Source organism: Phycicoccus duodecadis (genome assembly GCF_002846495.1).
GTDB lineage: Bacteria > Actinomycetota > Actinomycetes > Actinomycetales > Dermatophilaceae > Phycicoccus > Phycicoccus duodecadis.
In genome coordinates this window covers 912,652-967,687 of the sequence record NZ_PJNE01000001.1, presented here as the reverse complement: position 1 = coordinate 967,687, position 55,036 = coordinate 912,652, and the positions used below count along the sequence as shown (strand labels likewise).

The 55,036-nt window shown below is 73.2% G+C and carries 58 protein-coding genes and 1 tRNA gene (2 of these 59 running past the window's edge); 41 read left to right on the top strand and 18 right to left on the bottom strand.

What is annotated here, in order from left to right; all coding sequences use genetic code 11:
- The 3 genes from ATL31_RS16620 to rsrA all read left to right on the top strand — a co-directional run.
- A protein-coding gene (locus ATL31_RS16620; RefSeq protein ID WP_211283962.1) for an alpha/beta hydrolase family protein crosses the window boundary here: on the top strand, positions 1–19 show its 3' end. It extends 632 nt beyond the left edge of the window; 19 of the gene's 651 nt are visible here — the last part of the coding sequence; its start codon lies off the left edge, out of view; the stop codon is at positions 17–19.
- A 67-nt stretch (positions 20–86) separates the two neighbouring features.
- Positions 87–719 carry a sigma-70 family RNA polymerase sigma factor gene (locus ATL31_RS04410; RefSeq protein WP_101394708.1) on the top strand — a complete coding sequence of 211 codons (633 nt, stop codon included), beginning with the start codon at positions 87–89 and terminating at the stop codon, positions 717–719.
- Positions 719–988 (top strand): mycothiol system anti-sigma-R factor, encoded by a 270-nt coding sequence (gene rsrA, locus ATL31_RS04405; protein WP_101394707.1) that lies wholly within the window; start codon positions 719–721, stop codon positions 986–988. Before ATL31_RS04410 ends, rsrA begins: the two co-directional genes overlap by 1 nt.
- A gap of 63 nt (positions 989–1,051) precedes the next feature.
- Here the strand turns inward: rsrA and ATL31_RS17170 are convergent, their stop codons facing one another.
- Entirely contained in the window at positions 1,052–1,126 is a 75-nt protein-coding gene (locus tag ATL31_RS17170; protein ID WP_101397243.1) for a 50S ribosomal protein bL37, read from the bottom strand.
- 153 nt (positions 1,127–1,279) lie between these two features.
- On the opposite strand from ATL31_RS17170, the gene ATL31_RS16395 reads away from it, so the two are divergent.
- From ATL31_RS16395 to manA, 4 genes are read left to right on the top strand one after another with little or no spacing between them, the layout of a single operon-like run.
- The gene (locus ATL31_RS16395; RefSeq protein WP_158239783.1) at positions 1,280–1,417 is read left to right on the top strand and encodes a hypothetical protein; all 138 of its coding nucleotides are present in this window, start codon (positions 1,280–1,282) and stop codon (positions 1,415–1,417) included.
- 56 nt (positions 1,418–1,473) lie between these two features.
- Positions 1,474–2,694, top strand: a complete 1,221-nt coding sequence (locus ATL31_RS04395) for an HD-GYP domain-containing protein (protein ID WP_101394706.1) — start codon at positions 1,474–1,476, stop codon at positions 2,692–2,694.
- A complete protein-coding gene (locus tag ATL31_RS04390) occupies positions 2,691–4,019 on the top strand; it encodes an HD-GYP domain-containing protein (protein ID WP_101394705.1) in 1,329 nt (442 codons plus the stop codon). Before ATL31_RS04395 ends, ATL31_RS04390 begins: the two co-directional genes overlap by 4 nt.
- A 39-nt stretch (positions 4,020–4,058) precedes the next feature.
- The gene (manA, locus tag ATL31_RS04385; protein ID WP_101394704.1) at positions 4,059–5,219 is read left to right on the top strand and encodes a mannose-6-phosphate isomerase, class I; all 1,161 of its coding nucleotides are present in this window, start codon (positions 4,059–4,061) and stop codon (positions 5,217–5,219) included.
- Positions 5,220–5,283: 64 nt separating this feature from the next.
- On the opposite strand, the gene sodN is transcribed toward manA, so the two are convergent.
- Positions 5,284–5,679 carry a superoxide dismutase, Ni gene (gene sodN, locus ATL31_RS04380; protein ID WP_055816442.1) on the bottom strand — a complete coding sequence of 132 codons (396 nt, stop codon included), beginning with the start codon at positions 5,677–5,679 and terminating at the stop codon, positions 5,284–5,286.
- Positions 5,680–5,726: 47 nt separating this feature from the next.
- Positions 5,727–6,053 (bottom strand): S24 family peptidase, encoded by a 327-nt coding sequence (locus ATL31_RS04375; RefSeq protein ID WP_101394703.1) that lies wholly within the window; start codon positions 6,051–6,053, stop codon positions 5,727–5,729.
- A gap of 225 nt (positions 6,054–6,278) precedes the next feature.
- On the opposite strand from ATL31_RS04375, the gene ATL31_RS04370 reads away from it, so the two are divergent.
- Together ATL31_RS04370 and ATL31_RS04365 are read left to right on the top strand one after the other, a co-directional pair.
- Complete coding sequence (locus ATL31_RS04370; protein ID WP_101394702.1) at positions 6,279–7,472, top strand: NAD(P)-dependent malic enzyme; 1,194 nt, start codon at positions 6,279–6,281, stop codon at positions 7,470–7,472.
- 13 nt (positions 7,473–7,485) lie between these two features.
- Positions 7,486–8,091: an arsenate reductase/protein-tyrosine-phosphatase family protein gene (locus ATL31_RS04365; RefSeq protein ID WP_101394701.1), complete on the top strand. Its 606-nt coding sequence runs from the start codon at positions 7,486–7,488 to the stop codon at positions 8,089–8,091.
- Here the strand turns inward: ATL31_RS04365 and rfbC are convergent.
- Both rfbC and rfbA read right to left on the bottom strand, forming a co-directional pair.
- The gene (gene rfbC, locus ATL31_RS04360; RefSeq protein WP_101394700.1) at positions 8,076–8,681 is read right to left on the bottom strand and encodes a dTDP-4-dehydrorhamnose 3,5-epimerase; all 606 of its coding nucleotides are present in this window, start codon (positions 8,679–8,681) and stop codon (positions 8,076–8,078) included. The genes ATL31_RS04365 and rfbC overlap by 16 nt on opposite strands.
- A complete protein-coding gene (gene rfbA, locus ATL31_RS04355; RefSeq protein ID WP_101394699.1) occupies positions 8,681–9,556 on the bottom strand; it encodes a glucose-1-phosphate thymidylyltransferase RfbA in 876 nt (291 codons plus the stop codon). The genes rfbC and rfbA overlap by 1 nt, the downstream gene beginning before the upstream one ends.
- A 55-nt stretch (positions 9,557–9,611) precedes the next feature.
- On the opposite strand from rfbA, the gene rfbB reads away from it, so the two are divergent.
- Genes rfbB through ATL31_RS04340 form a run of 3 tightly spaced genes read left to right on the top strand, consistent with a single transcriptional unit; the run spans position 9,612 to position 12,458 of the window.
- A complete protein-coding gene (gene rfbB, locus ATL31_RS04350; RefSeq protein WP_101394698.1) occupies positions 9,612–10,619 on the top strand; it encodes a dTDP-glucose 4,6-dehydratase in 1,008 nt (335 codons plus the stop codon).
- Positions 10,619–11,479 (top strand): dTDP-4-dehydrorhamnose reductase, encoded by an 861-nt coding sequence (gene rfbD, locus ATL31_RS04345; RefSeq protein ID WP_101394697.1) that lies wholly within the window; start codon positions 10,619–10,621, stop codon positions 11,477–11,479. Before rfbB ends, rfbD begins: the two co-directional genes overlap by 1 nt.
- Positions 11,480–11,489: 10 nt before the next feature.
- Positions 11,490–12,458, top strand: a complete 969-nt coding sequence (locus tag ATL31_RS04340) for a zinc-binding dehydrogenase (protein WP_101394696.1) — start codon at positions 11,490–11,492, stop codon at positions 12,456–12,458.
- On the opposite strand, the gene mmuM is transcribed toward ATL31_RS04340, so the two are convergent.
- From mmuM to ATL31_RS04315, 6 genes are all read right to left on the bottom strand, one after another.
- Positions 12,448–13,356 (bottom strand): homocysteine S-methyltransferase, encoded by a 909-nt coding sequence (gene mmuM, locus ATL31_RS04335; RefSeq protein ID WP_245861903.1) that lies wholly within the window; start codon positions 13,354–13,356, stop codon positions 12,448–12,450. The two genes, ATL31_RS04340 and mmuM, sit on opposite strands and share 11 nt — an antisense overlap.
- Positions 13,338–14,012, bottom strand: a complete 675-nt coding sequence (locus ATL31_RS04330; RefSeq protein ID WP_101397241.1) for a GDSL-type esterase/lipase family protein — start codon at positions 14,010–14,012, stop codon at positions 13,338–13,340. The genes mmuM and ATL31_RS04330 overlap by 19 nt, the downstream gene beginning before the upstream one ends.
- An 8-nt stretch (positions 14,013–14,020) precedes the next feature.
- Positions 14,021–14,197, bottom strand: coding sequence for a DUF6104 family protein (locus ATL31_RS16495; RefSeq protein WP_170062487.1), 177 nt, complete (start codon positions 14,195–14,197; stop codon positions 14,021–14,023).
- 27 nt (positions 14,198–14,224) lie between these two features.
- Positions 14,225–18,088: a multifunctional oxoglutarate decarboxylase/oxoglutarate dehydrogenase thiamine pyrophosphate-binding subunit/dihydrolipoyllysine-residue succinyltransferase subunit gene (locus ATL31_RS04325; protein WP_101394694.1), complete on the bottom strand. Its 3,864-nt coding sequence runs from the start codon at positions 18,086–18,088 to the stop codon at positions 14,225–14,227.
- Between the two features lie 152 nt (positions 18,089–18,240).
- Complete coding sequence (locus tag ATL31_RS04320; protein WP_101394693.1) at positions 18,241–19,041, bottom strand: ABC transporter permease; 801 nt, start codon at positions 19,039–19,041, stop codon at positions 18,241–18,243.
- Positions 19,038–20,012, bottom strand: a complete 975-nt coding sequence (locus ATL31_RS04315) for an ABC transporter ATP-binding protein (protein WP_101394692.1) — start codon at positions 20,010–20,012, stop codon at positions 19,038–19,040. The genes ATL31_RS04320 and ATL31_RS04315 overlap by 4 nt, the downstream gene beginning before the upstream one ends.
- 162 nt (positions 20,013–20,174) lie before the next feature.
- On the opposite strand from ATL31_RS04315, the gene ATL31_RS04310 reads away from it, so the two are divergent.
- Together ATL31_RS04310 and ATL31_RS04305 are read left to right on the top strand one after the other, a co-directional pair.
- Positions 20,175–21,518, top strand: coding sequence for a hemolysin family protein (locus tag ATL31_RS04310; protein WP_101394691.1), 1,344 nt, complete (start codon positions 20,175–20,177; stop codon positions 21,516–21,518).
- Positions 21,515–22,546: a hemolysin family protein gene (locus tag ATL31_RS04305; RefSeq protein ID WP_101394690.1), complete on the top strand. Its 1,032-nt coding sequence runs from the start codon at positions 21,515–21,517 to the stop codon at positions 22,544–22,546. Before ATL31_RS04310 ends, ATL31_RS04305 begins: the two co-directional genes overlap by 4 nt.
- A gap of 143 nt (positions 22,547–22,689) precedes the next feature.
- Here the strand turns inward: ATL31_RS04305 and ATL31_RS04300 are convergent.
- A tRNA-Arg gene (locus tag ATL31_RS04300) sits at positions 22,690–22,761 on the bottom strand.
- Positions 22,762–22,831: 70 nt separating this feature from the next.
- Here ATL31_RS04300 and ATL31_RS04295 point away from each other — a divergent pair.
- The 7 genes from ATL31_RS04295 to rho all read left to right on the top strand — a co-directional run bounded on the left by ATL31_RS04295 (position 22,832) and on the right by rho (position 31,979).
- Positions 22,832–23,260 carry a response regulator gene (locus tag ATL31_RS04295; protein WP_101394689.1) on the top strand — a complete coding sequence of 143 codons (429 nt, stop codon included), beginning with the start codon at positions 22,832–22,834 and terminating at the stop codon, positions 23,258–23,260.
- A gap of 10 nt (positions 23,261–23,270) precedes the next feature.
- Positions 23,271–24,917 (top strand): arginine--tRNA ligase, encoded by a 1,647-nt coding sequence (argS, locus tag ATL31_RS04290; RefSeq protein WP_101394688.1) that lies wholly within the window; start codon positions 23,271–23,273, stop codon positions 24,915–24,917.
- Positions 24,918–24,928: 11 nt separating this feature from the next.
- Positions 24,929–26,368, top strand: coding sequence for a diaminopimelate decarboxylase (gene lysA / locus ATL31_RS04285; protein WP_101394687.1), 1,440 nt, complete (start codon positions 24,929–24,931; stop codon positions 26,366–26,368).
- A 29-nt stretch (positions 26,369–26,397) separates the two neighbouring features.
- Positions 26,398–27,711, top strand: a complete 1,314-nt coding sequence (locus ATL31_RS04280; protein WP_101394686.1) for a homoserine dehydrogenase — start codon at positions 26,398–26,400, stop codon at positions 27,709–27,711.
- 3 nt (positions 27,712–27,714) lie between these two features.
- A complete protein-coding gene (thrC, locus tag ATL31_RS04275) occupies positions 27,715–28,818 on the top strand; it encodes a threonine synthase (RefSeq protein ID WP_101394685.1) in 1,104 nt (367 codons plus the stop codon).
- Positions 28,815–29,756: a homoserine kinase gene (thrB, locus tag ATL31_RS04270; protein ID WP_101394684.1), complete on the top strand. Its 942-nt coding sequence runs from the start codon at positions 28,815–28,817 to the stop codon at positions 29,754–29,756. Before thrC ends, thrB begins: the two co-directional genes overlap by 4 nt.
- 285 nt (positions 29,757–30,041) lie before the next feature.
- Positions 30,042–31,979, top strand: coding sequence for a transcription termination factor Rho (gene rho, locus ATL31_RS04265; RefSeq protein ID WP_425440336.1), 1,938 nt, complete (start codon positions 30,042–30,044; stop codon positions 31,977–31,979).
- An 84-nt stretch (positions 31,980–32,063) separates the two neighbouring features.
- On the opposite strand, the gene ATL31_RS04260 is transcribed toward rho, so the two are convergent.
- Together ATL31_RS04260 and ATL31_RS04255 are read right to left on the bottom strand one after the other, a co-directional pair.
- Positions 32,064–32,567, bottom strand: a complete 504-nt coding sequence (locus ATL31_RS04260; RefSeq protein ID WP_101394682.1) for a GNAT family N-acetyltransferase — start codon at positions 32,565–32,567, stop codon at positions 32,064–32,066.
- Positions 32,564–33,418 carry an LLM class flavin-dependent oxidoreductase gene (locus tag ATL31_RS04255; RefSeq protein WP_101394681.1) on the bottom strand — a complete coding sequence of 285 codons (855 nt, stop codon included), beginning with the start codon at positions 33,416–33,418 and terminating at the stop codon, positions 32,564–32,566. Before ATL31_RS04255 ends, ATL31_RS04260 begins: the two co-directional genes overlap by 4 nt.
- 255 nt (positions 33,419–33,673) lie before the next feature.
- Between ATL31_RS04255 and rpmE the strand changes: the two genes are divergently transcribed.
- The 16 genes from rpmE to ATL31_RS04175 all read left to right on the top strand — a co-directional run bounded on the left by rpmE (position 33,674) and on the right by ATL31_RS04175 (position 47,600).
- Positions 33,674–33,889 carry a 50S ribosomal protein L31 gene (gene rpmE / locus ATL31_RS04250; protein ID WP_101397239.1) on the top strand — a complete coding sequence of 72 codons (216 nt, stop codon included), beginning with the start codon at positions 33,674–33,676 and terminating at the stop codon, positions 33,887–33,889.
- A gap of 170 nt (positions 33,890–34,059) precedes the next feature.
- Entirely contained in the window at positions 34,060–35,136 is a 1,077-nt protein-coding gene (gene prfA, locus ATL31_RS04245; RefSeq protein ID WP_101394680.1) for a peptide chain release factor 1, read from the top strand.
- The gene (gene prmC, locus ATL31_RS04240; protein ID WP_101394679.1) at positions 35,133–36,050 is read left to right on the top strand and encodes a peptide chain release factor N(5)-glutamine methyltransferase; all 918 of its coding nucleotides are present in this window, start codon (positions 35,133–35,135) and stop codon (positions 36,048–36,050) included. The genes prfA and prmC overlap by 4 nt, the downstream gene beginning before the upstream one ends.
- Positions 36,047–36,781, top strand: a complete 735-nt coding sequence (locus ATL31_RS04235) for an L-threonylcarbamoyladenylate synthase (protein ID WP_101394678.1) — start codon at positions 36,047–36,049, stop codon at positions 36,779–36,781. Before prmC ends, ATL31_RS04235 begins: the two co-directional genes overlap by 4 nt.
- Entirely contained in the window at positions 36,774–38,060 is a 1,287-nt protein-coding gene (locus ATL31_RS04230) for a serine hydroxymethyltransferase (protein ID WP_101394677.1), read from the top strand. The genes ATL31_RS04235 and ATL31_RS04230 overlap by 8 nt, the downstream gene beginning before the upstream one ends.
- A gap of 14 nt (positions 38,061–38,074) precedes the next feature.
- Positions 38,075–39,466 carry a sugar transferase gene (locus ATL31_RS04225; protein WP_101394676.1) on the top strand — a complete coding sequence of 464 codons (1,392 nt, stop codon included), beginning with the start codon at positions 38,075–38,077 and terminating at the stop codon, positions 39,464–39,466.
- A gap of 92 nt (positions 39,467–39,558) precedes the next feature.
- Positions 39,559–40,014: a Cg1360 family ATP-synthase-associated protein gene (locus ATL31_RS04220; RefSeq protein ID WP_101394675.1), complete on the top strand. Its 456-nt coding sequence runs from the start codon at positions 39,559–39,561 to the stop codon at positions 40,012–40,014.
- 115 nt (positions 40,015–40,129) lie between these two features.
- Positions 40,130–40,966 carry a F0F1 ATP synthase subunit A gene (gene atpB, locus ATL31_RS04215; protein ID WP_245861900.1) on the top strand — a complete coding sequence of 279 codons (837 nt, stop codon included), beginning with the start codon at positions 40,130–40,132 and terminating at the stop codon, positions 40,964–40,966.
- Between the two features lie 81 nt (positions 40,967–41,047).
- Positions 41,048–41,281 (top strand): ATP synthase F0 subunit C, encoded by a 234-nt coding sequence (gene atpE / locus ATL31_RS04210; protein WP_055816082.1) that lies wholly within the window; start codon positions 41,048–41,050, stop codon positions 41,279–41,281.
- A gap of 49 nt (positions 41,282–41,330) precedes the next feature.
- Entirely contained in the window at positions 41,331–41,915 is a 585-nt protein-coding gene (locus ATL31_RS04205) for a F0F1 ATP synthase subunit B (protein ID WP_101394673.1), read from the top strand.
- A complete protein-coding gene (locus ATL31_RS04200) occupies positions 41,915–42,730 on the top strand; it encodes a F0F1 ATP synthase subunit delta (RefSeq protein ID WP_101394672.1) in 816 nt (271 codons plus the stop codon). Before ATL31_RS04205 ends, ATL31_RS04200 begins: the two co-directional genes overlap by 1 nt.
- Positions 42,731–42,826: 96 nt before the next feature.
- Entirely contained in the window at positions 42,827–44,467 is a 1,641-nt protein-coding gene (gene atpA / locus ATL31_RS04195; RefSeq protein WP_101394671.1) for a F0F1 ATP synthase subunit alpha, read from the top strand.
- 40 nt (positions 44,468–44,507) lie between these two features.
- The gene (locus ATL31_RS04190; RefSeq protein WP_101394670.1) at positions 44,508–45,407 is read left to right on the top strand and encodes a F0F1 ATP synthase subunit gamma; all 900 of its coding nucleotides are present in this window, start codon (positions 44,508–44,510) and stop codon (positions 45,405–45,407) included.
- 14 nt (positions 45,408–45,421) lie between these two features.
- A complete protein-coding gene (atpD, locus tag ATL31_RS04185; protein ID WP_101394669.1) occupies positions 45,422–46,879 on the top strand; it encodes a F0F1 ATP synthase subunit beta in 1,458 nt (485 codons plus the stop codon).
- Complete coding sequence (locus ATL31_RS04180; RefSeq protein WP_101397237.1) at positions 46,876–47,142, top strand: F0F1 ATP synthase subunit epsilon; 267 nt, start codon at positions 46,876–46,878, stop codon at positions 47,140–47,142. Before atpD ends, ATL31_RS04180 begins: the two co-directional genes overlap by 4 nt.
- A gap of 26 nt (positions 47,143–47,168) precedes the next feature.
- Positions 47,169–47,600, top strand: a complete 432-nt coding sequence (locus ATL31_RS04175; RefSeq protein ID WP_101394668.1) for a DUF2550 family protein — start codon at positions 47,169–47,171, stop codon at positions 47,598–47,600.
- Between the two features lie 19 nt (positions 47,601–47,619).
- On the opposite strand, the gene ATL31_RS04170 is transcribed toward ATL31_RS04175, so the two are convergent.
- Positions 47,620–48,243, bottom strand: a complete 624-nt coding sequence (locus ATL31_RS04170; protein ID WP_101394667.1) for a cob(I)yrinic acid a,c-diamide adenosyltransferase — start codon at positions 48,241–48,243, stop codon at positions 47,620–47,622.
- Between the two features lie 143 nt (positions 48,244–48,386).
- On the opposite strand from ATL31_RS04170, the gene ATL31_RS04165 reads away from it, so the two are divergent.
- Positions 48,387–48,776, top strand: coding sequence for an STAS domain-containing protein (locus ATL31_RS04165; RefSeq protein ID WP_101394666.1), 390 nt, complete (start codon positions 48,387–48,389; stop codon positions 48,774–48,776).
- 160 nt (positions 48,777–48,936) lie between these two features.
- Entirely contained in the window at positions 48,937–50,991 is a 2,055-nt protein-coding gene (locus ATL31_RS04160) for a protein meaA (RefSeq protein WP_245862636.1), read from the top strand.
- On the opposite strand, the gene ATL31_RS04155 is transcribed toward ATL31_RS04160, so the two are convergent.
- The 3 genes from ATL31_RS04155 to nucS all read right to left on the bottom strand — a co-directional run bounded on the left by ATL31_RS04155 (position 50,981) and on the right by nucS (position 52,879).
- Positions 50,981–51,517 (bottom strand): type 1 glutamine amidotransferase domain-containing protein, encoded by a 537-nt coding sequence (locus tag ATL31_RS04155; RefSeq protein WP_101394664.1) that lies wholly within the window; start codon positions 51,515–51,517, stop codon positions 50,981–50,983. The genes ATL31_RS04160 and ATL31_RS04155 overlap by 11 nt on opposite strands.
- An 85-nt stretch (positions 51,518–51,602) precedes the next feature.
- Positions 51,603–51,866 carry a hypothetical protein gene (locus tag ATL31_RS04150; protein ID WP_101394663.1) on the bottom strand — a complete coding sequence of 88 codons (264 nt, stop codon included), beginning with the start codon at positions 51,864–51,866 and terminating at the stop codon, positions 51,603–51,605.
- A gap of 317 nt (positions 51,867–52,183) precedes the next feature.
- Positions 52,184–52,879: an endonuclease NucS gene (gene nucS / locus ATL31_RS04145; RefSeq protein ID WP_101394662.1), complete on the bottom strand. Its 696-nt coding sequence runs from the start codon at positions 52,877–52,879 to the stop codon at positions 52,184–52,186.
- 84 nt (positions 52,880–52,963) lie between these two features.
- On the opposite strand from nucS, the gene ATL31_RS04140 reads away from it, so the two are divergent.
- Both ATL31_RS04140 and ATL31_RS04135 read left to right on the top strand, forming a co-directional pair.
- Positions 52,964–53,434, top strand: coding sequence for a hypothetical protein (locus tag ATL31_RS04140; RefSeq protein WP_101394661.1), 471 nt, complete (start codon positions 52,964–52,966; stop codon positions 53,432–53,434).
- Positions 53,435–53,542: 108 nt separating this feature from the next.
- Positions 53,543–55,036: the 5' portion of a 3-hydroxyacyl-CoA dehydrogenase family protein gene (locus tag ATL31_RS04135; RefSeq protein ID WP_101394660.1), read on the top strand. Its footprint extends 285 nt past the window's final position; the window shows 1,494 of its 1,779 coding nt (coding positions 1–1,494); its start codon is at positions 53,543–53,545; the stop codon falls past the right edge of the window.

Here is a 55,036-nt window from a genome sequence, read left to right as displayed (position 1 = left end):
GGGGGAAAGCATCCCCTGAGGAAGGTCAGCACGTGTTCGTCCTCGACACCACGACCCCGCGGCGCGCCCGGCTAGGCTGGGGGGCGATGAGCACCCCCCAGACCCCGCTCGACGAGACGCCGACCGAGGTCGACGTCGCCACCGAGACCCCGGCCGAGCGCCAGGCCCGCTTCGAGCGCGAGGCCCTCCCTCTCCTCGACCAGCTGTACGCCGCCGCGATGCGGACCACGCGCAACCCCGCCGACGCCGAGGACCTCCTCCAGGAGACCTACGCCAAGGCCTACGCCGCGTTCCACCAGTACCGCCCCGGCACCAACCTCAAGGCGTGGATGTACCGCATCCTCACCAACACCTACATCAACACCTACCGCAAGAAGCAGCGCGAGCCGCAGCAGTCCGACAGCTCCGACGTCGAGGACTACCAGCTGGCCCGGGCCGAGTCGCACACCTCCGCCGGGCTGAAGTCCGCCGAGGCGCAGGCGCTCGAGCACCTCCCCGACAACGAGGTCACCCGGGCGCTCCAGGAGCTCCCCGAGGACTTCCGGATGGCGGTCTACCTGGCCGACGTCGAGGGCTTCGCCTACAAGGAGATCGCCGAGATCATGGGCACCCCCATCGGGACCGTCATGTCGCGCCTCCACCGGGGCCGGCGCCAGCTGCGGGCGCTGCTCACCGGCTACGCGCGCGAGCGCGGCCTCGTCGGCGCGGAGGAGGAGTGATGGCAGAGCACCGGCACGAAGGTCACACCGACTGCTCCGAGGTCCTGCACCACATCTACGAGTACCTCGACGGCGAGATGAGCCCCGACGACGTCAGGCGCGTCGCCGGTCACCTGGCCGAGTGCCGGCCGTGCCTGGCCGAGCACGACCTCGACGCGGCCGTCAAGGAGGTCGTGCGTCGCTCCTGCGTCGAGCAGCCGGCTCCCGCCGCCCTGCGGATGCAGGTGGTGCACCGCATCACGACCATCCGGATGGACCTCGACGGCTGAGGCCCCCGGCACGACGAAGGGCCCGGTGTGCGTGTGCACACCGGGCCCTTCGTCGTCGGCCGGTCAGGCGTTGGGGCGTCGGCCGTGGTTGGCCTTGCTGCCCTTGCGCGTGCGGCGCTTGCGGGCGCGCTTGCTCATGGGTGCTCCTCGGATGGGGTCGTCGAGCGCCACCCCCGTGAAACAGGTGTGGCCTGAGCGATTGTCGCACATCGCTGCGCGTGCGACACTTCTGGCATCTCCTGAGCGCCCGGAGCGCGTCGTCAGGAGTGTCCACCTCTGAAAGGAATGTCCATGCGTACTCTCCGCGCCGCTCTCGCCGTCCTCGCCCTCGCCGCCGTCAGCCTCGCCGTCCCGGCGGCCGCCCACGCGGCCCCGTCGTCCTCGGTCTCCAAGGTCACCCTGCACAACGGTCTCGGCTGGGGCGGCTGACGCCTGACGTGAACCAGGCTGACACCCAGGAAGGGCGACCGTCGCAACCGACTGCCGTGACCACGGCGATCTACATCGCGGCGGTCGTCCTTCTTGCGGTGTCCCTGTTGGTGGTCGGCGTGCTCACGGCCGGCCCCAGCCTCGGCGGCGACCTGGCGGTCTTCCTCGTGCTGGCCGTCTTCGTGGTCCTCATCGGGGACGTGGTGGTCGAGGGGCGGACGCGTCTGTCCCTGTCCAACGTGCTGCTCCTGGGGGGCCAGGTGCTCGTCGGGCCCTTCGGCGCTGGGATCCTGGGCGCCGTCCTGGGTGTGCTCCAGCACCGGAAGGTCCCCGTCCGGGCGCGCGTCTTCAACGCCGCCCAGGCCGCCTGCTACGCGACGCTGGGCGGTCTCGCCTTCCTCGCGGTGGGCGGCAGCCACGACCCCGGCGCGCTGCGCGACGTCCATGACGTGCTGCGCCACCTCGCCCTGCCGATCCTGGTCGCCGACGTGTGCCAGGTCGTCGTCAACGTCCTCCTGCTCGCCGGTGTCGTCCGGGTCAGCACCGGTGTCTCACTGCGCACCGAGGTCAACCAGCTCCTCACCAGCGTCGGCCTGCTCAACCTCGGGTACGGCGTCATCGCGTTCCTCCTCGCCCTGCTGTGGATCCCGGCGGGGATGGGCGCCGCCGCGGTGGTGCTCGTCGTGGCCCCGCTGCTCGTCGCCCAGTGGGCGTACCGCCAGCACGCCGAGGAGCTCCGCGGCCAGGAGCGGGCCCTCCAGGTGCTGGTGGCGGCCCTCGAGGCGAAGGCCCCGCATCTCACCGGTCACAGTGCCCGCGTCGCCGACCTCAGCGCCTCGATGGCCGAGGCCCTGGGCCTGCGACCACAGGTCATCGGCGACACCCGCCTGGCCGGGATGCTGCACGACGTGGGCCAGACCAGCCTGCCCACGGCCGTGGTCCGCAGCGTCGCGTCCACCTCCGCCGCCCTCGACGACTACCCGCGCCGCAGCGCCGGCATCCTCGGTGGCCTCAGCTTCCTCGACGGCGCGCTGGCGCCCATCGCCGACCACCGGGTAGCGCTCGACACCCGGCTGGCACCGGCCACGCTGCCCGGCGGCATCGTCGGGCTGGCCGACGCGTACGACCTGCTCACCGAGGTCGGTGGCCTCGACGGCGCGGTGCTGGGCAGCGCCGAGGCGCGCGAGCGGCTGCGCGCGCTCCCCGGCGTCGACGACGACCTGCTCCGCGCCCTCTCGACCGCGCTGCTGCGGCCGTCGTCGTCGACCGAGCGATGACGTCGATCCTGCGGGTGGCCCGCCCGTTGGCCTGTGCCCTCACCCTGGCCGCGGGGGTGCTCGTGGTCGCGTCGCTGGTCCTGTCCGGGGGCGACCTCCCCACCCTGCTCGGTACCCACGCCGTCACTCTCGCCGTGTTCCTCGGGGCGATCGTGGTGGGCGAGCTGGTCCGGCTGCGGATGCCCAGCGGCCGCGACACCGCGCCGCTCGCGTCCGCGTCGGCCCTGGCGGTGGCGGTGGTCGGCCCCATCCAGGACCAGCCGGTCTTCCAGGTCGGCCCGGGCCTGGTCGTCCTCGTCGTCGCGATGGGGCTGACCCTGGCCGCGGGGGCGAGGCGCCTGCGCCGCCTCCCCGTCACCGTGGCGCCGCTCGCCGCCCGACTGCTCGGGGTCGCGATCGCCGCGTCCATCGTGCGGCAGTGGGGGGTCGGCGGCCAGACCCTCTGGTCGGACCAGATGCGCAGCGACGTCCCACGGGGCGTGGTCGCCGTCGGGATGGCGCTGGCGGCCGCCGTGGGGCTGGTCGTCGAGCTGCTGCTCGTGGCCGCCGTGCGGGCCGAGCGCCAGCGCACGCCGTGGACCACCGCCACGCGCGACGAGCTGGGGGAGGCCGCGCCGCTGACCTTCGCGGTCGCGGTCACCGGCCCCATGGTGGCGGTGATGTCGCCCATCCTCGGTCTGCTCGCCCTGCCGGTGGCCCTGGTGCCGCTGGTGATGGCCTACAGCGCGGTGGGCCAGTACGCGCGCAACCGCGCCACCAACCGCCAGCTCATCGCCACCCTGTCGCGGCTCACCGAGGAGGGCGGCTACACCCCGTCGCGGCACGCCGAGCGGGTCAGCGACCTGTCGGTGCGGATGGGTCGGGTGCTGGGTCTCGGGGAGCGCGAGCTCCGTGACGTCGAGTACGCCGCCCTGCTGCACGACCTCGGGCAGATCTCGCTCACCGACCCCATCCCCGACGGCGCCACCGTGCTCGCGGCGCCCAGCGACCAGCGTGACATCGCGGCCGAGGGCGCGCGCATCATCCGCAAGGCCGAGACGCTCGACACCGTGGCCCGCTACGTCGAGCTGCAGACCACGCCGTACCGGCAGGTCCGCGAGCTCGGTGAGGAGGTGCCGATGGGCAGCCGCATCATCAAGTGCGCCAACGCCTTCGACGACCTCACCGGGGGCTCCGACCAGCCGGGCGACGTCGCGGCAGCGATCGAGCGCATCCACCTCGGCCTGGGGTACGAGTACGACCCCGACGTCGTCGACGCCCTCACCCGGGTCGTCGAGGACGCCACGGCGGGCCGGGTCGGGGAGCGCCGGTTGGTCTCGCGCTAGAGTGCGGTACCGCCACCGCCCGCGAGCACGAAGGACCCCGTGGACCGCCTCACCCCCGTCGTCTTCCGCGACGCCTGGGGCTCCCACGTCGCCATCGCCAGCCTCCAGGGTCGCGACATCCCCACTCCCGAGCCGGAGTCCGAGCTCTGGATGGGCGCGCACGAGAGCGGACCCTCCGGCACCGAGCGCCCCGGCCGGCCGCACCTGGCGGCCGTCGTCGCGGCCGACCCGGAGGCCGAGCTGGGCGCGGCCTGTGTCGAGCGGCACGGCCCGCGGCTGCCCTTCCTGCTGAAGGTCCTCGCCCCGGGGCGCGCCATCTCCATCCAGGTGCACCCCAGCGCCGAGCAGGCCGTGGCGGTGCGGGCGCTCACCGGGGACGCCGTCTACGTCGACGACTCCGCCAAGCCCGAGCTGCTGCTCGCCATCGCGCCCTTCGAGGTCTTCGTCGGGATGCGCGAGCCGGCCGCCGTGGCCGAGGTGGCGCGGCGACTGGCGGTCCCGGCGTTCTCCCGCCTGGTCGAGGGGGCCGCCACGGCCGACGACCCCGCGCACGCCGTGCTGGCGGCGGTGCTCGGCACGCCGCCGGCCGAGGTCCCGGCGCTGACCCGTGACGTCGTGGCCGCGTGCATCCGGCTGTCCGAGAGCTCCGACGAGATCGGCACGGCCGCTGCCGCGGTGGTCGAGGTGGCCGAGATGCACCCCGACGACATCGGGCTGGTGGTGCTGCTGCTCATGCACCACCGGGTCCTGAGGCCGGGGGAGTACGTCGACGTCGCCGCCGGCGTGCTGCACTCCTACGTGCGCGGGCTGGGCATCGAGGTGCTGGCCAACTCCGACAACGTGGTGCGCGCCGGGCTCACCACCAAGGAGGTCAACGTCCCCGAGCTGCTGCGCATCGTCGACCCCCGGGCCGCCGCCGTCGCGGGGCGCGGGCGGGCGGCCGGCGACGGCGTCGAGGTGTTCGACTCGGCCTCCGACCGGTTCCTGCTGCACCGGGTGACACCGGGGCGGGTGCTCCCCGGCGCCGGCCCGCGCCTGGTCTTCTGCCTGCGCGGCGAGGTCACGCTCACGAGCGGCACGGGGTCGCTGGCCCTGGGCGACACCGGGTCGGTGTTCCTGCCCGCCGGCGAGGGCGAGGTCGTGCTCGACGGCCGCGGCGAGGTCTACCTCGTGACCGTGCCGGGCCTCGGCGCCGGCTGAGGCCGGACACGACGACGGCGGGCACCCCCGCCGAGGGGACGCCCGCCGCCACGGACCTGGGGGGTCAGGCCTTCTTGGTCTCGGCGAAGATCGCCGCGATCTCGTCGATCTTGGCCAGCAGCTCGTCGGCCTTGGCCGCGTCGAGCTCGCCCTTGGTGCCGGAGGCGCCCGCGAGCTTCGTCGCCTCGTTGAAGAGGGTGTGCAGCTGCGGGTACTTCTCGAAGTGGGGGGCCTTGAAGTAGTCGGTCCAGAGCACCCAGAGGTGGTGCTTGACCAGCTCGGAGCGCTGCTCCTTGATGAGGATGGCGCGGGTGCGGAAGTCGGGGTCGTCGTTGTCGGCGACCTTGGCGATGATCGCCTTGATCGACTCGGCCTCGATGCGTGCCTGGGCGGGGTCGTAGACGCCGCAGGGAAGGTCGCAGTGGGCCGAGACCTCGGTGATGCGGAACAGGGACAGCATGGTGTCGCACACTCCTTGCGGTCGGGACTCGGTGGTCGTTCCTCAACCTACCCCAGGGGTCGCCACACCATCCCTGCGACCACCGCCAGGACGTCGTCGCCGGTCACGGACCCGACGTCGAAGGACGTGACGCCCTCGGCGGGGTTGTCCGCGTCGAGCCACCACCGGGTGCGGTCGCCCGGGTCGGGCCCGGTCACCCGCTTGACCGCCACCGGCCGGGCCACCCCGTCGGCGGTCGGCGGGAGACGGACGACGTGCACCCGCCCGGGCCGGGGCCGCAGCCCCCGCAGCACCAGGAGCACGTCACCGTCGCGGTAGGTCGGGAGCATGGACCGCCCGCGCACCCGGACCAGGGCGGGCAGGGGCAGGCGCATGCCGCGATCCTGCCACCGCCGGTGTGACAGCGGCGGAGGGGCGGACCGGCGCGACGCGGGTCACACCCTGCGGCATTGCCACGTCCCGGGCCCGCGGGTCATGATGAAGGCGCCGGCGGCCACCCCCGCCCCGTGACGACCGAGACGAACCCTCCCTCGGGCCCGCACCACCCCCTCGCGCAGCGCCCTGACGGCGCGCGCTCCCGTGCCCCTGGAGGAGCCATCGTGTCCGCGTCCCCCGTCCTGCCGTCCTTCGACCCCGAGAGCCCGGTCTTCCGCGCCCACGAGGGCGGCAAGCTGGGCGTACACGCCACGCAGCCCCTGCGCGACCGGGCCGACCTGGCGCTGCTGTACACGCCCGGGGTCGCCGAGGTCTCGCTGGCCATTGCCGCCGACCCGAGCCTCTCGGCCCGCTACACCGCCCGCGCCAACACCGTCGCCGTCATCAGCGACGGGACGGCGGTGCTCGGGCTGGGCGACATCGGCCCGCTGGCCGCGATGCCGGTGATGGAGGGCAAGGCGGTGCTCTTCAAGCACTTCGCCGGCATCGACGCCGTGCCCGTGGTGATGGAGACCGGCACCGTCGAGGAGCTGGTCGAGGCCATCGCCCGCATCGCCCCGAGCTACGGCGGCATCAACCTGGAGGACATCTCGGCTCCGCGCTGCTTCGCCATCGAGGAGCAGCTGCGCGACCGGCTCGACATCCCCGTCTTCCACGACGACCAGCACGGCACCGCCATCGTGGTGCTGGCCGGCCTGTACAACGCGGTGCGGGTCCTGGGCCGTCGCCTCGAGGACCTGCGCGTCGTCGTGGCCGGCGCCGGGGCCGCCGGGGTCGCGGTGACGCGGCTGCTCCAGCGGGCCGGGGTCCGCGACGTCGTGGTGTGCGACTCCCGCGGCGTCATCGCGCCCTCGCGGCCCGACCTCGCCGAGCACAAGCAGCGCCTGGCGGTCTCGACGAACCCGCGCGGCGTGACCGGGTCGCTGGCGGCGGCGCTGGCCGGTGCCGACTGCTACATCGGCGTCTCGGGCGGGACGGTGCCCGAGGAGCAGGTGGCGACGATGGCCCCGGGCGGCATCGTCTTCGCGCTCGCGAACCCGCAGCCCGAGGTGCACCCCGACGTCGCGCACCGGCACGCCGCGATCGTCGCCACCGGGCGCTCGGACTTCCCGAACCAGATCAACAACGTGCTCGCGTTCCCCGGCATCTTCCGCGGCGCGCTCGACGCCGGCGCCCCGAAGGTCACCGAGGCCATGAAGCTGGCGGCGGCCCGCGCCATCGCCGACCTCGTGACGGACCCGACCCCCGAGCGGATCGTGCCGTCGGTGTTCGACGCCGGGGTCGCGGACGCCGTCGCCGAGGCGGTCCGGCGGCTCGCGAGCCGCCCGGGCGCGGGGGTCGGCCGCGCGCTGACCTAGGCTGACGGGTGTCATGAGTGATGCCGCCGCGGTCCCTGTCCGCCTCCTCACCGTCTGCACGGGCAACATCTGCCGGTCCCCGTACGCCGCCGCCCTGCTGGCCGACGGCCTCGCATGGGCGCGCCCGGGAGCCTTCGACGTCACCAGCGCCGGCACCCACGCCCTGGTGGGCCGGCCGGTCGACCCGGGCTCGCAGCGGCTGCTGGAGGCCAAGGACGTGCCGGTGCCGAGTACCCCCGCGCGCCTCCTCGTCGCCCGCGAGGTCGAGCAGCAGGCGCTCGTGCTCGTGATGTCCGACCAGCACCGCGTCCTCGTCCTCGACGAGGCCCCGGCAGCGCACCGCCGCACCGTGGGGCTGGTCGACCTCGCCACCGCGCTCGACACGGTGGCCGCCGGCTACTCCTGGCCCGACCTGCTGGCCGACGCCGGGGCCAAGGAGGTGCGCGGTCGCTGGCGCGCGCTGCCCGAGCTGCTGGCGGCCCTCGGCGCCCTGCCGAGCCGGGTGACGCCGGTGCTGGACCCGGTCGGGCGCGGGCCCGAGGTCTTCGCCCGGATGGGCGCACAGATCGACGCGGCGGTACGCACGGTGGTGCGCTGGGAGGCTCAGTTCGCGCGCTGAGCCAGGTGCTCGGCCCACGCGCGGCAGGCGTCCCAGGTGGGGAGCAGCCCCGACGCGGTCGCCTCCGCCAGGCTCGGCGCGGCGGCGTCCTTGGCCGACAGCACCGGCCGGGCGACCGGCCAGTCGATGCCGAGGTCGGGGTCGAGGGGGTGCACGCCGTGCTCGGCGGCCGGCCGGTAGGTGGCCGAGCACAGGTAGAGCGCCGTCGAGCCGTCCTCGAGGGCGCAGAGGGCGTGGCCGAGACCCTCCGACAGGTAGACGGCGCGGCGGGTGGTGGTGTCGAGCTCGACACCCTCCCACCGGCCGAAGGTGGGCGAGCCGACCCGCAGGTCGACCACGACGTCGAGCAGGCGCCCCGCCACTGCGGTGACGTACTTGGCCTGCCCCGGGGGCAGGTCGGCGAAGTGCACGCCGCGCACGGTGCCGCGCGAGGAGACCGACACGTTGGTCTGGACGATGTCGGGGCGGTGGCCGAGGTGCTGGGCCAGCAGGTCGCCGCGGTAGGACTCGAGGAACATCCCGCGCGGGTCCTCGTGCCGGCGGGGCGTGACCACGAAGGCGCCCGGGACGGCGAGCTCGGTGATCTCCATCAGCGGCCGCGGCCGCGGTCGACGCAGGCGTGCAGGTAGGCGCCGTAGCCGGACTTGGCGAGCTCGTCGCCGAGCCGGCGCAGGGCGTCGTCGTCGATCCAGCCGGCGCGCCAGGCGATCTCCTCGACGCACCCGATCTTGTGGCCCTGGCGTGCCTCGACGACGTGGACGAACTGGCCGGCGTCCATCAGCCCCTCGAAGGTGCCGGTGTCGAGCCAGGCCGTGCCGCGGGGGAGCACGGTGACCGCCAGGTCGCCCCGGCGCAGGTAGGCCTCGTTGACGGCGGTGATCTCGAGCTCGCCGCGAGGGCTGGGGGTCAGCCCGGCGGCGATGGCGACCACGTCGTTGTCGTAGAAGTACAGGCCCGGCACGGCGAAGTCGGAGCGCGGGTGCTCGGGCTTCTCCTCGATCGACAGCACGGTGCCGTCCTCGGCGAACTCGACGACGCCGTAGGCGGTGGGGTCGGCCACGTGGTAGGCGAAGATGTGGCCGCCGCGCACCTCGGTGAGCCGGCGCAGCGCCGTGCCCAGCCCGGTGCCGTAGAAGATGTTGTCGCCCAGCACCAGGGCCACGGGGTCGCCGCCGATGAAGTCGGCGCCGATGACGAAGGCCTGCGCGAGGCCCTCGGGGCGCGGCTGCACGGCGTACGACAGCTCGATGCCCCAGCGTGAGCCGTCACCCAGCAGGCGCCGGAACTGGGCCTCGTCCTCGGGGGTGGTGATGACGAGGATCTCGCGGATGCCCGCCATCATCAGGGTCGCGAGGGGGTAGTAGACCATCGGCTTGTCGTACACCGGCATCAGCTGCTTGGAGATCCCGAGCGTGATCGGGTGCAGCCTGGTGCCGGAGCCTCCCGCGAGGACGATGCCCTTCATGGGGCGCGAGCCTATCCGCCGGTGGGTCCCGGCACCGCCGGGTAGCCTGAGCCCCATGCGGGTTCTGGTCACGGGCGGGGCGGGCTTCATCGGCAGCAACTTCGTGCACCGCACCCTCGCGACCCGCCCCGACGCCGAGGTCACCGTGCTCGACGCGCTCACCTACGCGGGGTCCACGACCTCGCTCGACGGCGTGCTCGACCGGGTCGCGTTCGTCGAGGGCGACGTGGCCGACGCCGCCGCCGTCGACCCGCTCGTCGCCCGCAGCGACGTCGTGGTGCACTTCGCGGCCGAGTCGCACAACGACAACTCCCTGACCGACCCGACGCCCTTCGTGCGCACCAACCTGGTGGGCACCTTCACGATGCTCGAGGCGGTGCGCCGCCACGACGTGCGCTACCACCACATCTCCACCGACGAGGTCTACGGCGACCTCGAGCTCGACGACCCCGAGCGGTTCACCGAGGACACCCCGTACGCCCCGAGCTCCCCGTACTCGGCGACCAAGGCGGGTTCGGACCACCTCGTGCGCGCCTGGGTGAGGTCGTTCGGGGTCCGGGCGACGCTGTCGAACTGCTCGAACAACTACGGTCCGCGCCAGCACGTCGAGAAGTTCATCCCGCGCCAGGTCACCAACGTCCTCGACGGGCAGCGGCCCAAGCTGTACGGCGACGGGCTGAACGTCCGCGACTGGATCCACGTCGACGACCACAACGACGCGCTGTGGACCATCCTCGAGCACGGCCGCATCGGGCACACCTACCTCGTCGGGGCCGACGGCGAGATGAACAACGTCGACGTCATCCGGCTGGTGCTCGAGCTCATGGGGCAGGACCCGGAGGCCTTCGACCACGTCACCGACCGGGCCGGGCACGACCGCCGCTACGCCATCGAGGCCGGCCGGCTCCGCCAGGAGCTCGGCTGGGCGCCCCGCTACGGCACCTTCCGCGACGGCCTGGCGGCCACCATCGACTGGTACCGCGAGAACGAGGCGTGGTGGCGGCCGGTCAAGGAGGCCACCGAGGCGAAGTACGCCCTGACCCAGCAGGTGCTCACCCGCTGATGGCGCGCTGGCTGGTGGCCGGGGCCGCCGGGATGCTCGGCACCGACCTCTCGACGGTCCTCGAGGAGGCCGGGCACGCCGTGACCCGGGCCGACCTCCCGGGCCTGGACATCCTCGACCCGGCCTCGTGCGCCGCGGCGGTGGCCGGGCACGACGTCGTGGTCAACTGTGCGGCCTACACCGCGGTCGACGCCGCCGAGGCCGACGAGGCCGCCGCGTTCGCGGTCAACGCGGTGGGTGCCGCCCACCTGGCCCGGGCCGTCGACGCGGCGGGTGCCTCGCTGGTGCACCTCTCGACCGACTACGTCGTGGCCGGTGGCGGCACCGAGCCCTACCCGGCCGACGCGCCCGTGGCCCCGGCCTCCGCCTACGGCCGCACCAAGGCGGCGGGGGAGTGGGCGGTGCGGGCCGAGTGCCCCCGGACCTGGGTCGTGCGCACCGCCTGGCTCTACGGCGCGCACGGGCGCAGCATCCCCGCCACGGTGGCGCGGCTGGCCGCCGAGCGCGAGACGTTCGGGTTCGTCGCCGACCAGGTCGGGCAGCCGACGTGGACCGTCGACCTGGCCCACGGCATCCGCCGCATCGTCGAGGCCGGTGCGCCGCACGGCATCTGGCACGCCACCGGCGGTGGCCAGACCTCCTGGTACGGCCTCGCGCAGGCGGTGGTCGAGGAGCTGGGGCTCGACCCCGCGCGCGTCCGGCCCCTCACGACCGAGGACTACCCGCTGCCGGCCCCGCGGCCGGCCTACAGCGTCCTCGCCCACGACATGTGGGCCGAGCACGGTCTCGAGCCGCTGCCGCACTGGCGTGACGCACTCCACCGTGCGGCACCGGCCCTCTTCCCGGGGGCGGCTGGGTAGGGTCGGGAGCATGCTCGCCGCCTTCGCGAAGTCCCAGTCCGCCGACGACCCGCTGAGCGGCCTCGAGGTCGCCGAGCGGCCCGACCCCCAGGCCCGTGACGGCTGGACCACGGTGCGGGTGCGGGCCGCCGCCCTGAACCACCACGACGTGTGGTCGCTGCGCGGGGTGGGCCTGCCCGCCGACCGCCTGCCGATGGTCCTGGGCTGCGACGCCGCGGGGACCACCGAGGACGGCACCGAGGTGCTCGTCCACGCCGTGGTCGCCTCACCGGGCTGGACCGGCGACGAGACCCTCGACCCGAGGCGCACCCTGCTGTCCGAGCTGCACGACGGCACCCTGGCCGAGCTCGTGAGCGTGCCCACCGGCAACCTCGTCCCCAAGCCCGAGGGCCTGTCGTGGGAGCACGCCGCCTGCCTGCCCACGGCCTGGCTGACCGCCTACCGGATGCTCTTCACGAACGCCGGCGTGCGCCCCGGCGACACCGTGCTCGTGCAGGGGGCCGCGGGTGGGGTGGCCACCGCGCTGGTGCAGCTCGGCTCGGCGGCCGGCCTCCGGATGTGGGTCACCAGCCGCGACGCCGCCAAGGGCGAGCAGGCGGTGGCGCTCGGAGCCGACCGGGCCTTCGGGTCCGGCGAGCGGCTGCCCGACCGCGTCGACGCCGTGATGGAGACCGTCGGCGCCGCGACCTGGTCGCACAGCATCAACAGCCTGCGCCCCGGCGGCACCGTGGTCATCTCGGGGGCCACCTCGGGCGACGCCCCGAGCAAGGCCGAGCTGACCAAGATCTTCTTCAAGCAGCTGCGCGTGGTCGGCTCGACCATGGGCAGCCGTACCGAGCTCGAGAGCCTGGCCCGCTTCGTCGTGGGCTCCGGCATCGAGCCCCTCGTCGACAGCGTGCGCCCGCTGGCCGAGGCCCGCGACGGCTTCGCCCGGATGGTCGACGGTCAGGTCGCGGGCAAGGTCGTCTTCACCGTCTGAGCGCGGCCGCCACGGCGGCCACCCCGGCCGCCGAGGTCCCGCAGCAGCCGCCCACGAGGGCGGCGCCGCGCTCGACCCAGCCCCGCACCGTGTCCGCGGTGAACACGGGGGTGCCGGCGTCGGCCCAGGTCTTGCCGGCCGGGTCGTACCGCGCTCCGCTGTTGGGGTAGACCACGAACGGCACCGGGGCGCTCGCCCCCTCCAGCAGCTCGTCGACGAGAGCGGGGGCGGTGCAGTTGACCCCCACCGCCAGGCACGAGCCGCGGGCGGAGGCCGCGGCCTCCGCGAACGGCGCGCCACCGGTGAGCCGGCCGCCGGTGGTGGCCGAGAACGAGAGCCAGTACGGCATCCCGGGGGCGATCTCGTCGACGAGGCTCGCGACGACCTCGGCCTCGCGCAGCTCGGGCAGCGTCTCGACGGCCAGGAGGTCGGGGCCGGCCGCGACCAGGTGCTCGAGCCGGCGGGCGTGGAAGTCGCGCAGGGCGCCCCGGGGGACCTCGGGGTACCCGGTGTACTCGGAGCCGTCGGCCCGGGCCGCGCCGTAGGGGCCGACCGAGGCGGCGACCAGCGCCCGGTCGCCCGCTGCCTCCCGCGCGATGCGGACGGTGGCGAGCAGGTCGGCGTCGCACTGGGCCGCGGTAAGCCCGGCGGCCTCGTAGCCGGAGTACGACATCTGGTACGAGGCGGTGATGAGCACCCGCGCGCCGGCCTCGACGAAGCCGGCCTGGGCGGCGCGCACCTCGTCGGGCGCGTCGCGGACGAGGCGGGCCGACCACAGCGAGGTCGACAGGTCGTGGCCGCGCTCCTCGAGAGCGGTGGAGAGGCCGCCGTCGAGGACCACGGGACCCGCGGCCAGGAGGTCGCCGATCGCGGTGGGGCTCAGGCGATCCGGAGCCACTCGGCCCATCCGTTGTGCAGGACCAGCCAGGCGATGAGCCCGTAGCCGGCCTGCCCCGGGTGGTGCGGCACCGACGAGGCCGCGAGGTCGGTGCGCCACTGGTCGTGCTGGCGCAGCGGGCCGTAGCAGTCGACGAACGGGATGCCGCGGCGCGAGCACACGTCGGCCTGCGCTTCGACCAGGATCTCGAGCCGGCCGTTGAGCTCCTCGTCGTCGCTGGGGGGTGGGCTGACCACGAAGGTGCCGACCCCCTGGCTGGCGGCGTCGTCGAGCAGGTTCGCGAGGTTCAGGCGGTGGCGGGCCAGCGAGACCCCGGAGCTGATGTCGTCGCCCCCCACCGAGACGACCAGGCGGCGCTCGGTGCGCCCCGCCCAGCGCCGCGGCACCTCCGAGGTCCAGCGCTCGAGGAGGTCGGCGGTGGTGTCGCCGCGCACGCCCAGGTTGTAGGCGGTGAGCTCGAGGTCGGGATGCTGGGTACGGCCGACCACTCGGGTGACCCACCCCTGGCCCTTGGGGTCGCCGACACCGGCCACCAGGGAGGCGCCGAGGAAGACGAGCGCGACGTCGCGCGGACCGTCGGGCACCACCACCGCCTCGGGGCTGGGGCGGAACTCGATCGGGGCGGCCGCGCCGTCCCCGGTCTGCTCGTCGGGCATGTCCTTGCTCACTCGTCCTCGTCGTCCAGGCGCGCCAGCCAGGTGGCCAGCCGCTCCACAGGGGTCTCGAACTCGGGGTTGAGGTCGACGAACGTCCTCAGCTGCTCGGCCAGCCAGTCGAGGGTGACCTCCTCGTCCCCCCGCCGGGCCTGGAGCTCCTCGATCCCGCGGTCGGTGAAGTACACGCCAGCGAGACTACCGGCGCGGGTGCCTCACCGGTCGAAGGCGCGGGCGACCAGGTCGGCCTGCTCGGCCTGGTGCTGCTTCGAGGAGCCCGCGGCCGGCGACGCCGAGCGGGGCCGCGACACGACCCGGATGGGGCGCGTCTCCTGGAACTCGGCCAGGGCCTCGGGCAGGTTGAGCGCCAGGAAGGGCCAGGCGCCCATGTTCTCGGGCTCGTCCTGCACCACGACGATCTCGGCCTGCGGGTACCTGGCCAGCTCGCGGGCCAGGTCGTGGCCGGCGATCGGGTAGTACTGCTCGAGCCGGAGGATGGCCGTGGAGGCGTCCTCGCGCTTGGCCCGCTCGGCCTCGAGGTCGTAGACGACCTTGCCGGCGGCGAGCAGGACGCGGGTGACCTCGCCCGAGGTGGCGTCGGGGCGGTCGGGCAGGACCGGCCGGAAGGTGCCCGAGGTGAAGTCCTCGGCGGCGCTGGCCGCCGCCTTGAGGCGCAGCATCGACTTGGGGGTGAAGACGATGAGCGGGCGGCGTGGGCGGGCGTAGGCCTGGCGGCGCAGCAGGTGGAAGTACGACGCCGGGGTCGAGGGGTACGCGACCGTCATGTTGTTCTCGGCGCACATCGTCAGGAAGCGCTCGATGCGGGCCGAGGAGTGGTCGGGGCCCTGGCCCTCGTAGCCGTGGGGGAGGAGCAGGACCACCGAGGAGCGCTGGCCCCACTTCTGCTCGCTGCTGGAGATGAACTCGTCGACGATGGTCTGGGCGCCGTTGAAGAAGTCGCCGAACTGCGCCTCCCACAGCACCAGCGCGTCGGGGCGCTCGACGGAGTAGCCGTACTCGAAGCCCATCGCCGCGAACTCCGACAGCAGGCTGTCGTAGACCCAGAACTTGGCCTGACCCTTGCCCAGGTAGAGCAGGGGGGTCCACTCCGAGGCGTTGGACTTGTCGATGAGGACCGCGTGCCGCTGGACGAAGGTGCCCCGGCGGCTGTCCTGCCCCGCGAGGCGCACGGGCGTCCCCTCCATGAGCAGCGACCCGAGCGAGATGAGCTCGGCGGTGCCCCAGTCGATCCCGCCCTCGCGGGTGCTGGCGGCGCGCTTGTCGATCATCTGGCGCAGCTTGGGGTGCACCGTGAAGCCCTCGGGCGGGCTGGCGAAGACGTCACCGATGTGGTGCAGCATCTCGGTGCTGATGGCGGTGTCGTCGGCGGAGTGGGTGGTGACGTCGGCCCCGCTGGACTGCGCGGCCGGGGGCTCGAGCCCGCGGTTGTCGGAGTCGGCGGCCTTGAGGGCCTCCTTGGTCTCGACGAAGACCCGCTCGAGCTGGCTCTGGTAGTCGCGCAGGGCCGCCTCGGCGTCCTCGACGGTGATGTCGCCGCGGCCGATAAGGGCCTCGGTGTAGAGCTTGCGGACGCTGCGCTTGGCCTCGATGAGGTTGTACATCAGCGGCTGGGTCATCGACGGGTCGTCGCCCTCGTTGTGGCCGCGGCGGCGGTAGCAGACCATGTCGACGACGACGTCCTTGTGGAACTCCTTGCGGAACTCGTACGCGAGCTCGGCGACCCGGACGCACGCCTCGGGGTCGTCGCCGTTGACGTGGAAGATCGGCGCCTGGATCATCCGGGCGACGTCGGTGGAGTACGTCGAGCTGCGCGAGCTGCTGGGCGAGGTCGTGAAGCCCACCTGGTTGTTGACGACCACGTGCACGGTGCCGCCGGTGCGGTAGCCGCGCAGCTGGCTGAGGTTGAGGGTCTCGGCCACGACGCCCTGGCCCGCGAACGCGGCGTCGCCGTGCATCAGCACGGGCAGGACGGTGAAGTCCTCGCCGGCCAGGTCGAGCCGGTCCTGCTTGGCGCGCACGATGCCCTCGAGCACCGGGTTGACGGCCTCGAGGTGCGAGGGGTTGGCGGCGAGGTAGACCTTGGTCTTGCTGCCGTCCTCGGCGACGAACTCGCCCTCGGTGCCCAGGTGGTACTTGACGTCGCCGGAGCCCTGGACCGAGCGCGGGTCCTGCTTGCCCTCGAACTCCCGGAAGATCTGCCCGTAGGACTTGCCGGCGATGTTGGCCAGCACGTTGAGGCGGCCGCGGTGCGGCATCCCGATGCAGACCTCGTCGAGCTCGTCCTCGGCGGCGCGCGACAGGACCCGGTCCAGCAGTGCGATCACGGACTCGCCGCCCTCGAGCGAGAAGCGCTTCTGCCCGACGAACTTGGTCTGCAGGAAGGTCTCGAAGGCCTCGGCGGCGTTGAGGCGGCGCAGGATGCGCAGCTGCTCGTCGCGGGTGGTCTTGGCGTAGCCGACCTCGACCTTGGCCTGGATCCAGCGGCGCTGCTCGGGGTCCTGGATGTGCATGTACTCGACGCCGACGGTGCGGCAGTACGAGTCGCGCAGGATGCCGAGGATCTTGCGGAGCTTCAGGAACGGCTGACCGCCGAACCCGCCGGTGGCGAAGTCGCGGTCGAGGTCCCACAGGGTGAGGCCGTGGTTGGTGATGTCGAGGTCGGGGTGACGCCGCTGCTTGTACTCGAGCGGGTCGGTGTCGGCCATCAGGTGCCCGCGCACCCGGTAGGCGTGGATGAGCTCCTGGACGCGGGCGACCTTGTTGATGTCGTCGTCGTGGGTGGCCGAGACGTCGCGCACCCAGCGGATGGGCTCGTAGGGGATGCGCAGGCTCTCGAAGATCTCGTCGTAGAAGCCGTCCTCGCCGAGGAGCAGGCCGTGGACGATGCGCAGGAAGTCGCCCGACTGCGCGCCCTGGATGATGCGGTGGTCGTAGGTGCTGGTCAGCGTGAGGATCTTGCTGACGGCGTTGCGGTTGAGGGTCTCCGAGCTGGCGCCCTGCCACTCGGCCGGGTAGTCCATGGCGCCGACGCCGATGATGGCGCCCTGACCCTGCATCAGGCGCGGCACCGAGTGCACGGTGCCGATGGTGCCGGGGTTGGTGAGCGAGATCGAGGTGCCCTGGAAGTCCTCGACGGTCAGCTTGCCGGCGCGGGCCTTCTTGACGACGTCCTCGTAGGCGGTCCAGAAGTGCGCGAAGTCCATGGTCTCGGCGGCCTTGATCGAGGGCACCAGCAGCTGGCGGGTGCCGTCGGGCTTGGCGATGTCGATGGCCAGGCCGAGGTTGACGTGGGCCGGCGTGACGAGCACCGGCTTGCCCTTCTCGTCGTGGGCGAAGCCGTTGTTCATCTCGGGCATCGTGCCGAGCGCCTTGACCAGGGCGAAGCCGATGAGGTGGGTGAAGCTGACCTTGCCGCCGCGGCTGCGCGCGAGGTGGTTGTTGATGACGATGCGGTTGTCGACCATCAGCTTGGCCGGCACGGCGCGCACGGAGGTGGCGGTGGGGACCTCGAGCGAGGACTCCATGTTGGTGACGACGCGGGCGCTGGCACCGCGGATCGGCTGCTGGCGCGCCTGCTCGAGCGGGCCGGTCTGCCGGGGGGCCTGGGGCTCGCGCGGGGTGGGCGCGGCCTTGGCCTCCTCGGTGGCCTGCTTCTGCTCGGGCCTGGCCTCGGGGGCCTGCTTGGCCTCGGGGCTCTTCGCGGGCGCGGCGGCCGGCTGCGCCGGGGGCTTCGCCGGCGCCGCCGGCCGCTTCGCCTCGGCCGGCTTCGCCTCGGCCGGCTTCGCCTCGTGCTGCTTGGGCCCCGGCTGCGTCGCCGTGGCCGGCTTCGTCTCGGGCTGGGTCGCCGCGGCGGGAGCCGAGCCGTTGGCGTCGGCCGGCGCGCCGTTGCTGCGCGGCGCGCCCTGTCCCTCACCGGGCACGTAGTCCTCGAAGAAGCCCCACCAGGCCTTGTCGACGCTGGTCTTGTCCCGTTGGTACTGCTCGTACAGCTCGTCCACCAGCCACTCGTTGGCTCCGAAGGTGGTGAGGGGGTCGCTGGACGGGGACTGCTCGGCCACGGGCTATACGCCTCTTTCGTCGGCTGGTCTCAGGGCGGTCGTGGGGATATGGCCAGCCTATTACGCGCGCGACGCGGCCGTGGCGCCGCACGCCGAGTGGTCCCCGACGTGCGGCGACCGGCGGGTGGGGCCCCACCGGCCGCCGCACGCTCTCACGACACGTCGGAGCGCGAGGTCCGCCAGATGCCGAACCCGGCCAGCAGGACGGCGTAGGCCATCAACGTCAGGCCGCCGCCCCACCACTCGAGGCGCACGGCGTCGGGGTTCTGCGAGACCGCGTTCAGGGTCGCGTTGGTCGCGCTGGTGGGGAGGTACGGCACGACGTTCTCACGGGTGGTGTCCCAGATCCCGAGCAGGAGCCCGAGGAGCGGCTCCACGATCCAGGCGACCGCGATCCCGATGAACAGCGCGGCGACCTGGTTCGGGATGAGGATGCCGATGCCCAGGCCGATGAGTGCCCACAGGGCGAGCACCAGCAGGGCGAGGGCCAGGCTGCGCACCACCTCGCTCGACGGGAACGCGGGGCGGTCGATCACGCTCAGGACCACGCTCCCGACCGACACCGAGCCCGCCAGGCTCAGCAGGCCGTAGCCGACCCCGATGACCGCCAGCGAGACCGCCTTGGCGAGCATCGCCCGGACGCGCTTCGGCGTGGCGAGGAAGGTCGCGGTGATGGTCTTGTGACGGAACTCCGAGCCGACCGACAGGATGCCGATGGTCAGCAGCAGCAGGTAGCCGACGCTGATGCCGGCCGTGAAGATCGTGGTGGCCACCTGGGTGTCGTCGGCGACCACGGGGTCGGCGCCGGGCCCCCCGGCGGACTGGGGGTTCTGGACGACGAAGCCGAAGAGGACCGCGAAGGCGCCCCCCGACACGAAGACCGCGATGGCCATGCCCCACCAGAGGCGGGTCGTGAAGAACTTGCGGAACTCGCTGCGGATCGCGGGGATCACGGGTTCGCCCCTTCCTGAGCGGTCACGGCGTCGCCCTCGGGCGGCGCCGCGGTGGCGGCGGTCTCGTTGCGGTTGGTGCCCTCGGTGAGCTGGAAGAAGAGCGCCTCGAGGTCGGCGCGCTTCGGCTCGAGCCCGTAGACCGGCAGCCCGGCACGCAGGGCCACGTCGCCGACGAGGCGCAGGTCGGTCGTGTCCGCGATGAGGGTGTCGTCCTCGCCGGGGATGCTGGTGACGTCGGCGACGCGCAGCGCGCCGGCGAGGGCGGCCCGGTCGGAGGTGCGCACGACGGCGCCGGGGGAGCCCTTGATGTCGGCCATGGTGCCGGCCTTGACGAGGCGGCCGTTGGCGATGATGACGACGTCGTCGACGGTCTGCTCGACCTCGCGCAGCAGGTGGCTCGAGACCAGGATGGTCTTGCCCTCGGCGCTCAGCCGGCGCAGGAACCCGCGCAGCCAGCGGATCCCCTCGGGGTCGAGCCCGTTGGTCGGCTCGTCGAGGACCAGCACGTGGGGGTCACCGAGCAGGGCGGCGGCCAGGCCGAGGCGCTGGCGCATCCCCATGCTGTACTGCCCGGCCCGCTTGCGCGCCGCCGCCGGGATGCCGGTGAGCTCGAGGAGCTCGTCGACGCGGCGGGTGGGGACCGAGGCGGCGTCCGCCAGGACGCGCAGGTGGTCGCGGCCGCTGCGGCCGGGGTGGAAGTTGGTCGCCTCGAGGGCCGCCCCCACGGTGCGCAGCGGGTCGGGCAGGTCGACGTAGCGGACTCCCCCGATGGTGGCGTCACCGGCGGTGGCGCGGACCAGGCCCAGCACCATCCGCAGGGTCGTGGTCTTGCCGGCACCGTTGGGCCCGAGGAAGCCGGTGATCCGGCCGGGCTCGACGTCGAAGCTCAGGTCGTCGACGGCGGTGAACCCGCCGAAGCGCTTGGTCAGGCCGCGGACCTCGATGCGGGCCCCCGGGGTGGTCGTGCTCATGGGCGTGCTCCTGGACTCATGTCCCGATGCTCGCAGCCCCACGTCGCGTGAGGGTCGACCCGCAGGTGGACCGGCGCGTCCGTCCCGGGGCGGAGCCGGGCCGGAACCTCCCCTCCGGCCCGTACGCTGCTGTGTCATGCATCCCCCGAGTCGCACGGACCGATGACCGCCTGGATCCTGCTCGCCCTCGGCGTCGTCCTCACGGTCGGCACCGCCCTCTTCGTGGCCGCGGAGTTCTCGCTCGTGGCCCTCGACCGGCCGACCGTGCAACGCGCGGTCACGGCCGGGGAGCCCGGTGCCCGCTCGGTGCTCCGCTCCCACCGCCAGCTGTCCACCGAGCTCTCGGCCTGCCAGGTCGGCATCACCCTCACCACGTTGGTGCTCGGCTTCATCGCCGCCCCGTCGGTCGGGGTCCTGCTCGCCGGGCCGGCCGGCGCGCTGGGGCTGTCCGAGGGCGCGGCCACGTCCGTGGCCTCCGGTCTCGCGTTCGTCCTCGCCACGCTGTTCTCGATGATCGTCGGCGAGATGATCCCCAAGACGCTCGCGGTCTCGCTGCCCCTGGCCACCGCCAAGGTCTCCGCGGCGCCGGTCTACTGGTTCGGCGTGGCCTCCACCCCGCTGATCTTCGTGCTCAACGGCGTCGCCAACCGCACCCTGCGCGCGCTCGGCATCGAGCCGCAGGAGGAGCTCTCGGCCGCCCGCAGCCCGGCCGAGCTCGCGTCGCTGGTGCGCACCTCGGCCGAGGCGGGCACGCTCGACCTCGGCACCGCGCGCCTGGTCACCGCCTCGCTGGGGTTCGCCGACCAGTCCGCCGCCGACGTGATGACCCCACGCTCGCGCGCCACCTCCATCGAGCGCACCGAGACGGCCGCCGACCTGGTCGCCCTCGCGCGGCGTACCGGGCACTCGCGCTTCCCCGTGGTCGGTGCCGACTGGGACGACGTCGACGGCATCGTGCACGTGAAGAAGGCCATCGCCGTGCCGTTCGAGCGCCGGGCCGACGTCCCGGTCTCGGCCCTGATGGCGCCGGCCGTCTTCGTCCCCGAGACCCTGCGCCTCGACCCGCTGCTGGTGCGCCTGCGGGGCGGCGGGATGCAGCTGGCGGTCGTCGTCGACGAGTACGGCGGCACGTCCGGCGTGGTGACGCTCGAGGACCTGGTGGAGGAGATCGTCGGGGAGGTCAGCGACGAGCACGACCGCGGCCAGACCACCGGCCGCCGCCTGCCCGACGGCTCCTGGACGGTGCCCGGCCTCTGGCGCCCCGACGAGGTGCGCACCCGGGTCGGTGCCGACATCCCGGAGGGCCACGCCTACGAGACGGTCGGCGGATGGCTGATGGCCGCCCTCGGCCGGGTGCCGGTGGTCGGTGACGAGGTCCCTGTCGACGGCTGGACCGTGCGCGTGGTCGACATGGAGGGGCACCGGGTCGACCGGCTGCGCCTGCTGCCGGCCGGGCCGCCCGACGCCGACGGCGCCACGACCGACGAGGCGGAGGAGGGCGCATGACCACCGTGCTCGTCACCGTCGTCCTGCTCGCGGCGAACGCGTTCTTCGTCGGCGCCGAGTTCGCCGCGATGTCGGCCCGGCGCAGCCAGCTCGAGCCGCTCGCCGACGCCGGCAGCAAGGGGGCCAGGGTCGCCCTCGAGGCGCTCCAGCGCACGGGCATCCTGCTGGCCACCTGCCAGCTGGGCATCACCGTCTGCTCGGTGCTGCTCGGTGCGGTCTCCGAGGCCGCCCTGCACCACGCCTTCGTGCCGGTCGTCGAGCGCCTCGGCCTGTCGACCGTGGTCGCCGACGTCGTGGCGCTCGCGCTGGCCCTGGCGATCGTGGTCTTCCTGCACGTCGTCTACGGCGAGATGATCCCCAAGAACATCTCCATCGCCCGGCCCGAGCGCGCCGCGATCGCGCTGGTGCCGCCGCTGGTGATGGTCTCGAAGGTCGTGGCCCCGGTCATCCACGCGATGGACTGGACCGCCAAGGGCGCCATCCGGCTCTTCGGGGTCGAGCCCAAGGACGAGATCTCGTCGACGTTCACCGCGGCCGAGGTCGCGCACATCCTCGACGAGTCCCGCGACGAGGGGCTGGTCGGGGCCCGCGACTACGAGCGGCTCGGCGCGGCGCTGGAGTTCAGCGACAAGGACGCCGCCGATGTGGGCGTGGGGGTGTCGTCGCTGGTCACCGTGACGGCCGAGGCGACCCCGGCCGATGTCGAGCGCCTGGTGGCCAAGCACGGCTACTCGCGCTACCCCGTGCTCGACGACTCCGGCGAGCTGTCGGGCTACCTGCACCTCAAGGACGTGCTGTACGCCGACGACGAGGAGCGCCACGAGCCGGTCCCCGGCAAACGGGTACGCCGGATGGCCACCGTCCGCCCGGGCGACGAGGTCGAGTCGGTGCTGCAGACCATGCAGCAGAGCGGCTCGCACCTGGCGCGCGTGGTCGACGACGAGGGTGTGGTCGTGGGGGTGGTCTTCCTCGAGGACGTCATCGAGGAGCTGGTCGGCGAGGTGTCCGACGCCTCACAGCGCTCCTGAGCCCCGGTGCCCCGGTAGGAGCCGCGGCGCGAGCGGGTTCGCCCCTCACCCCCTCGCGCCGCTCCCGTCATCCCCCTGGTGGCACAGAGAAGCGGCTTGGTCCTGACGCGCTCCGCGCGTGAGGACCAAGCCGCTCTGGACTGTGCCCCCGGTAGGATTCGAACCTACGCTCCCGCCTCCGGAGGGCGGTGCTCTATCCCCTGAGCTACGGGGGCGGGCAAGCCGGTGTCGCCGCACGAACGATTCTGCGACGCGGGGCGAGGTTATCAGCCTAGGCTGGCCCTCATGCAATCCGGGCCGGAGGACCCCGGCGCTGCAGCGCTGGTCCTCGTGTGCGACGACACCGAGGGCATCCGCCGGCTCCTGCGGATCAACCTCGAGCTCGCCGGCTTCGCCGTGGAGGAGGCCAGTGACGGCCACCAGGCGATGGCCCGCCTCATCGACCCGCACGAGCCGGTGCCGCGCGTCATCCTGCTCGACCAGCAGATGTCGCCCTACGACGGCTGGTGGGCCATCGCGGCCATCCGCTCGCACCCGCGGCTCGACACCGTGCCGGTGGTGCTGATCACCGCCGCCAGCGCCGGGGTGACGCTGCGCGACGCCACGACCGCGGGCTTCGACGCCTTCCTGTCCAAGCCGTTCGACCCCGACGAGGTCGTCGACACCGTCTCACGGCTGGCGGCGGGCGGTCGGCGACGGCGGCGCCGCCGATAAACTCGCGCGGGTGACCCCCGAAGAGCTCTCGACCGCCATCCGCGGTGCCCTCCAGTCCGCCGTCGACGCCGGTGACCTCACCGCGCCCGTGCCGGCCGAGGTCAGGGTCGAGCGTCCGCGCAGCCGCGAGCACGGCGACTGGGCCACCAACATCGCGCTCCAGCTGGCCAAGCCGGCCGGGATGCCGCCGCGCGCCGTCGCCGAGCTGCTGGCCGCCCGGCTCGGCGCCGTCCCCGGGGTCGCGGCCGTCGACGTCGCGGGCCCGGGCTTCCTCAACATCAGCCTCGACGCCGCGTCGGCCGGTGAGCTCGCGCGCAGCATCGTCGAGGCGGGGGAGACCTACGGCCACGGCACCAGCGAGTCCGGGCGGGTCGTCAACCTCGAGTTCATCTCGGCCAACCCCACCGGCCCGCTGCACATCGGCCACACCCGCTGGGCCGCCCTCGGCGACGCCATGCGCCGCCTCCTCGCGGCCACCGGCGCGCAGGTGACGGCCGAGTACTACATCAACGACGCCGGCGCCCAGATGGACAAGTTCGGCGCCTCGGTGCTGGCCCGGGCGGCCGGCCAGGAGCCCCCGGAGGACGGCTACCCCGGCGAGTACGTGGCCGACCGGGCCCGGGAGGTGCTGGCGCAGCGACCCGACCTGCTCGACCTCCCGCGCGAGGAGGCCCTGGCCGTGGCGCGCGACCTGGGGTACGTCGCCCAGCTCGAGGCCATCCGCGCCACCCTCGACCGGTTCGGCGTGCACTTCGACGTGTGGTTCTCCGAGCGCACCCTGCACGAGGGCGGCGCCGTCGGCCGGGCCGTCGAGCGGCTGCGCGGCCAGGGGCACGTCTTCGACCAGGAGGGTGCGGTCTGGCTGCGCACCACCGACTTCACCGACGACAAGGACCGCGTCCTCATCCGCGCCAACGGCGAGCCCACGTACTTCGCCGCCGACGCCGCCTACTACCTGAGCAAGAAGGACCGCGGCTTCGACGAGAAGGTCTACCTGCTCGGCGCCGACCACCACGGCTACATCAACCGGCTCAAGGCCATCGCGGCCTGCGCGGGCGACGACCCCGAGCACAACATCGAGGTCAAGATCGGCCAGCTCGTCGCCATCGCGGGGCAGCGGATGGGCAAGCGCCTCGGCAACGCCATCTACATGGACGAGCTCATCGAGTGGATCGGCTCCGATGCGGTGCGCTACTCGCTGTCGCGCTACCCCTCCGACAGCCCGCTCTCGCTCGACGGCGAGGAGCTGCGCAAGCAGACCAACGACAACCCGGTCTTCTACGTGCAGTACGCCCACGCGCGCACCGCGAACGTCGCGCGGCTCGCGGGTGAGGACGGAGTGCGCCGCGACGAGGGGTTCGACGCCGCGCTGCTCACCGACCCCACCGAGGCCGCCCTCCTCGCGGTCCTCGGCGACTTCCCGCGGGTCGTCGCGCAGGCGGCCCACCTGCTCGAGCCGCACCGGGTGGCACGCTACCTCGAGGAGCTCGCCGCGCGGTTCCACAAGTGGTACGACACCTGCCGCGTCCGCCCGCAGAACGCCGACGAGGAGGTCACCGACCTGCACCGCACGCGGCTCTGGCTCAACGACGCCACCGGGCAGGTCCTCGCCAACGGGCTGGCCCTGCTCGGCGTCAGCGCCCCCGACCGGATGTGAGGGGCTGACCCATGCGTTCCCACGAGGCCGGCGCCCTCCACGCCGAGGGGTACGGCGGCCCGCCGCTCTACCTGCCCTACCCGGCCGACGTCATGGAGCTGCTGCCGCAGCTGTGGGCGTCCTCGGTCGCGCGGGACGACGCCGGCCGCCTCACGGTGGCGGGCATCGACGTCGTGACGCTGGCCGCGGAGCACGGCACCGCCGCGTACGTCCTCGACGAGGACGACTTCCGTTCCCGGGCAGGCGCTTTCCGTGACGGCTTCGCGTCCGCCTTCGAGCGCTTCGGCGGCGCCGACGTGTACTACGCCGGCAAGGCCTTCCTGTGCACCGCCGTCGCCCGGTGGGTGCAGGAGGAGGGGCTGTTCCTGGACGTGTGCACCGGCGGCGAGCTGGCCGTGGCCCAGCGGGTCGGGTTCCCGGGGGAGCGGATCGCGTTCCACGGCAACAACAAGACCGTCGCCGAGCTGCGCGCCGCGCTCGAGTACGGCGTCGGCCGCATCGTCGTCGACTCCTTCCACGAGATCGAGCGGGTGGTCGCGCTGGCCGCCGAGCTCGGCGTCCGGGCCCGCGTGATGGTGCGGGTCACCGTCGGCGTCGAGGCGCACACCCACGAGTTCATCGCGACCGGCCACGAGGACCAGAAGTTCGGCTTCAGCCTCGCGGGCGGGCAGGCGATGGAGGCGGTCGGGCGCCTGCTCGCGCACCCGGAGGCCGTCGAGCTGCTCGGGCTGCACAGCCACATCGGGAGCCAGATCTTCGACACCGGCGGCTTCGAGGCGGCGGTGCACCGGCTGGTCGGGCTGCACGCGCAGGTCGAGGCCGAGCACGGGGTGTCGATGCCCGAGATGGACCTCGGCGGCGGCTACGGCATCGCCTACACCTCGCAGCACACCCCGCTGCCGCCGGCCGTGCTGGCCGAGGCGATGGCCGACATCGTCGAGCGCGAGTTCAAGGTGCTGGGCGACGGCGACAACACCCGGGTGCCGCGGGTCTCGGTCGAGCCCGGGCGCGCCATCGTCGGCCCCAGCACCTTCACCCTGTACGAGGTCGGCACCGTCAAGCGGGTCGAGCTCGGCGGCGGTCACGCCCGCACGTACGTGGCGGTCGACGGCGGGATGAGCGACAACGCGCGCCCCGCCCTCTACGAGGCCGACTACTCCTGCACCCTGGCGAGCCGCCGCTCCACCGCCGAGCCGGTGCTGGCGCGGGTGGTGGGGCGGCACTGCGAGAGCGGCGACATCGTCGTCCTCGACGAGTACCTCCCGGCCGACATCGCCCCGGGCGACCTGGTGGCGGTCCCCGGTACCGGCGCCTACTGCCGCAGCCTGTCGAGCCAGTACAACCACACCCCGCGACCGCCGGTCGTGGCCGTCCGTGGCGGCCGCAGCCGCGTCGTCGTACGTCGTGAGACGATCGACGACCTGCTCGCCCTCGACGTGGCGGACGCGTGAGCCCCCAGCCCGAGGAGACCCGACCCCCCATGGCGCACGAACCCGGTGCCCCCCTGCGCGTGGCCCTGCTGGGCTGCGGTGTCGTCGGCTCGGCGGTCGCCCGGATGCTCGTCGAGCAGGCCGACGACCTGGCCGCCCGCGCCGGCGCCCGCCTCGAGATCGTCGGCATCGCCGTGCGCCGCCCGCAGCGTCCCCGGCCCGACGTCCCGGTCGACCCGGCCCTCTTCACCGCCGACGCCGAGGAGCTCGTCACCCGGGCCGACGTCGTCATCGAGGTGATCGGCGGCATCGACCCCGCGCGGGCGCTCATCCTGCGGGCCATGGAGCACGGTGCCTCGGTGGTGTCGGCCAACAAGGCGCTGCTCGCCGAGGACGGCCCGACCCTCTACGACACGGCGGCCCGGTACGGCGTCGACCTCTACTACGAGGCGGCCGTCGCGGGCGCCATCCCGATCCTGCGCCCCATCCAGGAGTCGCTGGCCGGCGACCACGTCCGCAAGGTCATGGGCATCGTCAACGGCACCACCAACTTCGTGCTCGACGCGATGGACGTCTCCGGGGCGGGCTTCGCCGAGACCGTGGCGCAGGCCCAGGCGCTGGGCTACGCCGAGGCCGACCCCACCGCCGACATCGAAGGCTTCGACGCCGCCGCCAAGGCGGCCATCCTGGCCAGTCTCGCCTTCCACACCCGCGTCTCGGCCGCCGACGTGCACCGCGAGGGCATCACCGAGGTCACCGCCGCCGACATCCGGGCGGCGCGCGAGAACGACTGCGTCGTCAAGCTGCTCGCGATCTGCGAGCGGGTGACCGCCGACGGCACCGATGCCGTGAGCGTGCGGGTGCACCCCGCGATGGTGCCGCGCAGCCACCCGCTCGCGAGTGTGCGCGAAGCCTTCAACGCGGTCTTCGTCGAGTCGGCGGCGGCCGGAGAGCTGATGTTCTACGGTCGCGGCGCCGGCGGTGATCCCACCGCCTCGGCGGTGCTCGGCGACGTGGTCGCCGTGGCGCGTCACCGGGTGGCGGGCGGCCGAGGCCCGGGGGAGTCGGCCTACGCCGACCTGCCGGTGGTCGACATGGGACAGGCCGTCACGCGGTACCACATCAGCCTCGACGTGGCCGACCGTCCGGGCGTGCTCGCGCAGGTCGCGGCGGCCTTCGCCGACCACGGCGTCTCGATCGAGACCGTGCGCCAGCAGGCCGTGGCGGGCGAGGGCGAGCGGGCCAAGCTCATCGTCGTCACCCACCGCGCCAGCGACGCCGCCCTGTCGGCCACCGTCTCGGCGCTGGGCTCGCTCGACGCCGTCGACGACGTCGCCTCCGTCATGCGCGTGGAAGGGGCCTGAGCCGTGGCACACCAGTGGCGCGGAGTCATCCGCGAGTACGCCGACCGCCTCCCGAGCCTGGCCGGCGCACCGGTCGTGACCCTGCACGAGGGCGGGACCCCGCTCATCGCCTGTGAGGGCCTCTCGGAGCTCACCGGCGCGAGCGTGCACGTCAAGTACGAGGGGCTGAACCCCACCGCGTCGTTCAAGGACCGCGGGATGACGGCCGCCATCTCGGCCGCCAAGCTCAACGGGGCGCGGGCGGTCATCTGCGCGAGCACCGGCAACACCTCGGCCAGTGCGGCCGCCTACGCGGTGAAGGCCGGGATGACGTGCGCCGTCCTGGTCCCCGACGGCAAGATCGCGATGGGCAAGCTCAGCCAGGCGATCGCCCACGGCGCCACCCTGATCCAGGTCGAGGGCAACTTCGACGACTGCCTCACGGTCGCCCGCAAGCTGGCCGAGTCGTACCCGGTCGAGCTGGTCAACTCGGTCAACCCCGCGCGCATCGAGGGCCAGAAGACGGCGGCCTTCGAGGTCGTCGACGCGCTCGGCGACGCCCCGGACATCCACGTGCTGCCGGTGGGCAACGCCGGCAACATCACCGCGTACTGGCGCGGCTACTGCGAGTACGCCTCTCCCACAGTCGGACTCGGGGGAGCGGTACTCGATCCCGTGGCCACCCGCCGGCCGGCGATGTGGGGCTTCCAGGCCGCCGGCGCCGCGCCCATCGTGCTCGGCCACCCGGTCGACGACCCCGAGACCATCGCCACCGCCATCCGCATCGGCAACCCCGCGTCGTGGCGTCAGGCCGAGGCGGCCCGCGACGAGTCCGGCGGTCTCATCGACAGCGTCACCGACGACGAGATCCTCGAGGCGCACCGTCTGCTCTCCTCCACCGAGGGGATCTTCGTCGAGCCGGGCTCGGCCGCGAGCATCGCCGGGCTGCTCAAGATGCACCGCGCCGGGCGCATCCCGCGCGACGCCACGATCGTGTGCACCGTCACCGGCCACGGCCTCAAGGACCCGCAGTGGGCCCTGCGCACCGCCGACGGCTCCGAGGTCGTGCCCGTGCGGGTGCCGGTCGACGCCTACTCGGTCGCGTCCGCGCTGGGGCTCGACGGGTGAGCGCGGTGCTGCCCGTGGGCGCCTCCGTGCGGGTGCGCGTCCCCGCGAGCAGCGCCAACCTCGGCCCCGGCTTCGACTCGGTGGGCTGCGCCCTCGGGCTCTGGGACGAGTGCACGGCGACGGTGGTCGCCGAGCCCGGGCTCGTCGTCACCGTCGAGGGCGAGGGGGCCGGCGCGGTCCCGCTCGACGACAGCCACCTGGTGGTGCGGGCGATGCGGGCCGCCTGGGCCGACCTGGGTGTACCGACACCGTCCGGGCTCCGCCTGGCCTGTCGCAACGCCGTGCCGCACGGGCGCGGGATGGGCTCCTCGGCCACCGCGATCGTCACCGGCATCGTCGCGGCCCAGGCCCTGGCCGACATCGGCGCGGGCCGCACCGACGGCGAGGTCGACCTCGCGTTCACCAACGACCTCGCGGCGCGGCTCGAGGGGCACCCCGACAACGCCTCGGCCAGCATCTTCGGCGGGGTCACCCTCTCGTGGACCGGGGGCGACGGCCGCACCAGCACCGTGCGGCTGCCCGTGCACCCCGGCATCGCGCCGGTCGTCCTCGCCCCGCAGACCCAGCTCTCGACGGCCCGCGCGCGCTCGGTGCTCCCGCAGCAGGTCCGCCTGGCCGACGCCGCCGCCAACTCGGCCCGGGCCGCCCTGCTGACCCACGCCGTGACCTCTGCGCCCGCGTACCTCCTCGAGGCCACCCGCGACTGGCTGCACCAGGAGGCCAGGCGCCCGTCCTACCCCGCGTCGATGGCGCTGGTCGACCGGCTGCGCACCGGCGGCCACGCGGCCGCGATCTCGGGCGCGGGCCCCTCCGTCATCGTGCTCGCGACCGCGGCCACCGTCGAGGTCGTGCGGTCCCACGCGCCCGCCGGATGGCGCGCGCTGGCCCCCGGCATCCCGCCCGGCGGGGCGCAGGTCGAGGTGCTCGCGGGCGGCTGACCCGACCGCGGCCACCACCGCACCGGGCCGGATCCTCGGTGGTACCCTGACCGTGCGACCGCTGCCGACGCCGGGTTCCCAGGACCCGCTGGATGCCGCGGAACGCTCCCCACGTCGTTCATGGCAGAGACATGCGGCCCCTCGCGGCTGCGCGCCCGACGTGGACTCTTCCAGCAGACCGGCCCTGAGCCGGTCCACGAGCGAGGGGAAGGATCCTTCGTGACAGACACCACCATCGAGGCGTCGGCACCTACCGGCCAGCGCCGCTCCGGGGCTCTCACCGCCATGCGGCTCGCAGAGCTCCAGGGGCTCGCCTCGAGCATGGGCATCAGCGGCACGGCCAAGATGCGCAAGGGCGACCTCGTCGCCGCCATCCGGGCCCGCCAGAACGGTGACGGCGTTCCGGCCTCCTCCGCTCCGGCTGAGGCGCCGGCGGTGCGGACCGAGCGTCCGGCCGCCGAGTCCGCCCCGGCGGCACGCCCCGCCGACGAGGAGCAGGGCGCGCAGGCTCCGCGCGGCGCCGGTCGCAGCCGCCGCTCGCGCTCCGAGCAGACCCGCACCGCGCCCCCGCGCGGCGAGCAGGAGCGTCCCGAGCAGGAGCGTCCCGGGCAGGAGCGTCCCGGGCAGGGCCGTCCCGAGCAGGACCGTCCTGAGCAGGGCCGTCCCGAGCAGGACCGCCCGGCACGGGCCGAGTACTCGCGCCAGGGTCGCGACGAGCAGCCGGCGCGCGAGCGCCAGCAGAGCCGCGACGACCAGCACGGGCGCGACGAGCAGCCGGCGCGCGAGCGCCAGCAGGGCCGCGACGAGCAGCCGGGCCGCGACCGTGACCGCCCGTCGAACCGGGACGGCCAGCAGGCCAACCAGGGCCCGCAGGGACAGGACGGCCAGAACCGCTTCGCCGACGACGACGAGAGCGGCCGCGGTCGCCGCCGTCGCAACCGGGGTCGCAACCGCGACAAGCGCCGGCCGCAGGACGCGCAGGGCGTGCAGGGCCTGCCGGGCGTCAGCCAGGCACCCGTCGAGAGCGAGCCGCAGATCCACGAGGACGACGTGCTCGTCCCCGTGGCCGGCATCCTCGACATCCTCGACACCTACGCCTTCGTCCGCACGACCGGCTACCTGCCCGGCAGCAGCGACATCTACGTGCCGATCCAGATGGTCAAGCGCCACGGCCTGCGCAAGGGCGACGCCGTCACCGGCGCCATCAAGGCCGCTCGCGAGGGCGAGGAGCCGCAGCAGCAGACCGTGGGCTCGCGCAACAACCGGCAGAAGTACACCCCGCTCGCGCGCCTCGACACCGTGAACGCGATGTCGCCTGACGACGCCCGTCGCCGGCCCGAGTTCGGCAAGCTGACGCCGCTCTACCCGCAGGACCGGCTGCGGCTGGAGACCGACCAGAACCTGCTGACCACGCGCATCATCGACCTCGTCGCCCCCATCGGCAAGGGCCAGCGCGGGCTCATCGTCGCCCCGGCCAAGGCCGGCAAGACGATGGTGATGCAGTCGATCGCCAACGCCATCACGACCAACAACCCCGAGTGCCACCTCATGGTCGTCCTGGTCGACGAGCGGCCCGAGGAGGTCACCGACATGCAGCGCGCCGTCAAGGGCGAGGTCATCTCCTCGACCTTCGACCGGCCCGCCGAGGACCACACCACGGTGGCCGAGCTCGCGATCGAGCGCGCCAAGCGCCTGGTCGAGATGGGCCACGACGTCGTCGTGCTCCTCGACTCGATCACCAAGCTCGGGCGCGCCTACAACCTGTCGGCCCCCGCGAGCGGGCGCATCCTCTCCGGTGGCGTCGACTCGGCCGCGCTCTACCCGCCGAAGAAGTTCTTCGGGGCCGCGCGCAACATCGAGAACGGCGGCTCGCTCACCATCCTCGCCACGGCGCTCGTCGAGACCGGCTCGCGGATGGACGAGGTGATCTTCGAGGAGTTCAAGGGCACCGGCAACATGGAGCTCAAGCTCGACCGCCAGCTGGCCAACCGGCGCATCTTCCCGGCGGTCGACATCAACAACTCGGGGACCCGGCGCGAGGAGATCCTGCTCGCGCCCGACGAGCTGAAGATCATGTGGAAGCTGCGCCGCGTCCTCGCGGCGCTGGACTCGCAGCAGGGCATCGAGCTGCTGCTCGACCGGCTGAAGAAGACGCGCAACAACTTCGAGTTCCTCACCCAGGTGCAGCAGACGAGCTCGAACAGGCTCGACGACGACGCCTGAGCGTCGCTCGCACCACGGACGCCGTTCCGCCCTCGGGCGGGGCGGCGTCCGTGGTGTGCGGGCCCGGGTCGCGCGTGGCGTGGGTCAGCGCGGGACGGGACGCCGCATCGCGGGGAAGGTGCCGGTGACGAACCCGCGCGTGCTGTAGATGCGCGCGCCGGCCTCGGTGGCGAACAGGTCGACCCGCGTGACGTCGGTGCGCTCGGTGAACCACGCGAGCAGGGCGTCGGTGCACGCCGCGGCCAGGCCCTGCCCGCGGTGCTCGGGCAGCGTGGCGACGTTCGAGACCAGACCCACCGAGCCGTTGGGGCACCCGGGGCCGGGGATGAGGGCGGTGACCTCGCCGACCGCGCCCGCCACGACGCGGCCGCCCACCTCGACGACGACGAGCAGTACCCCCGCGGCGTCGACGGCGTCGACGAACCAGTCGCGCGCGGCCACCCGCCAGGCGGGGTCGGCGAGTGCGGCGGCATCCGTGCCCATCGCCTCGAACATCAGCACGCGCAGCGCCAGCAGGTCGTCGGCGTCGGCCCGCGTCGCGGGGCGGACGACGGGTGCGGGCGGGCCGCTCGGCGGGGCGGTGCTCATCGGGGCGGCCCGAGCTCGAGGCGGCGACGGGTCTCGGCGCGGCCGGCGGGGTCGTCGGGCAGGTCCCACCAGGACTCGACCCACCAGGTCGCCCCGGCCTCGGCCCACGCGGCCACCGGCGGCCGGGTGGTACCGAAGTCGCCGTGGCTGTCGCCCTCGACGACCACGTCGTAGCCGTGCATCGACACGCCGGCGTCAGCCCGCAGGGCGGTGATGCGAGCGACGATGTCGCGCAGGGCGTCGTGGGTGAGCCGGGAGCCCGGATCGTCGAGACTGCCACCGGCGACCGCCGGCAGCACCCCCTGCCAGCGCGCCGCGCGCTCGAGGGAGCGCTGGCGGTCGCGCCCGGGGACGAGCAGCCCGACGCACCAGACCGGCGGGTGCGGGGTCTGCACGGGCGGCGGCGGGACGAGCTGGGTGACGGGCCGCGCGCTGTAGTGCTCGCCGGTGTACTCGAACGGCTGGCCCGCCATCAGCCCGGCGTAGACCGCCAGGCCCTCGTCGAGCCTGCGGGCGCGGACGGCCCGGCCCTCGTCGGCCTCGAAGGCGAGCCAGTTGCCGTGGAGGGCGCCGAGGCCGACGCCGAGGGTGACCCGCCCGTTCGACAGGCGGTCGACCGAGGCGACCTTCGAGGCGAGGTCCCACGGGCGGTGGCGGGCGGCCGGGGTGAGCAGGGTGCCGAGCCGGATGCGCTCGGTCGCCATGGCGGCGGCGGCGAGGGTCACCCAGGCGTCCTGGCCCCACACGGCCTCCCACGTGAAGACGTGGTCCCAGCCCGCCTGCTCGGCGACGGCGGCCAGCCCGGCGAACTCGCGCTCGGACGCGTAGGGGATCACGGCTCCGTACCTCATGCGCCGCCACGCTACCGACGGCAGCCGACATCCGCTGCGGGACCTTCCGCCCCGGCGTCCCGGCGGGGGAATGGGTGGCGGGCGGGCGCCGTTGAGGTGACCGTGTGCCGGATCTGGCACACTTGACCGCTGGACCGGTTCACGGCACGGATGCGTTTCCTGAGCGACCTCACCACGAGGGTCGCAGGCGGGGCGCGAGAGGGCTTGCAGCACCGCGCTGAGCCCGCCGACCCGGACACCTCCAAGGAGATCATCGTGAAGAAGGACATCCACCCGGAGTACGTCGAGACCACGGTCACCTGTACCTGTGGCAACACGTTCACCACCCACAGCACCGCACCGAGCGGCAAGATCAACGCCGACGTCTGCAGCAACTGCCACCCGTTCTACACGGGCAAGCAGAAGATCCTCGACACCGGTGGCCGCGTGGCCCGCTTCGAGGCCCGCTACGGCAAGAAGGCCGCCAAGTAGCACCGTCGACGCGCCGGTCCGTCCTCCGGGACGGGCCGGCGCGTTCGCGTCCCGGGGCGGCCGGCGCGGGACAAGGGTGGGGCGTCGGGACAAGGGCTTGCAGGTCTTGTCCGGTGCACTTTTCGGGGTGACCCCGAAAAGCCGAGGTGGTGACGGAGGAGGAGGTCGGGATGCTGGAGTCCGCCGAGGCGCTGGTCGCCGAGCACGCCGCGCTCGAGCGCGCCATGTCCGACCCGGCCGTCGCCTCCGACCCCGCCCGCCTGCGCGAGGCCAACCAGCGCTACGCCGCGCTCGGCCCCACCGTCGCCGCGCACACCGCCTGGGTCGCCGCCCGTGACGACCTGGGCGCCGCCCGCGAGCTGGCCGCCGAGGACCCCGCGTTCGCCGAGGAGCTCCCCGCCCTGGAGGCCACCCTGGTCGCCGCCGAGGACCGGCTGCGCCGCCTCCTCATCCCGCGCGACCCCGAGGACGACCGCGACGTCATCCTCGAGGTCAAGGCGGGGGAGGGCGGCGAGGAGTCGGCCCTCTTCGCCGGTGACCTGCTGCGGATGTACCTGCGCTACGCCGAGCGCCGGGGCTGGCGCACCGAGGTCCTCGACGCCACCGCCTCCGACCTCGGCGGCTACAAGGACGTGCAGGTCTCGGTGAAGTCACGCGGCACCGCCCGGCCCGGCGAGGCCCCGTGGGCGCTGCTGAAGTACGAGGGCGGCGTGCACCGCGTGCAGCGCGTGCCCGTCACCGAGAGCCAGGGCCGCATCCACACCAGCGCCGCGGGGGTCTGGGTGATGCCCGAGGCCGAGGAGGTCGAGGTGACCATCGACCCCAACGACCTGCGCATCGACGTCTTCCGCTCCAGCGGGCCCGGCGGCCAGAGCGTCAACACCACCGACTCGGCGGTGCGCATCACCCACCTGCCCACCGGGCTGGTCGTCTCGTGCCAGAACGAGAAGAGCCAGCTGCAGAACCGCGAGGCGGCGCTGCGCGTCCTGCGCGCCCGGCTGCACCAGATGGCGATGGACGAGCGGCACGCCGCCGACGCCGACGCCCGCAACAGCCAGGTGCGCACCGTCGACCGCAGCGAGCGCATCCGCACCTACAACTTCCCCGAGAACCGGATCAGCGACCACCGCACCGGCTTCAAGGCCCACAACCTCGACGCCGTCCTCGACGGCGACCTCGACCCGGTCGTGCGCTCCGCGGTGGAGGCCGACGAGGCCGCGCGGCTGGCCGCGATCGCCGACGCATGAACCCGGCCACCGTCGACGCGCTCGTCGCCGCCGCACGCCGCACGCTGACGGCCGCCGGCATCGCCTCCCCGGACGCCGACGCCGTCGAGCTGCTGGCGTTCGTCCTGGCCGTCGACCCCGGCGAGGTGCGGCTGCGGATGGTGCTGCGCGCCCCGGTGGTGAAGCGCGACGCCACCCGCTACCGCGACCTGGTCGACGACCGCGCCGCCCGGGTGCCGCTGCAGCACCTCACCGGGCGGGCGTACTTCCGCCGGCTGATCCTCGCGGTCGGGCCCGGCGTCTTCGTCCCGCGCCCCGAGACCGAGGTGACGGCCGGCCTCGCCATCGAGGCCGCGCGCGCCGCCGGGGGCGCCCCCCTCGTCGCCGACCTCTGTACCGGCTCGGGGGCCGTCGCGCTCGCGGTCAAGGACGAGGTGCCCGGCGCCACGGTCCACGCCGTCGAGCTCTCGCCCGACGCCCACGCCTGGGCCGTCGCCAACCGCGACCGGCTCGGCCTCGACGTCGACGTCCGCCTCGGCGACGCCACGACCGCCTTCGACGACCTCGTGGGCACCGTCGACGTCGTCGTCAGCAACCCGCCGTACATCCCCGACGGCGCCGTGCCGCTGGACCCCGAGGTCCGCGACCACGACCCCGAGGTCGCGCTGTACGGCCGCTCCGCCGACGGCCTGGCCGTCCCGCTCGCCGTCGCCGCCCGCGCCGCGGCGCTCCTGCGCCCCGGCGGGGTGCTCGTGATGGAGCACGCCGACGCCCAGGGCGAGAGCCTCCCGGCCGCGCTGCGCGCCGCGGGGGAGTGGGACGAGGTCGCCGACCACCCCGACCTGGCCGGACGCCCCCGGACCACCGTCGCGCGCCGCCTGCCGGGGGGTCGCCCCGCGGCCGGACCGGTGTCGCGCCCTACGCTGGCCCCATGAGTCCGGTCTTCGACTGCACCACCGAGCAGGGGCGTGCCGACGCCATCCCCAAGGTGGCCGACGGCATCCGACGCGGCGCCCTCGTCGTGCTCCCCACCGACACCGTGTACGGCATCGGCGCCGACGCCTTCTCGCCGGACGCCGTGCGCGCGCTGCTCGCCGCCAAGGGTCGCGGCGTCGACATGCCGCCGCCGGTCCTGGTCGCCGAGACCCGCACCATCGACGGCCTGGCCGCGAGCGTGCCCGCCTACGCCCGTGCGCTCATCGAGGAGTTCTGGCCGGGCCCGCTGACGATCGTCGTGCAGGCCCAGCCGTCGCTGGCCTGGGACCTCGGCGACACGGGCGGCACCGTGGCCCTGCGGATGCCCGACGACGAGGTGGCCCTGGAGCTGCTGAAGGTCGTCGGCCCGATGGCGGTCAGCAGCGCCAACCGCACCGGCCACCCGTCGAGCCGCACCGTGGTCGAGGCCGCCAGCCAGCTCGGCCCCAGCGTCGAGTTCTACCTCGACGGAGGCCCCAGCACCGGCGGCCTCGCCTCGACCATCGTCGACTGCACCCGCGACGAGCCCACGATGCTGCGTGTGGGCGCGCTGTCGGAGGAGCAGGTCATGGCGGTCGTCGAGCGCTCCAGGGCCGACGCCCTAGAGTTGGCGGGCGCCGTCACCGGCGCGGACGTCGAGACACCGGCGCCCAGCCAGGACGAGCCGCGGGAGACCAGCACCCATGAGTGACACGTTCTACGGATCCGACTTCGAGGCACTCGAGGCCTTCGACCCCGAGATCTCCTCGGTCCTCACCGGCGAGCTCGACCGGCTCCGCGGGGGCCTGCAGCTGATCGCCAGCGAGAACTTCTCCAGCCCCGAGGTGCTCACCGCGCTGGGCTCGACCCTCTCGAACAAGTACGCCGAGGGCTACCCCGGCCGGCGGTACTACGGCGGCTGCTCCGAGGTCGACAAGGCCGAGTCGCTCGCCATCGAGCGCTGCAAGAGCCTCTTCGGCGCCGACCACGCCAACGTCCAGCCGCACTCCGGCGCCAGCGCCAACCAGGCCGTCTACGGTGCGTTCCTCAAGCCCGGCGAGACCATCCTCGCGATGAGCCTGCCGCACGGCGGCCACCTGACCCACGGCACCAAGGTCTCGTTCTCCGGCAAGTGGTTCGACGCCGTGCACTACGGCGTCGACAAGGACTCCGAGGACATCGACTACGACGAGGTCGAGCGCCTCGCGAAGGAGCACCGGCCCAAGGTCCTGCTCGCCGGCGGCTCGGCCATCCCGCGGCTGATCGACTTCGCCCGCTTCCGCGCCATCGCCGACGAGGTGGGCGCGATCTTCTGGGTCGACGCCGCGCACTTCATCGGCCTGGTCGCGGGCGGGGCCATCCCGAGCCCCGTGCCGTACGCCGACGTCGTCTCGTTCACGACCCACAAGGTGCTGCGCGGCCCGCGCTCGGGTGCCATCGTCTGCACCGAGCAGCACCGCGCCGCCATCGACAAGGCCGTCTTCCCGATGATGCAGGGCGGCCCGCAGATGCACACCATCGCGGCCAAGGCGGTCAACTTCAAGGAGTGCGCGACCCCCGAGTACGCCGCGTACACCCGCCAGGTCGTCGCCAACGCCAAGGTGCTGGCGCAGGGCCTGGGCGAGCACGGCATCCGGCCCACCACCGGCGGCACCGACACCCACCTGTCGCTGCACGACCTCCAGGGCGTCCTGGTCACCGGGGTCGACGCCGAGGCCCGCTGCGACGCCGCCGGCATCACCCTGAACAAGAACGCCATCCCGTTCGACCCGCAGAAGCCCAACATCGCGTCCGGCATCCGGGTGGGCACCCCGTGCGTCACCACCCAGGGGATGGGCGAGGAGCAGATGCGCACCATCGCCGGCCTGATCGCCCGGGCGGTCGTCGACGGCGACGCCGACCCCGAGCACCCGGTCTCCCGGGAGGTGCGGGCCCAGGTCACCGATCTCGTCGAGGCGTTCCCCGCGTACCCCCGGCCCGCCTCGGCCTGAGCCGCCGCCGCCCCGTGACGTCCGCGAGCCCACCGGCCGAACCCGCGCCGCGGCTGCTGGCGCGCCTCAACCGGCGCGGCTTCCGGCTCGTCATGCTGCTGGACGCCGTCGCGGTGTTCGGGCTCTCGGTCCTGACGATGGTCTGGCGCTACGGCACGCCGCCGTGGCCGACCTACCCGCTCCCGGCCTACGCGCTGTCGTTCGGCGTGGCCACGCTGGTCTTCCTGTCGGCCTTCTACTTCGGCGGCCTCTACGAACGCGAGCCGCGGCTCGGGGGTGCCGCGGTGCTGCCGCGCGCGGCCCGGCTGTCGCTGGCCGCCGGCAGCTTCGTGGCGCTGCTGAACCTGGCCCTGAGCGGGCTGCTGCGCCAGCGGGGGTCGCTCATCGTGCGCGCCCTGCCCTTCCCCATCCCGAACCTCGTGGCCGTCATCGTGCTGGTCGGCATCCTGGTGGCCGTCAACCGCGCGGTCGTGCACACCCTGCGCACCCGGCGCGAGGGGCCGCCGCGGGTCGTGCTGGCGGGGGAGTGGGCCGACATCGAGCTCGCCCGCGAGCACGTGGCCGCCAACAGCACCGACCTGGTCGTCGTCGCGGAGGTCGACGACCCCCACGCGGTGGTCGAGGTCGTCGAGCGCACCGACGCCACCGACGTCCTGCTGCTCACCGCCGGCTGGCTCGACCTGTGGTACCCGCGCACCATCGGCCGGCTCGACCGCAAGGACGTCACCGTCCTGCTGCGGGTGGGGGGCCGCGAGACCCTCTTCGGGCTCGACCGGCTGCGCGAGGTCGCCGGCCTGCCGTTCGTGCTCCTGATGCCCCAGACGATGGCGGTCTCGCAGCGGCACTTCAAGCGGATGCTCGACCTGTTCCTGGTCGTGGTGACCGCCCCGGTCTGGCTGCTGCTGGTGGGCCTGGTCTCGCTGCACCAGCTCGTCGTGGCCGGCCGACCGCTCCTTTTCAGCCAGACCCGGGTCGGGGTGGGCGGCGAGACCTTCTCGATGGTCAAGTTCCGCACCATGCGGGTCGACGCCGAGGCCGGGGGTGGCCCGCAGCTCTCGGGGTCGGGCGACCCCCGGGTCATCCCCGCGTGCCGCTGGGTGCGGGCGACCCGGGCCGACGAGCTGCCGCAGATCTTCCACATCCTCACCGGCCGGATGTCGGTCGTCGGGCCGCGCCCGGAGCGGCCCGAGCTGACGGCCGGCTTCGAGAAGGAGATCGCGGGCTACACCCGGCGTCACGAGGTACCGCCCGGCCTCACCGGGCTGGCCCAGATCCACGGTCGGTACCACACCGACGCCGAGTACAAGCTGGGCTACGACCTGCAGTACCTCGTCAACTGGTCGCCCATCCTGGACCTCGAGATCATCGCCCGGACCATCTGGGTCGTCCTCGCGCGGCGGGTCTGAAGCCGCCGGTTGGCCCTCGTCCGTCGCTTGTGATAACTTTCACAAGCCGTCCGGACCCCCTCCGCCACGACCACCGAAGAGGCCGATCGTCGATGACCGACCACCCCCAGCCGCCCGTCACCGGGCCCGGCGCACCCTTCGCGGTCATGCTGCGCGGCGCGCTGGTGCCCGCCGCGGTCGCCGGGGTCGTGACGCTCGTGGTCCTCGTGCTCGTGCGCGGCGGCGACGCCCTGGCCGGGGGCGCCCTCGGCCTGGTCGTCTCCCTGGTCTTCTACGCCTCGGGGATGTTCCTGCTCAGCCGCCTGGTGCGCAGCACCAGCCCGCACGCGTTCTTCGCCGTGGCCATGACCGTCTACCTGGCCCAGGTCATCCTGCTGCTGCTCTTCATCTACGTCTTCCGCGGCGCGCCCTGGGTCGACGGCCCGGCCCTCGGCATCACCGCGCTGGTGGTCACCCTGGCCTGGCAGGCCTTCGCCTACCGCGCCCTCCGCACGGCCCGCCTGCCGATCTACGACGAGCCCGACGACACCGGCGACGGCGCCCGATGAGCGCGGCCCGGCCCGCCCGTCACGGCGTCGCGACCGGTCGCCGAGGTCGGGTAGCGTACGTCCCGTCCCGATGGGCGCCCACCGCCGGCGCCCGCGACATCCCCGAGGAGAAGGTGTGAGCCCGAGCGTGGTCTCCGCTAGCTGGCTGTCCGGTGCCGTCGTCACTGCTGGTGGCGAGGGGGGCTTCCCGACGCCCGGGGTCGCTGACTTCTGGTGGCCGGTGGTCCCGTTCCAGAGCGACAGCGCCTGGGCGCTGACCCGCCCCGCCCTGGTCCTGCTGATCTCGGCGGCCGTGCTCGGATGGTTCTACGTCAGCGCCACCCGCAAGCTCTCGGTGGTCCCCACCAAGAACCAGTTCCTGGTCGAGGGCTCCTACAACTTCGTGCGCAACACCATCGGCCGCGACATCATCGGGTCCAAGGACTTCCTGCAGTTCGTGCCGCTGCTGCTCACGCTCTTCACGCTCATCCTCGTGAACAACGTGTTCGGCATCGTGCCGTTCATCCAGTTCCCGACGATGAGCCGCGTCGGCATCCCGATCGTGCTGACCCTGATCGTCTACATCACCTACCACACGGTCGCGATCCGCCGGAAGCACGGCGTCCTGCCCTACTTCAAGAGCCTCGTGCCCCCGGGCCTGCCGGGCTGGCTGAAGCCGATCCTGTTCGTCCTCGAGTTCCTCACGTACTTCGTGATCCGGCCGCTCACCCTCGCGCTGCGACTCTTCGGCAACATGCTGGCCGGCCACCTGATGCTGCTGGTCTTCGTCGTCGGCGGCGAGTACCTGCTCCTCGAGGGCAGCAACCTCTTCCTCCAGGCCTCGGGCGTGCTGTCCTTCGCGTTCTCGATCCTGATGACGTTCTTCGAGCTCCTCATCGAGTTCCTGCAGGCCTTCATCTTCACGCTCCTGGCCGCGCTGTACATCGGCGACGCCGTGAGCGAGCACCACTGACCCCCGGCTCCGTCCGGTAGCACGACCACACGTACCACCGACGCCGGGACCGGCCCGGCGCCACCGAAAGGAACAGTCAGCATGAACAGCATCGTCGCCACCGAGGTCACCGGCAGCATCGCCTACCTCGGCTACGGCCTCGCCGCGATCGGTCCCGGTATCGGTGTCGGTCTGATCTTCGCCGCCTACATCAACGGTGTGGCCCGCCAGCCCGAGGCCCGCGGCATGCTCCAGACCATCGCCTTCACCGGTATGGCCATCACGGAGGCGCTCGCCATCCTCGGTCTCGTCTTCGCCTTCGTCTTCCAGGGCTGAGACCCGGCTTCCCCCTCCCACACCCGCGCTCGAACAGAGAGGACGCGAGATGTTCATCGCATCCGTGGCCACCGCCGACGGGGTCGGCTACCCCTCGGGGTTCCCGCTGCTCCCGCACCCCGGTGAGATGATCATCGGGCTCATCTCCTTCGCCATCCTGTACTGGCTGTACAAGACGAAGGTGGTGCCGCGCCTCGAGGAGCTCTACACCGAGCGCGCCGCTGCCATCGAGGGCGGGATGGAGCAGGCCGAGCAGGCGCAGGCCGAGGCCCGTGCGGCCCTCGAGCAGTACACCGCCCAGCTCGCCGAGGCCCGCGCCGAGGCCAACGAGATCCGCGAGTCCGCCCGCGAGCAGGGCGCGCAGATCGTCGCCGAGATGCGCTCCCGGGCCCAGGCCGAGGCCGCGCGCATCACGGAGTCGGCCAAGCGCCAGGTCGAGGCCGAGCGCCAGCAGGCCGTCGTCTCCCTCCGCCAGGAGGTCGGGACGCTGTCGACCGCGCTCGCGAGCAAGATCGTCGGGGAGTCCCTCGAGGACGAGGTCCGCCAGAAGGGCATCGTCGACCGGTTCCTCGCCGAGCTCGAGGCCGGCGAGGTCACGCCCGAGAAGGTCACCCCGGCCGGGACGGACGCCTGATGCGTGGCTCGTCCCGCGGGGCCGCCCGCGCGTCCCAGGAGGCCTTCGACGGCGCCCTGGCGAACAGCGTCAGCGGCACCGCCCTGGCCGAGGAGCTCTTCGCGGTCACCGGTGTCGTCGACGGCAGCGCCTCGTTGCGCCGGGCCCTCGCCGACCCGTCCCGCGAGACCGAGGCCAAGGCCGGCCTGGCGCGCTCGCTGTTCGGCGGCAAGGTCTCCGAGGCCACCGTCGGGCTCGTCGCCTCCGTGGTCGGGCAGCGCTGGGCCGCCGAGCGCGACCTGGCCGACACCCTCGAGAGTCTCGCCGTCCAGGCGCTGCTCGCCAACGCCGAGGGCACCGGCCGGATCGACCGGGTCGAGGACGAGCTGTTCCGCTTCGAGCGCATCGTGGCCGGCGACCCCGGCCTGCGCGACACGCTCTCCAGCCGCAACACCGACGCCGCCGGCAAGGTCGGCCTCGTCGGCGCGCTCCTGAAGGACAAGGCCGCGCCCGAGACCGTCCGTCTGGCCGAGCAGGCCGTCCGCGCGCCCCGCGGTCGCCGGCTCGACCGGGTGATGGAGGCCTACCTCGAGCTCGCGGCGCGCCGGCGCGACGAGCTCAGCGCCCTGGTCACCGTCGCGACGCCGCTCACCGAGCCGCAGCAGGCCCGCCTGCGCGGTGCCCTCGAGGCGCACTACGGCAAGTCCGTCACGCTCCAGGTCGTCCAGGACCACGCGGTCATGGGCGGCATCCGGGTCCAGGTCGGCGACGAGGTCGTCGACGGCACCGTGCTCCGACGCCTCGACGAGGCCCGGCGGCACGTCACCGGCGGCTGACCCGCCGCTCGCGCCCACCACCGAACCACTGCACCGCCCGCACCACCCACCGAACTTCGGCCCATCTGGGGCCGGTGACCGAGGAGAAGATCACACATGACGGAGCTCTCGATCCGTCCGGACGAGATCCGGGACGCGCTGGACAGCTACGTGCGCTCCTACGAGCCGGGGACGGCCTCCCGTGAGGAGGTCGGCCGCGTCACCGACGCCGGTGACGGCATCGCGCACGTCGAGGGTCTGCCCTCGGCCATGACCAACGAGCTGCTCCAGTTCGAGGACGGCACGCTGGGCCTGGCGCTCAACCTCGACGTCCACGAGATCGGCGTCGTCATCCTCGGTGACTTCAGCGCCATCGAGGAGGGCCAGGAGGTCAAGCGCACGGGCGAGGTCCTCTCGGTCCCCGTCGGCGACAACTTCCTCGGCCGGGTGGTCGACCCGCTCGGCACCCCGATCGACGGCATGGGCCCGATCGAGGCCGAGGAGCGCCGAGCCCTCGAGCTGCAGGCGCCCACCGTGGTCCAGCGCAAGTCGGTCCACGAGCCGCTGCAGACCGGCCTCAAGGCCGTCGACGCCATGACGCCCATCGGCCGCGGCCAGCGCCAGCTCATCATCGGCGACCGCCAGACGGGCAAGTCCACCGTCGCGGTCGACACGATCATCAACCAGAAGGAGTTCTGGGAGACCGGCGACCCCGACAAGCAGGTGCGCTGCATCTACGTGGCGATCGGCCAGAAGGGCTCCACGATCGCGGCCGTGCGCGGCACCCTCGAGGAGGCCGGCGCGATGGAGTACACCACCATCGTCGCGGCCCCCGCCTCGGACTCCGCGGGCTTCAAGTACCTCGCTCCCTACACCGGCTCGGCCATCGGCCAGCACTGGATGTACCAGGGCAAGCACGTCCTCATCGTCTTCGACGACCTGAGCAAGCAGGCCGAGGCCTACCGCGCCGTGTCCCTCCTGCTGCGCCGCCCGCCGGGCCGTGAGGCCTACCCCGGCGACGTCTTCTACCTGCACAGCCGGCTGCTCGAGCGCTGCGCCAAGCTGTCCGACGACCTGGGCCACGGCTCGATGACCGGCCTGCCGATCATCGAGACCAAGGCCGGTGACGTCTCGGCGTACATCCCGACCAACGTCATCTCCATCACCGACGGCCAGATCTACCTCCAGGCCGACCTCTTCAACGCCAACGTCCGCCCCGCGATCGACGTGGGTGTGTCGGTCTCCCGCGTCGGTGGCGCCGCGCAGATCAAGGCCATGAAGGACGTCGCCGGCCGTCTGAAGCTCGACCTGGCGCAGTACCGGGCGCTCGAGGCCTTCGCGATGTTCGCCTCCGACCTCGACCCGGCCTCGCGGGCCCAGCTCGCCAAGGGCGCGCGTCTGGTCGAGCTGCTCAAGCAGCCGCAGGCGTCGCCGTTCCCGGTCGAGGAGCAGGTCGTCTCCATCTGGATGGGGACGACGGGTCAGCTCGACAGCGTCGCCGTCGAGGACATCCGCACGTTCGAGGAGCAGTTCCTCGACCACCTGCGCCGCACCAAGAACGACCTGCTCGCGGGCATCCGTGAGACGGGCAAGCTCCCGGACGAGACCCGCGAGGCCCTCGCGGCCGAGGTCAAGACGTTCAAGGAGAAGCACTTCGACGGCTCCGGCACCGAGACCGTGCCGGTCCGTGACGACGGCGAGGACGGCAGCGAGGCGATGGACTCCGACCAGGAGCAGATCGTCAAGCAGAAGCGCTGACCGCACCCCACCGAGCAGACACCACGAAAGGCGGAATGACATGGGAGCGCAGATCCGGGAGTACCGGCAGCGCATCCGGTCCGTCAGCGCGACGAAGAAGATCACGCGGGCCATGGAGCTCATGGCGGCCTCGCGTGTCGTCCGGGCCCAGCAGGCGGTGCGCGAGTCGACCCCTTACGCGCGCGCGCTGACCCGTGCGGTCTCGGCGGTGGCGACCTTCTCCAACGAGGACCACCCGCTGACCACCGAGAAGGCGGACGTGCGCCGCGCCGCGGTCGTCATCATCACCTCCGACCGCGGCCTGGCCGGTGCCTACTCCTCCTCGGTCCTGAAGGAGAGCGAGCGACTCGTCGCCCGGCTCCGCGAGGAGGGCAAGGAGGTCGTTCCCTACCTCCTGGGTCGCAAGGCGATCGGCTTCTACCGTTTCCGCCGGCGCGAGTTCGCGGCCGAGTGGAGCGGTGACTCCGAGAAGCCCACCTTCGAGCGGGCCCGCGAGGTGGGGGAGCGGCTCGTCGCCGACTTCGTCCTCGCGACCGACGACGGCGGCGTCGACGAGGTGCACGTGGTGTTCACCCGCTTCGTCTCGATGGTCACCCAGGAGCCCGAGGTCATCCGCCTCCTGCCCCTGGAGGTCGTCGAGGGCGAGGAGGCCCCCGCCGCCGACGAGCTCCTGCCGCTGTACGACTTCGAGCCCGGCGCCGGCCAGGTGCTCGACGCGCTGCTGCCGAAGTACGTCAACGCCCGGATCTTCAACTGCATGCTGCAGTCGGCCGCCTCCGAGCTCGCCGCCCGCCAGCGGGCGATGAAGTCCGCGACGGACAACGCCGAGGAGCTCATCAAGAAGTACACCCGGTTGGCGAACCAGGCCCGCCAGGCCGAGATCACCCAAGAGATCAGCGAAATCGTCGGTGGCGCCAGCGCGCTGGCCGAGAGCAAGTGAGTGAGAGAGAGACCATGACTGCCACTGTCACCGAGAAGACCGAGGCCGCCGCCCCCGGCGGCACGGGCCGGATCTCCCGCATCATCGGCCCCGTCGTCGACGTCGAGTTCCCCGTCGGCGAGATGCCCGAGCAGTACAACCTGCTGACCACCGAGGTCGAGATCGGTGGGGAGAAGAAGAACCTCAACCTCGAGGTCGCCCAGCACATCGGCGACAACATGGTGCGGGCCATCTCGCTGCAGCCGACCGACGGTCTCGTGCGCGGCACCCCGGTGCAGGACACCGGCGGCCCCATCACGGTCCCCGTGGGCGACGTCACCCTCGGCAAGGTCTTCAACACCACCGGCGAGGTCATGAACCTCGCCGAGGGCGAGACCTTCGAGGTCAAGGAGCGCTGGGGCATCCACCGCAAGGCTCCGGCCTTCGACCAGCTCGAGTCCAAGACGACGATGTTCGAGACCGGCATCAAGGTCATCGACCTGCTCACCCCGTACGTCCAGGGCGGCAAGATCGGCCTGTTCGGCGGCGCCGGCGTCGGCAAGACCGTCCTCATCCAGGAGATGATCGCCCGCGTCGCCCGCGACCACGGTGGCGTCTCGGTGTTCGCCGGTGTCGGCGAGCGCACCCGTGAGGGCAACGACCTCATGGTCGAGATGGAGGAGGCCGGCGTCCTCGGGCAGACCGCGCTCGTCTTCGGCCAGATGGACGAGCCGCCGGGCACGCGTCTGCGCGTCGCCCTCTCGGCCCTGACGATGGCGGAGTACTTCCGCGACGTCCAGGGCCAGGACGTGCTCCTGTTCATCGACAACATCTTCCGCTTCACCCAGGCGGGCTCCGAGGTCTCCACCCTCCTCGGCCGGATGCCGTCCGCGGTGGGCTACCAGCCCACCCTGGCCGACGAGATGGGCACGCTCCAGGAGCGGATCACCTCGACGCGCGGCCACTCGATCACCTCGATGCAGGCGATCTACGTCCCGGCCGACGACTACACCGACCCGGCCCCGGCCACGACGTTCGCGCACCTCGACGCCACCACCGAGCTCTCGCGCGAGATCGCCTCGCTCGGCATCTACCCGGCCGTGGACCCGCTCACCTCGACGAGCCGGATCCTCGACCGCCGCTACATCTCCACCGAGCACTACGACACCGCGGTGCGGGTCAAGCAGATCCTGCAGCGCAACAAGGAGCTCCAGGACATCATCGCGATCCTCGGGATCGACGAGCTCTCCGAGGAGGACAAGATCCTCGTCAACCGGGCCCGTCGCATCCAGCGCTTCCTGTCGCAGAACACCTACGTCGCCAAGCAGTTCACCGGCATCGAGGGTTCCACGGTGAGCCTGGCCGACACCATCGAGGCCTTCACGAAGATCTCCGACGGGGAGTTCGACCACTTCCCCGAGCAGGCCTTCTACATGTGTGGTGGCCTCAACGACGTCGAGCGCCAGGCCGCCGAGATCGAGAAGAACCTCTGATGGCACTCCAGGTCGAGCTCGTCGCCGCCGACCGCAAGGTGTGGGAGGGCGAGGCCACCCAGGTCAGCGCCCGCTCGACCGAGGGCGACCTCGGGGTGCTGCCCGGCCACCAGCCGATGCTCTGCGTCCTGGCCGAGGGCGAGGTCCGCATCAACGCCGGCGGGTGGAAGAGCGCGACCATCGACGGCGGCTTCCTGTCGGTCGACCACGACCGCGTGACGATCGTCGCCGAGTCCGTGGACGCCTCCGGTATGGGCTCCTGATCGTCTAGGGCGAGGACGGGCTTCGGATGGACGCACTGGTCACCTCCGAGCTCGTCCTCGCCCTCATCGTCCTCCTGGTCGTCGGCGCGCTCACCTTCGTGTGGGCGCGCCGTCGCTACATCAGCGGTGACGGGCGGCCGGTGATGCTGTGCGCCCGCCGCGACGACGACGCCGCCCGGTGGCGGCTCGGCCTGGCCCGCCTGAGCGCCGAACGCTTCGAGTGGTTCAGCATCGTGGGGCCGTCGCTGCGCCCCGAGGTCTCGTGGCTGCGCGGCGAGGTGCGCCTGGGCTCACCCGCGCCCACCGCCGACGTCATCCCCGGCCTGGCCGAGCCGGTCTCGGTCACCGGCGGGGTGGCCGGGCGCTCCTGCGAGTTCGCCTTCGTGCCGGCGGCGTACACCGCCGTGCGGTCGTGGCTCGAGTCGAGCCCGCCCGGCTACAACGTCAACGTCGCCTGAGGGTCCGGCCGCTGCGGGGTCAGCGGCGCGAGGGATCCTGCTCGCGGCCACCACCGGGCGCCCACAGCACATCGCCGCCGGCCTCCACGTTCGCGGTCCGGGCGAGGACGAAGAGCAGGTCGCTGAGCCGGTTGAGGTAGCGCGCCGTCGTGGGGTTGATCCCACCCTCGCCCCGCGTGGTGCCGGGCTCGGTGCCGTAGGCCTCGATGGCCGCCCAGGTCGAACGCTCGGCCCGGCGGACGACCGTGAGGGCCACGTGCAGGTACGCCGAGCCCGGCGTACCGCCGGGCAGGATGAACGAGCGCAGCTTCTCGAGCGGGGCCAGGTAGCGGTCGCAGTCGGCCTCGAGCTCGGCGACCCACTCCTCCTTGACCCGCAGGGGCGGGTACTCGTACGACTCCTGCAGCGGGGTGGCGAGGTCGGCGCCGACGTCGAACAGGTCGTTCTGCACCCGCAGCAGCACGGTGCGCACGTCCACCGGCAGCGAGCCGCACGCGACGGCCACCCCGAGGGCCGCGTTGGCCTCGTTGGCGTCGGCGTAGGCGGCCAGCCGCGGGTCGGTCTTCGCGGTGCGGCTGAGGTCGCCGAGGGCCGTGGACCCGTCGTCGCCGGTACGGGTGTAGATGCGGGTGAGGTTGACCATGGCCCCAGCGTGGCAGACGGCCGCAGGACACACGGCATGGCATCTACGCGCCAGCGGCATGGACCTGCCACACTGACCCTCCGGCCGACGTATCACGCGGGGGCGTGCGTCGTCCTGAACGGGGACCAGCGGAAGGGGCCGACATGGCGCAGTGGGGTGGCGGGCTCGTCACGATGACCGTGCACGAGCGCGACGACGGCGCCGTGGTGCGCCTCGGCGGCCGGCTCGACCGGCGCTCGGCGGCCGACGTCCGGGCGGCCGTCGGCGACCTGCTGCTCGAGGCCGGCCGGCCGGTGCTGCTCGACCTCGAGGAGACCGTCATCGGCGACTCGACCGCCCTGGGGCTGCTGGTCGAGCTGCGCCGCCGCGCCCAGCGCCACGGCACCGAGGTGCGCGTGGTCGCGGCCGACGACCGCACCGTGCGGCTGCTGCTGCGGGCCCGGCTGGGGGCGCTGCTGGCCGCGCCGCTGCGCTCGCCGCGCGCGGCCGAGCGTGCGGCCCTCGACGATCCCGCCCTCGCCGGCACCGCATGACGAGAGCGGCCCGACGTGACGGGTCTCACCGCCCGTGACACGGTGATGTGGGCACCGTCACCGGCCGAGCGCCTACCCGCCTCCGAGCGCCGCGGCTAGCGTCGGGCCCATGTCCGAGCCGGCCGACGCCCCGCACCACGAGCGCGACCGCCCCTGGGTCATGCGGACCTACGCCGGCCACTCCAGCGCCGCCGCGAGCAACGCGCTGTACCGGCGCAACCTCGAGAAGGGCCAGACGGGGCTCTCGGTGGCCTTCGACCTGCCGACCCAGACCGGGTACGACCCCGACCACCCGCTGAGCCGCGGCGAGGTCGGCAAGGTGGGCGTACCGGTCTCGCACATCGGCGACATGCGGGCCCTGTTCGACGAGATCCCGCTGGCCACGATGAACACCTCGATGACCATCAACGCCACCGCGATGTGGCTGCTGGCGCTCTACCAGGTGGTGGCCGAGGAGCAGGCGGGAGCCGAGGGCGCGGACCCCGCCGCGGCGGTGGCGGCGCTCGCGGGCACGACCCAGAACGACATCATCAAGGAGTACCTGTCGCGGGGGACCTACGCGTTCCCGCCCGCCCCCTCGATGCGGCTGATCACGGACATGATCGCCTACACCGTCTCGACCATCCCGCGCTGGAACCCCATCAACATCTGCAGCTACCACCTGCAGGAGGCGGGGGCCACGCCGGTGCAGGAGCTGGCCTACGCGCTGTCGACGGCCGTCGCGGTGCTCGACGCCGTGCGGGACTCCGGCCAGGTGCCGCCCGAGCGCTTCGGCGAGGTCGTGGGCCGGATGTCGTTCTTCGTCAACGCCGGGGTGCGCTTCGTCGAGGAGATGTGCAAGATGCGCGCCTTCGTCCGGCTCTGGGACGAGATCACGGCCCAGCGCTACGGCATCGAGGACCCCCGTCAGCGCCGCTTCCGCTATGGCGTTCAGGTCAACTCCCTCGGCCTGACCGAGGCTCAGCCCGAGAACAACGTCCAGCGCATCGTGCTCGAGATGCTGGCGGTGACCCTCAGCAAGGACGCCCGCGCCCGCGCGGTGCAGCTGCCGGCGTGGAACGAGGCGCTGGGTCTGCCGCGGCCGTGGGACCAGCAGTGGTCGCTGCGGATCCAGCAGGTGCTGGCCTTCGAGTCCGACCTGCTCGAGTACGACGACCTCTTCGAGGGCTCGGTGGTGGTCGAGGCGCGCGTCGAGGAGCTGGTGGCCGGGGCGCGGGCCGAGATGGAGCGCGTGGCCGACCTCGGGGGCGCCGTCGTGGCGGTCGAGGGCGGGTACATGAAGTCCGAGCTCGTGGCCTCGCTGGCCCGTCGCCGGGCGCGCATCGAGTCGGGCGCCGAGGTCGTGGTGGGGGTCAACCGCTTCACGTCCAGCGAGCCGAACCCGCTGACGGCGGACCTGGGCACCGCCGTGCAGCGCGTGGACGCCGACGTCGAGCAGGCCGCCGTCGCGGCGGTCCGGCGCTGGCGCGACGAGCGCGATGCCGACGCCGGCGGCCGCGAGCGGGTCCGGGCGGCGCTGGAGCGGCTGCGCGCGGAGGCCGGCACCGACACCAACCTGATGGACGCCACGCTCGAGTGCGCGCGCGCCGGGGTGACCACGGGGGAGTGGGCCGGGGCGCTGCGCGCGGTCTTCGGCGAGTTCCGCGCGCCCACCGGGGTGGGGGCCGCCGCCGGGCGCGACGGGGGGACCGCGGCGCTGCGGGCGGTGCGGCGGCGGGTGCGGGCCACCGGCGCCGAGCTCGGCGAGACGCTGCGCGTGCTGGTGGGCAAGCCGGGCCTGGACGGGCACTCCAACGGGGCCGAGCAGGTGGCCGTGCGCGCCCGCGACGCCGGCTTCGAGGTCGTCTACCAGGGCATCCGGCTCACCCCGGAGCAGATCGTCGACGCGGCGGTCGCCGAGGACGTGCACCTGGTGGGGCTCTCGATCCTGTCGGGCTCGCACCTCGAGCTCGTCCCCGAGGTCCTCGATGGGCTGCGCGCGGCCGGCGCGGGCGACATCCCGGTGGTCGTCGGCGGCATCATCCCCACGGCCGACGCCCGGCGGCTCGAGGAGCTCGGGGTCGCCGCGGTCTTCACCCCGAAGGACTTCGGGCTGACCGAGATCATGGGCCGTTTCGTCGACGTCGTGCGCGCCGCCCGCGGGCTGCCCCCGGACACGGGGACGGCCGCGGACGACGCGGGGACGACGGACGCGGAGGCCCGGCTCAGCCGTTGAGCGCGTCGACCAGGGCCTTCGAGAAGACCGGCAGGTCGTCGGGGTTGCGGCTGGTGATGAGGTTGTCGTCGACGACGAGCTCCTCGTCGCTCCAGGTGGCGCCGGCGTTGCGCAGGTCGGTCTGCAGGCTCGGCCACGAGGTGAGGTGGCGGCCCTGCAGGACGCCGGCCTCGGCGAGGGTCCAGGGCGCGTGGCAGATGGCGGCCACGGGCTTGCCGGACTCGACGAAGGTGCGCACGAACGAGACGGCATCGGCGTCGGTGCGCAGGGCGTCGGGGTTGGCCACGCCACCGGGCAGGACGAGGGCGGCGTAGTCGCCGACCTCGGCCTCGGCCACGGTCACGTCGACCTCGAAGGTGTCGGCCTTGTCGAGGTGGTTGAACGCCTGGACGCGCCCGGGCTCGGTGGCGACCAGGACGGGGGTGTGGCCGGCCTGCTCGACGGCCTTCCAGGGCTCGGTGAGCTCGACCTGCTCGATGCCCTCGGTCGCGACGAGGAAGGCCACCTTCTGGCTGCTGCTGGACATGGGGTCCTCTCGGGATGGGAGATGCTGTCCCCGATGGGCTACCCGGCCGTGCGCAGGGTGAAACACCGCGCCGGCGGCGGTGGGCTCAGACCGACTGGCGGGTGGCGGTGGCGTGCATGACGGCCCCGGCCACCGGGACCAGCCCGTGGCGGTGGCGCCGCAGGGCCGAGACCGCGATCGCGGCGAGGGCGGCGGCTGTCACCGGCCAGACGAAGCAGGTCATGGCGACCCAGGTGGCGCAGGCGCGAACACGCATCGAGCGGTGGCCGTCGCAGGCGACCCCGGTGCCGATGAGCCCGGCGGAGGCGGCGACGACGACGTAGGCCATGAACACCGACGAGAAGGTCACGAGCGGACCCCCCGGCTCCCCGTGGGGGGCACCCCGCCATGAGGGCTCGGGGCCCCGGTGCTGGTGCGGTGGGTCATGGCGTGCTCGAGTCCTCGGGTCGGTTCGGAATCGGTAGGAGAAGAGTACGTACGGAACGGCCCGCGGTCACCCCCCTTGGGCGAACGGACGATGCTCAAGTGGCCGAACGGAGGGTCTCGGCCGTGGATGTTCATCAGCCGTCCACGGCCCGTCGGCCGGGGCGTCACCCGCCTGTCGCCGGCCCTCGGCGGGCGCGGACCGCGCGGCGCCGAGCGCCCTCACGCCGGCCCCCGGAATGGTCAGAAGAGGCGGTGCTCGGTGTCGTCGGCCCCCTTGAGGGCCTCATAGTCCAGGACCACGCAACGGATTCCGCGGTCCTGCGCGAGGGTGCGGGCCTGGGGCCTGATGACCTGGGCCGCGAACACCCCGGTGACGGGCGCCAGGTGCGGGTCGCGGTTCATCAGCTCGAGGTAGCGGGTCAGCTGCTCGACACCGTCGATCTCGCCGCGGCGCTTGATCTCGACCGCCACGTGGGCGCCGTCACGGTCGCGGCAGAGGATGTCGACCGGGCCGATGGCCGTCATGTACTCGCGCCGCGAGAGCGTGTAGCCCTCCCCGAGGGTCGTGATGTGCTCGGCGAGCAGCCGCTGGAGATGGGCCTCGACGCCGTCCTTGACCAGGCCCGGGTCGACCCCGAGCTCGTGGGCGGAGTCGTGGTGCACCTCGTGGAGGCGCACCCGCAGCCGGTCCTCGGACTTGGCGTGCTGCACGACCCACACCGCACGGACGCCCTCGGCGGCCTCGGCCTCGTCGGGAGCCACCTCGGCCATCGCGCAGGGGGGCGACATCCAGTTGAGCGGCTTGTACGAGCCGCCGTCGCTGTGGACCAGCACCGAGCCGTCGGCCTTGACCAGCAGGAGTCGGGTCGCGAGGGGGAGGTGTGCCGTGAGGCGTCCCTCGTAGTCGACCGAGCACGTCGCGATCACCATCCGCACCTGCGCACCCTACCCAGGGGCGGGCGTCGAGGGATGGTTGCCCTCCGGCGCAGCCGCCCGCACACTGGTGACGAGGTGAGGCCGATGAAGGCAGCCCTGGGGCCGCTGGTGCTGCTCGCGCTGCCCGGCGTCATCTACCTGGCCGGCTTCTCGGCCCTGAACTGGGCCTGCGGCGGCGGGACGCCACGCCTCGTGCGCTGGCTGCGTGAGCGCCTCGGCCCGTCGCTCGCCCGCTGGTGGGCCCCCCGCTCGGGAGCGGTGGTCGACGCCCTCGAACGCGTCGGGATGGCGACCCGCCGCCGCGACGAGCCGGTGCCTCCGGTGCTGCTGTCCCTCGAGCTGCGGCGGCTGGGGTACGAGGTGCGCCGCATCGAGGGCGACCACCAGCCGCACCGCGCCGCCCGGCTCGCGGCGGCCTTCGCGGCCTACGACCACGTGCTGGTGCAGCTGTGCACCCACGCCGAGGTGCCGACGCCCATCGGCCTCCTGCCCCTCGACCCGCGCGACCGCCTCGACCTCGAGGCCGACCTGGTGGCCAGCGGCCTCGACTGGTGAGGGCGCCGCCGGTCACCGCGCTGACGGTGACCGCGGGGCCCGCGGGGTAAGGAGCGTCACGCCCGGCGGGGTCGTCCGCGCGCGGGGGCTGGTGCGAGGATCGCCGACATGGCGCGCGACTTCACCACGGTGGGTGTGATCGGACTCGGGACGATGGGAGCGGGGATCGTCGAGGTGTTCGCCCGCAACGGGCTCGACGTCTTCGCGGTCGACGCCGACGAGCCCGGCCTGGCCCACGGGCGCGAGATCCTGGCCGGCAGCACCGGGCGCGCGCTGGCCCGCGGGAAGATGACGCAGGAGGAGCACGACGCCCTGCACGAACGTGTCACCTTCACCACCGCGCTGGACGACCTCGCCGGCTGCCAGCTGGTGGTCGAGGCGGTGCCCGAGCAGCTGGCCCTGAAGAAGGACGTCCTGGGCCGGCTGGACCGCATCGTGGCCGCCGACGCCGTGCTCGCGACCAACACCTCGTCGCTGCCGGTCACCGAGATCGCCGTGGCCACCAGCAACCCCAAGCGCGTCGTGGGGATGCACTTCTTCAACCCCGCCCCGGTGCAGCAGTTCGTCGAGGTCATCCGCACCGTCATCACCGCCGACGACGTCTTCGAGGACGTCAAGGCCCTCGCCGAGCGGCTGGGCAAGAAGCCGGTGGTCGTCGGTGACAAGGCCGGCTTCATCGCCAACGCGCTGCTCTTCGGCTACCTCAACCACGCCGTCGCGATGTACGAGAGCCGGTACGCCACCCGCGAGGACCTCGACGCGGCCATGCGCTTCGGCTGCGGCTACCCCATGGGCCCGCTGCAGCTGCTCGACCTCATCGGCCTCGACACCGCCTACGAGATCCTCGACACGATGTACAAGCAGGGCCGCGACCGTCTGCACGCGCCGACCCCGCTCATCAAGCAGATGGTCAGCGCGGGGATGCTGGGCCGCAAGTCCGGGCGGGGCTTCTACACCTACGAGGCGCCCGGCTCGCCCCGGGTCGTTCCCGACCGGCAGACCCCGTCGGGGACCGTGCCCGAGGGCGTGGCCCTGCGCGAGGTCGCGGCGGTCGGCGTCGTCGGCAGCGGCACCATGGCCGTCGGCATCATCGAGGTGCTGGCCCGGGCCGGCCTGCCCGTGACCTTCGTGGCGCGCTCCGACGAGAAGGTGGCCGCGGTGCGCTCGTCGCTGGCCGCCGGCCTGGCCCGCTCGGTCGAGAAGGGCCGGCTGGAGCAGGCCGAGGCCGATGCCGTCGTGGCGCGGGTCGCCGGGTCGACCGACCGCGAGGTGCTGGCCGGGGTCGACCTCGTCGTCGAGGCCATCGCCGAGGACCTCGAGGTCAAGCAGGACCTGTTCCGCGACCTCGACCGCATCTGCCGGCCGGGCGCGATCCTGGCGACCACCACGTCGTCGCTGCCGGTCATCGACTGCGCCAAGGTCACCGGGCGCCCGCAGGACGTCATCGGGATGCACTTCTTCAACCCGGCACAGGTCATGAAGCTGGTCGAGGTCGTGCACACCGTGAGCACCGCCCCCGACGTGCTGGCCACGGTGCAGCAGCTGTGCGCGACCCTCGGCAAGGTGGCCGTCACGTGCGGAGACCGCTCGGGGTTCGTCGTC

Excerpts from the sequence above, each read along its gene's own strand:
- ATL31_RS04390 (WP_101394705.1), top strand. The coding sequence starts at position 2,691 with ATGACGTCGATCCTGCGGGTGGCCCGCCCGTTGGCCTGTGCCCTCACC.
- rfbD (WP_101394697.1), top strand. The coding sequence starts at position 10,619 with ATGGCGCGCTGGCTGGTGGCCGGGGCCGCCGGGATGCTCGGCACCGAC.
- ATL31_RS04160 (WP_245862636.1), top strand. The coding sequence starts at position 48,937 with ATGCGGACCTACGCCGGCCACTCCAGCGCCGCCGCGAGCAACGCGCTG.
- ATL31_RS16395 (WP_158239783.1), top strand. The coding sequence starts at position 1,280 with ATGCGTACTCTCCGCGCCGCTCTCGCCGTCCTCGCCCTCGCCGCCGTC.
- ATL31_RS04260 (WP_101394682.1), bottom strand. The coding sequence starts at position 32,567 with ATGAGCACCGCCCCGCCGAGCGGCCCGCCCGCACCCGTCGTCCGCCCC.
- ATL31_RS04340 (WP_101394696.1), top strand. The coding sequence starts at position 11,490 with ATGCTCGCCGCCTTCGCGAAGTCCCAGTCCGCCGACGACCCGCTGAGC.
- sodN (WP_055816442.1), bottom strand. The coding sequence starts at position 5,679 with ATGCTGTCCCTGTTCCGCATCACCGAGGTCTCGGCCCACTGCGACCTT.
- ATL31_RS04375 (WP_101394703.1), bottom strand. The coding sequence starts at position 6,053 with ATGCGCCTGCCCCTGCCCGCCCTGGTCCGGGTGCGCGGGCGGTCCATG.
- ATL31_RS04190 (WP_101394670.1), top strand. The coding sequence starts at position 44,508 with ATGGGAGCGCAGATCCGGGAGTACCGGCAGCGCATCCGGTCCGTCAGC.
- ATL31_RS04235 (WP_101394678.1), top strand. The coding sequence starts at position 36,047 with ATGAGTCCGGTCTTCGACTGCACCACCGAGCAGGGGCGTGCCGACGCC.
- rho (WP_425440336.1), top strand. The coding sequence starts at position 30,042 with ATGCGGCTCGCAGAGCTCCAGGGGCTCGCCTCGAGCATGGGCATCAGC.
- ATL31_RS04165 (WP_101394666.1), top strand. The coding sequence starts at position 48,387 with ATGGCGCAGTGGGGTGGCGGGCTCGTCACGATGACCGTGCACGAGCGC.
- ATL31_RS04205 (WP_101394673.1), top strand. The coding sequence starts at position 41,331 with ATGTTCATCGCATCCGTGGCCACCGCCGACGGGGTCGGCTACCCCTCG.
- ATL31_RS04220 (WP_101394675.1), top strand. The coding sequence starts at position 39,559 with ATGACCGACCACCCCCAGCCGCCCGTCACCGGGCCCGGCGCACCCTTC.
- ATL31_RS04255 (WP_101394681.1), bottom strand. The coding sequence starts at position 33,418 with ATGAGGTACGGAGCCGTGATCCCCTACGCGTCCGAGCGCGAGTTCGCC.
- ATL31_RS04305 (WP_101394690.1), top strand. The coding sequence starts at position 21,515 with ATGACCACCGTGCTCGTCACCGTCGTCCTGCTCGCGGCGAACGCGTTC.
- ATL31_RS04200 (WP_101394672.1), top strand. The coding sequence starts at position 41,915 with ATGCGTGGCTCGTCCCGCGGGGCCGCCCGCGCGTCCCAGGAGGCCTTC.
- ATL31_RS04410 (WP_101394708.1), top strand. The coding sequence starts at position 87 with ATGAGCACCCCCCAGACCCCGCTCGACGAGACGCCGACCGAGGTCGAC.
- ATL31_RS04175 (WP_101394668.1), top strand. The coding sequence starts at position 47,169 with ATGGACGCACTGGTCACCTCCGAGCTCGTCCTCGCCCTCATCGTCCTC.
- prmC (WP_101394679.1), top strand. The coding sequence starts at position 35,133 with ATGAACCCGGCCACCGTCGACGCGCTCGTCGCCGCCGCACGCCGCACG.
- rfbA (WP_101394699.1), bottom strand. The coding sequence starts at position 9,556 with ATGAAGGGCATCGTCCTCGCGGGAGGCTCCGGCACCAGGCTGCACCCG.
- rsrA (WP_101394707.1), top strand. The coding sequence starts at position 719 with ATGGCAGAGCACCGGCACGAAGGTCACACCGACTGCTCCGAGGTCCTG.
- ATL31_RS04330 (WP_101397241.1), bottom strand. The coding sequence starts at position 14,012 with ATGCCCGACGAGCAGACCGGGGACGGCGCGGCCGCCCCGATCGAGTTC.
- ATL31_RS04315 (WP_101394692.1), bottom strand. The coding sequence starts at position 20,012 with ATGAGCACGACCACCCCGGGGGCCCGCATCGAGGTCCGCGGCCTGACC.
- rfbC (WP_101394700.1), bottom strand. The coding sequence starts at position 8,681 with ATGGAGATCACCGAGCTCGCCGTCCCGGGCGCCTTCGTGGTCACGCCC.
- ATL31_RS04310 (WP_101394691.1), top strand. The coding sequence starts at position 20,175 with ATGACCGCCTGGATCCTGCTCGCCCTCGGCGTCGTCCTCACGGTCGGC.
- rfbB (WP_101394698.1), top strand. The coding sequence starts at position 9,612 with ATGCGGGTTCTGGTCACGGGCGGGGCGGGCTTCATCGGCAGCAACTTC.
- ATL31_RS04155 (WP_101394664.1), bottom strand. The coding sequence starts at position 51,517 with ATGTCCAGCAGCAGCCAGAAGGTGGCCTTCCTCGTCGCGACCGAGGGC.
- ATL31_RS04365 (WP_101394701.1), top strand. The coding sequence starts at position 7,486 with ATGAGTGATGCCGCCGCGGTCCCTGTCCGCCTCCTCACCGTCTGCACG.
- ATL31_RS04170 (WP_101394667.1), bottom strand. The coding sequence starts at position 48,243 with ATGGTCAACCTCACCCGCATCTACACCCGTACCGGCGACGACGGGTCC.
- ATL31_RS04230 (WP_101394677.1), top strand. The coding sequence starts at position 36,774 with ATGAGTGACACGTTCTACGGATCCGACTTCGAGGCACTCGAGGCCTTC.
- ATL31_RS04280 (WP_101394686.1), top strand. The coding sequence starts at position 26,398 with ATGGCGCACGAACCCGGTGCCCCCCTGCGCGTGGCCCTGCTGGGCTGC.
- ATL31_RS04140 (WP_101394661.1), top strand. The coding sequence starts at position 52,964 with ATGAAGGCAGCCCTGGGGCCGCTGGTGCTGCTCGCGCTGCCCGGCGTC.
- atpE (WP_055816082.1), top strand. The coding sequence starts at position 41,048 with ATGAACAGCATCGTCGCCACCGAGGTCACCGGCAGCATCGCCTACCTC.
- atpD (WP_101394669.1), top strand. The coding sequence starts at position 45,422 with ATGACTGCCACTGTCACCGAGAAGACCGAGGCCGCCGCCCCCGGCGGC.
- lysA (WP_101394687.1), top strand. The coding sequence starts at position 24,929 with ATGCGTTCCCACGAGGCCGGCGCCCTCCACGCCGAGGGGTACGGCGGC.
- atpA (WP_101394671.1), top strand. The coding sequence starts at position 42,827 with ATGACGGAGCTCTCGATCCGTCCGGACGAGATCCGGGACGCGCTGGAC.
- ATL31_RS04295 (WP_101394689.1), top strand. The coding sequence starts at position 22,832 with ATGCAATCCGGGCCGGAGGACCCCGGCGCTGCAGCGCTGGTCCTCGTG.
- prfA (WP_101394680.1), top strand. The coding sequence starts at position 34,060 with ATGCTGGAGTCCGCCGAGGCGCTGGTCGCCGAGCACGCCGCGCTCGAG.